Here is a 56521-nt window from a genome sequence, read left to right on the forward strand (position 1 = left end):
CGCGGTGGCCCGGCTGGGCCACCGGGCCGCCTGGGTCGGCCGGGTGGGCGCCGACGAGTTCGGCGAGTACGTGCTGCGCCAGCTGCGCGCCGAGGGCGTCGCCGTCGACGGCGTGACCCGCGACCCGGACCGGCCGACCGGCCTGATGTTCCTGGAGCGGCGCACCGCCGACCTGACCCGGGTGCAGTACCACCGGGCCGGATCGGCCGGCTCCGCCCTCAACGTCGACGACCTGCGGGCCCCGCTGGCGGTCGGCGCGCGGATGCTGCACCTGAGCGGCATCACCCCGGCGCTGTCCGACAGCGCCCGCGCGGCCACCCGGTGGGCGGCCGAGGCCGCCGTCGCCGCCGGCATCCCGGTCTGCCTCGACGTCAACCACCGCGACCGCCTCTGGTCGCGCGACACCGCCCGCGAGGTGCTCACCCCGCTGGCCGGGTACGCCTCGACCGTCGTCGCCTCCGCCGACGAGCTGGACCTCGTCGGCGACCCCGGGGCCGACGAGTCCACCGTCGTGGCGGACCTGCTGCGCCGCGGCGTGGACACGGTCCTGGTCAAGCTGGGCTCCGACGGCGCCCGCGCGCACACCCGCGAGGGGGTCCGGCGGGCCGAGGCGCTGACCGTGACCGCCGTCGACGCCGTCGGCGCCGGCGACGCGTTCACCGCCGGCTACCTGTCCGGCTGGTTCGACGGGCTCGACCTGGCCGGTCGGCTGCGCCGCGCGGCCACCCTCGGCGCCTTCGCGGTCTCCAGCCCCGGCGACTGGGAAGGGCTGCCGCGCCGCGCCGAACTGTCCCTCCTCGACGGCCACGAGGCCGGCGACGTCCTCCGCTGACCACCGAGCACCCCGAAGAAGAAAGGCACCCCGTGAAGATCGTCGCCGCTGACGTCATCGTCTCCAGCCCCGACCGCAACTTCGTCACCCTGAAGATCACCACGGAGGACGGCGTCACCGGCCTGGGCGACGGCACCCTCAACGGACGGGAACTCTCGGTCGCCTCGTACCTGCGCGACCACGTCGTTCCGCTGCTGATCGGCCGGGACGCGCACCGCATCGAGGACGCCTGGCAGTTCCTCTACCGCTCGGCGTACTGGCGTCGCGGGCCGGTCACCATGGCCGCCATCGCGGCGGTCGACGTGGCCCTGTGGGACATCAAGGCCAAGGCCGCCGGCATGCCGCTGTACCAGCTGCTGGGCGGGGCGTCGCGCACCGGGATCATGGCCTACGGCCACGCCTCCGGCCGGGACCTGCCCGAGCTGTTCGACTCGATCCGCCGGCACCTCGACGAGGGCTACCGCTCGATCCGGGTGCAGACCTCGGTGCCGGGCATCAACGCCGTGTACGGGGTCGCCAGCCAGCCCAGCGCCGACGGCAAGCGCTACGACTACGAGCCGGCGCAGCGCATCCCGCTGCCGGCCGAGGAGGACTGGGACACCCGCTCCTACCTGCGCCACCTGCCCGGCGTGTTCGAGGCGGTCCGCAACGAGTTCGGCCCGGAGCTGCCGCTGCTGCACGACGGCCACCACCGGATGACCCCCATCCAGGCCGCCAAGCTGGGCAAGGCCCTGGAGCCGTACGACCTGTTCTGGCTGGAGGACTGCACCCCGGCGGAGAACCAGGAGGCGCTGCGGCTGGTCCGCCAGCACACCACCACGCCGCTGGCGATCGGCGAGGTCTTCAACACCGTCTGGGACTACCAGACGCTCATCCGCGAGCAGCTCATCGACTACGTCCGCTCCGCCGTCACCCACACCGGCGGCATCACCGCCATGCGCAAACTGCTCGACTTCGCCGCCCAGTACCAGATCAAGTCCGGCATCCACGGCCCGACCGACATCTCGCCCGTCGGCATGGCCGCCGCCCTGCACCTGGACCTGGCCATCCACAACTTCGGCATCCAGGAGTACATGCGGCACGGGGCGCTCACCAACGAGGTGTTCCGGCAGTCGTTCACCTTCGTCGACGGCTACCTGCACCCCGGCGAGCAGCCCGGGCTCGGCGTCGAGCTGGACGAGGAGGCCGCCGCGAAGTTCCCGTACGTGCCGGCGTACCTGCCGTTCAACCGGCTCCAGGACGGCACCGTCCATGACTGGTGAGGGCGCGCCCCCGACGCGGCACGTGGTCGTGATGGGGGTGTCCGGCGCGGGCAAGACGACCGTGGCGCGGGGCATCGCCGCCCGTACCGGACTGGTCTTCGCCGAGGCGGACGAGTTCCACACGCCGGCGCACGTGGCGCAGATGCGCGCCGGCGTGCCGCTGGACGACGCCGCCCGCCTGCCCTGGCTGCGCGAGCTGGCCGGCTGGATGGCCGCCCGCGCCGCCGAGGGCGTGTCGACGGTGCTGGCCTGCTCGGCGCTGCGGCGGTCCTACCGCGACACGCTGCGGCAGGGGCCGCCGAGCGTCGAGTTCGTCCACCTGGACGGCGCCGCCGGGGTGATCCGGGAGCGGATGGCCCGGCGGGCCGGGCACTTCATGCCGCCGAGCCTGCTGGAGTCGCAGCTGGCCACCCTGGAGCAGCACCACCCCGACGAGTCGGTGCTGGTGCTCGACCTGTCGCTGACGCCTGACGAACTCGTCTCGGCGGCGGTCGACCGGCTCGGCCTGGCGCACGGCGTCGCCGCCAGCGGCTGAGCGCGTCCCGGTCGCGGTGCCCAGGCGCCGCGACCGGGCGTCAGTCGGGCAGCGCGTCGAGGTAGACCCAGCGGCCGTCCTCGCGGACGAACCGGCTGCGCTCGCTCTGCGTGCCCGGCTGGCCGCCGGCGCGGTGGTGGGCCCGGAACTCGACCGTGCCGGTGGCGTCGAGCAGCCCGCCCCGGTCGGTGTCGACGATCTCCAGGCCCGTCCAGCGCTGGCCGGGGTCGAGGTCGAGGGTGCCCGGCCGGGTCGAGGAGTGCCAGCTGCGCAGCAGGTACGCGGTGTCGCCGACGGCGAAGGCGCTGTACCGCGAGCGCATCAGCGCCTCGGCGGTCGCCGCGTCCGCCTCGCCCCGGTGCAGCCGCCCGCAACATCCGGCGTACGGCTGGCCGACGCCGCAGGGGCAGGGCCGGTCACGGTCGTCGGCCGCCCGCCGGCGGGATCGCTTCGCCACCGGCCCATTCTGGCCGACGCCGCGGCGCGACCGGCGTCCGGACCCCGCCGGGCGTCGTGGTGTCGGCTCAGCCGGCGCTCGTGCGGGGCGCCCGTCGGGTGCCGAACGACTCCATGGTCGTCGCCTTGCGGGCCGGGGCCTTCGTGGCCGCGCCGGCGCGGGTCGCGGCGGCCTTCGTCGCCTTCTTCGCGGGCGCCTTCTTCGCGGGCGCGGCGGTGGCGGGCGCCTTGCGGGCGCGGGCCGGGGTCGCCGTGGCCGAGGTGTCCTTCTTCCGGGCCGCGCGGGCGGTCGTCGGCGTGGGCTTCCCGCCCGGGGACCTGGCCGCGGTCGCCCCGGTGGCCCGCTTCGTGGCCGTCGCCACCTTCTTCGCCGCCGTCGCCCGCTTCATCGGGGCCTTGCGCGCCCCGGTGGCCTTCCTGGCCCGTCCTGCGTCCGCCATCGTCGCTCCCTCGGGAATCGGCCCTGGGCGCTGGGTCTTCCCCCGGCCCCGGCGGTCAAACGCCGCCGAGTCGGCGTGGCGGGGCAGCGGCCCCGCCCCGCCGGCTGGGCGGATCACACCCCGGCCACCGGTTTGTACGCGCAGACCACCTCCCAGCCGCCGGGCAGCACGGCCACCCGGTCGAAGCCGACCTCCTTGAGCAGGCCGGTGTAGAACTCGACCTCCCGCAGCCGGCTGACGCAGCTGTCGACCCCGATGAGGAAGTAGCTCCAGAAGAACTGCATCGCCAGCCGGTCCGGGGTGCGGAACTCCTCGCAGATCACCAGCAGCCCGCCCGGTTCGAGGGCCGCGTACGCCTTCTCGACCAGCTGGCGGGCGACGTCGTTGGGCCAGTCGTGCAGCACCCGGACGAACGCCATGGCGTCGTAGCCCGTGGGCAGCGGCTCGGCGAAGAAGTCGCCGCCGACGAAACCCAGCCGGTCGGCATGCCCCGTACGCGCCCGGGTGGCCGCCACCAGTGGCGCCACGGCCGGCAGGTTGTACACGTCGGCCCGCAGCCCCGGGGCGTCGTCGAGGACGTGCGCGGCGAGCGTGCCGTCGCCCCCGCCGACGTCCAGCAGTCGGCGCCGGTCCGGCCACAGCCGGTCGGCGTTGCGGTGCACCGTCTCGATCACCGGGCCGAGACCGACGGCCATGCTGCGCTCGAAGTCGGCGGTCTGCTCGTCGGTCTTCGGGGGCCAGGCGAAGTCGTCGTCGCTCATGCTCACCTCGCCCCGCAGGCTCTCGGCCAGCCGACCGTGTAGCCGCCGCCAGGGGTAGCGGTCCCGGTCGCGTTCGACGGCGCCGGGGCCGACGACCGCCGTGACGGCGTCCCGGAGGCCGGGCACCGCGCGGTACGTGGCCGTCGTGATGTCGTCGCCCGGCTCGCTGCGCTCGACGACGCCGAGGCTCTCCAGGCAGTCGAGGAACTTGTAGAGCCGTAGGGGCCGTACGCCGAACCGGGCGGCCAGCTCGCCGAGGCTCGCCGGCCCGGGCTCCAGCGCGTCGAGCAGTCCCATGCCGAGCGCGGTCTCCAGCACGTCCATGGCCTTGGGCCCGTTGGCGAGCAGACTCATCAGCGCCCGGGGGGACAGCGTGACCTTCACCGTTTCAGCTCCTCTTCCAGGGCGTCCATGAACGTGTCGATCTCGTCGAGGGTGTTGTAGACGTGCGGGCCGACCCGCAGGTGGCCCCGCCAGCTGCAGACCATGTCGCGCGCGACCAGCCGCCGCTTGACGGCCTCGCCGTCGGCGACGTCCAGGCAGACGACGCCGCCGCGCCGGTGCGGGTCCGTCGGGCTGACCACGTCGATGCCGGCCGCCGCGGCCCGGTCCAGGACCCGTTGGGTGCAGGCGAGCGAGTGCCGGCGGATCGCGTCGACGCCCACCCCGGCCAGCAGGTCCAGGCCGACCTGGGAGACCAGCGAGGTGAGGGGGAACGGGGTGCCGCCGGCGAACCGCCGGGCCCCGTCGGCCCAGCCGGTCGACGGCTGGAACGTGAACGCCCGGTCGCCGGCCTGCCAGCCGGTGGCCGCCGGTTCCAGCTCCGGGACCAGGCCCGGGCGGACGTAGAGGAAGGCGGTGCCGACCCCGCACAGCCACTTGTGCGCGCCGCCGAGGACCACGTCGACGCCGAGCGCCGTCACGTCCAGCGGCATCACCCCGACGCTCTGGAAGGCGTCGACCACCACCAGGGCGCCGACGTCGTGGGCGCGCCGCACCAGCCGGTGCAGGTCGATGGTGGCGCCGGAGGAGAAGCTGGCGTGCGGGACGCACACCAGCAGCGTGCGTTCGTCGACGCGCGCCTCGAGGGCGTCCTCGTCGAACCACGGGCCGCCCGAGCCGACCACGTCGAGTCGGGCGCCGTAGCGGCGGAACGCGTTCCAGATGAACGGCACGGTCGGGTACTCGAGGTCGGTGGTGACGATCCGGTCGCGCGGCGGGCGGTAGTCGAAACAGGACGCCACCCGGGCGAGCAGTGTGCTGAGGTTCGCGTCCGTGACGACGCTGCCCGCCGGCGCGCCGATGAGGGCGGCGACCGAGTCGGCGTACCGGTCGAGGCCGACGTGCCAGCCTTGCCAGACCTCGTCGCGCCAACTCCGCAGCGTCTCCCAGTAGCCGGTGAGGACGTGTTCCGCCCCTCTGGGCACCGCGCCGGTGGAGTTGTTGTTGAGATAGACGGCGCTCTGGAGCAGGGGGAACTCGGCGCGCAGGGCGGCGTGCGCGGTGGCGTCGAGGCACTCGGGCACGTGCGCGTCGGGGTGCGGTTCGGGCGGGCTCACTCGGGGCTGCCTCCGGTCGGTTCGGTCGGGGACGGGGATCGGGAGTCGTCGGCGACGGAGGTGAAGACCGGGATGGACCGGACGGCGGCCAGGTAGGGCGTGCCCTCCGTGTAGCCGGTGCCGGGGCGGGGGCCGAGCATCCGGGTCGCCAGCCGGTGGTGCGTACGCCGCCACTGGACGACCGCAGCGGCGAACGACCGCATCTCCTCCTCGACCCGCTCGCCGCCGGGCGCGGCGAGCAGGCCGTCGCGTACGGCGGCCCGGAACGCGTCGTCGACCGACGGCCGCCCGGCGTGCACCCGGTCGCGGACCTCCGGTACCTGGTGGTAGGCGGCCGAGTCCAACCGCGACCCCTCCGGGGTACGGCACAGCGACTCCATCAGCTTGTAGGAGCGCGACTGGATGGCGCTCGCCCCCTCGGTGAACTCCCGGAACGTCCGGAACGCCTCCGCCTGCATGGTGGCCAGCAGCGAGAACAGCGGTCCGGCGGCGGTGAGCTGCTCGCGGGCGTACGCCAGCCGCTCGGCCGCCGGCCCCGCCTGGCCGGCGGACAGGGCGGCGACGGTGGCGCGCAGCTCGTCGGCGATCCCCGCGAAGAGGCACTCGTACGCCTGGAGCACCCGGATGAACAGGTACTCGTCGTGTGTCACGTGGACCGGCAGCATGCTCAGCCGCAGCACCAGCTCCCCGGTGGGATCCGGGTCGGCGGCGAGGGCCCGCAGCTCGTCCGGGGTCGCCACCGCCTCCCGGTGGGGGACCGTGCCGGCCAGGCCCATCCGGACGAGAGCGGGGGACGCGGCCCGTACGCCGAGCCGGTAGCGCTTGGCCACCACGTCCCGGCTCGGGCGCCGCTCGGGCAGCAGGTCGGTGGTGCCGGAGGCGGCGGTCAGCTCGAAGGCCAGCGCGTCGGCGACCAGGCGGACGAGGAGCCGGTCCCGGTCCCGCCGGGCACCGAGCGGGTCGGCGGCCGGCCCGTCGTCGACGTCGTCCCCGCAGGGCAGCCGGAGCAGCCGCAGCGCCAGGTAACTGCGGTAGTCGTACCGGCCGTCCCACTTGTCGAGCGCGGCGTCGAGGAAGTCACCCAGCAACCGGGCGTGGGCATCCCGCGCGGCCGCCGGCACCGTCGACTGCGCGCGGGCCTGGTCGAGCAGGGCCAGCAGTTCCTTGTCGACGAAGTGTTTGCCGACCCGGTGAAACTCCGCCAGCACGGCGGAGTATGGGAAACTGTCGGGCTCACCGGCACCGGACAGCCAACTCGTCAGTTCACGCACGAACCGCACCTCGACATTTCGGTCGCCACGCAGACAGGTGGGGAGGGATTGACAATTTCTGGTGGACGAGGATTGTCAGGGACGACCGACAGGTGATTCGTCACCGGATTCGTCGGTGGGCTTCAGGCGGGCCCGCCACAGTTCGGGGAAGAACCGGTACCCGACGAGCTTGGCGAGCATCGTCGCCTCGGCGCCGTCCGGGGCGTGGCCCCCGACGCGCAGGGCGATCTGGTAGTGCCGCGTCCGCCACAGCGACACCCGTTCGTCCCACTCGACGAGCGCCTCGGCGAGCCGCTGGACGGGGTTCGCCGGATCCGGCCGGCCCAGTGTGGCCGGGTCGATCCCCTGGGCTTCCAGCTGCTCGGCGAACGCCCGGCCGAGCTGTCGGCTCGTGGCCTGGACCTGCCGCCAGCCGGGCGACTCCGCGCCGGATCCCTTGCCCAGCGCCGGTTGCATGGCCTGGAAGTCGGCCGGGGACAGGTGCCGGAACATCTCCAGCTGGTCGGTGACCAGCCGGATTCCGAGCGTCGCCCGGGCCAGCAGCGACTCGGTCACCGCCAGCTCGCCGGCGCGCAGCCGGGTGACCGCCTCGGCCAGCTCGGCGGCGGCGAGTTTCAGCCACAACTCGGTGGACTGGTGCACCACCTGGAAGAGCAGCTCGTCGCGGTGGAGCATCTCCTCCGGACGCCGTTGCAGGTCGAGCAGCGTGTCCAGCCGCATGTAGCGCGCATAGTCCGTGGCGCCGTCGCCAGGCAGCACAGGTGAGTGGTCCCGCTTCACGGAATTGTGTCCCCTTCGGTCGGCGTCGCCGCATCGGAAACCGACGGTGCGACAGCGCGTGCGGCGGCCATTATGCAACGACGAAAGGCAATGTGTCACGCCCCTGTCGCGCACCGTGTCCCTTTTCGGAAAGGGGAGGGTTTCCGCCATTTTCGGCGACATTCACGAGGCGGTTTGTTAGCACATTCGGTCGACATTCGTCAATCGTGGTGAACGGCTGACCCGTCACACCGGCGGGTGGGTGCGGGGTTGGGTCGACGGTTCCCGTCGGGCGGGGCACGAGAAAGCCGCCGCCGTGCCGGGGTGTCCCGGTACGGCGGCGGCTGGCGGTGGCGCGGCGGAGTCCACCGCCCACCGCGAGGGGCTCACCAGGCCGACGGTGGCGGTGGCGGCACGACCGGCGGCCGGTCGTCGCAGGTGATGGTGTTCGGCAGTTGCCACGGGGCCAGCCAACCGCCGTCGTTGCCGCCCAGGTCGGTGAGGGCGAACTCCGAGCCGGTCGCCGGGAAGTTGAACGACCCGCAGTTGTTGACGCCGACGGCGCCGACGTTGCGGGCGTCGACGTTGCGCAACGAGGCCGACCCCGCCGCCCGGGCGCTCAGCACGGAGGTGCCCGTGCCGTCGACCCGGATGTCCTGCAACCGGACGCCGGTGATGGAGTGGAGGTCCTTCACGGGCCAGTCGCTGACCAGCATGATGGCGTTGTACGTGTTGTCGAGGTAGCTGTCCCCGATGACCTCGATCCGCGCGTCGATGTCCCGGTCCAGCGCGTAGAACCAGATGGCCCCCAGCCCGATCTTCCAGTTCAGCTCGTACGTGCCGGCGCGGGCGGTGGTGTTGCCGGTGATCAGCAGCCGCCCGGTGAACGGCTCCGCGCCGAAGCGGGAGCCGACCTGGATCGCGCTGCCCTCGCGCACCGGGTCGGCGACCAGGTTGTGCGACACGGTGAGGTCGGTGCCGCCGTAGAGGGCGATGCCGTTGGCCAGCACCGGCGACTGCACGGTGTTGTGGTCGAAGCGGTTGCGGGCGTTGCCGATCTTCTCCGACCACATCGCGAGCCCGTCGTCGCCGCTGTTGCGGACGAAGGTGTGGGCGACCAGCGAGTCGGTGACGCCGGTGTGGAAGTTGAGCCCGTCCGCGATCTGGTCGACGATGATCGTGTTGGTGACCCGCACGTTGCTCATCGGCCCGTCGAACCAGATGCCCACCTTCGTGTGGCGCAGGTGCAGCCCGTCGATCGTGGAGTCGCTCATCGCGCCACCGATCGCGTTGACCTGGTCGGTGTCGATGCGCTCGCGCACGTCGCCCTCGATGGCGAAGCCGGAGAGGTGCACGTTGCGACTGCCGCCCTCGGCGGCGGTCCTGCCGTAGAAGCCGACGCCGGTGTGCACCGAGCCGTCCGGCGCGGGCGTGGGCAGCGCGACCTCGCGTCCCTTGACGATCGTGTACCAGCTGCCGGCGCCCTCGATCGTCACGTCGTCGACGATGATGTGCCGGTTGACCTGGTACGTGCCGGGCGGCAGGTAGACGGGCACGTCCGCCCGCCGGGCGAAGGCGATGGCCCGATCCAGGGCGGGGGCGGAGTCGCGGCGGCCGGTCGGGTCGGCGCCGAAGGCCAGCACGTTCGCCGCGCGCAGCCGCACACGTGGCGGGCCGACGAGCTCGGAGTCCAGCAGGTCGATCACCGTCCACGCCGCGTTGCTGCCGGCCGGCGCGGTGAGCCGGACCCGGTCGCCCGCCCGGTACGTCCGGCCGAGCAGCAGCCGCTGCTCGTCGTAGAAGTGGCTGGGGCGGAACGGGGTGGGGATGCTCGGGTACGGCGTGGTGGCCGCCGGCACGCACGAGCACTCGGTGATCCACCAGTCCGGGTGCAGCAGGCCGGCGGTCGGGTCGTTGGAGAACGGGTACTGGTTGTAGAGCCAGGCGTACTGCGAGGTGAGGGTCATCGTCCGGATCCGCCGGTCGTTGACCGCCACGTCCAGCGGGGCGGTGATGCCGCCGCCCTGCGGGGCGTCGGGGATGCTGTAGCGCACGGTGATCGCGTTGGCCGCGCGGGGCAGGACGAATTCGACGTACCGGCCGGGGGTCAGCCGGACCGCGCGGCGGCCGGAGGCCTCGGCGGGCAGCGTGTAGGCGGTGCGGTCGGGGCCGATGACCTCGCCGTCCGTGGTCGCGTTCTCCGCCTCCTGCTCGACGAAGGCGACGTCGGCACCGCGCCCGGCGACGAGTTGCGGGTCAAGGCCGGCCCTGGTCACCACCGGTGCGGTGCCGGCGGGCGGGGCGGCGGTGGCCGGGCCGGGCGCGCCGGCCAGGACGCCGAGGGCGGTCGCGAGCGCGACGGTGGCGGCGACCGCCGCCCGGGGCCGTCGCCGTGACGACGGTCCGGGCAGCGGAGATCTGCTCAGGGGCATGGCGTGACTCTTCTCGTGGTGGGACGGGTCCGGCGGTGCGGCCGGCAGTGACCGCCGCTACGCGGCGTACACCTCAAGCTGGGACAGCTGCGCCGCGGGCCAGCCGGTGTTGCCGGTGACGCGGATCCGCACGTACCGGCCGGGCGTCCCCGGGGCGGCGATCGTCACCCGGTTGCCGGCGGCCGGATCGAAGACGTGGGCGGCGGACGCGACGGCGGTGCTCCAGGCGGTGCCGTCCGGGCTCGTCTCGACCGCGATCGTCTGCGTGCGTCGCTGCCAGGCTGCGGCGGGCGGGAGCCGGAGCACGACCTGTCCGACGGGGACGGTCGCGCCGAGGTCGACGCGCACCCACTGCGGGAAGGCGTTGCCGGCGCTCTCCCAGTAGGTGTTCGCGTCGCCGTCGACGACGTTGGCGCAGCCGTAGGTCTGCACGTGGCTGCTCTCCGTGACCGGCCGGCCCCGGGCGAGGTCGGCTCCGGGCGCCGGCGCGGTGGTCGCCGACACGGTGGCCGAGGGTGCCGACTGCGTGCCGGAGCCGTCCACCGCGACGACCGTGAAGGTGTACGCGGTCTGGGGCGTCAGCCCGCCGACGGTGGCGGACGTGCCGGGAACGGACGCCACGGTCTGCCCGTCGCGGCGCACCTGGTAGCCGGTCACGCCGTCGGGATCGGTCGACGCCGTCCAGGCCAGCGACACGCTCGTCGAGGTCCGGCCGGTCACCGTGAGGCCGCCCGGCGGGTTGGGCGGGGTGGGCGTCCCGGTCGCCGCGTACACCTTGACCTGAGCGAGTTGGGCCGCCGGCCAGGCGGTGTTGCCGGTGACGGTGACCCGAACGTGCCGGGCGGCGGTGGACGGCACGGTGAGGGTAGCGGTGTTGCCGGTCGCCGGGTCGAAGCGGACCCCGACCGGCCCGGTGAGCGTCGTGAAATTCGTGCCGTCGGTGCTGCCCTGCACCGTCACCGTCTGGGTGCGCGCCTCCCAGCCGGCGGGCACGGCGAGGACGATCCGGGCCAGCGGGTGGCTCGCGCCCAGGTCGACCCGCCACCACTGGGGGAAGGCGCCGTTGGCGGACTCCCAGTAGCTGTTCGGATCGGCGTCGACGGCGTTGCCGGCGGCGAACGCGCCGTTCTGGCTGCTCGCCGACGCCGGCCGGCCGGCGGCGAGGTCGCCGCCGGGCTGCGGGCCGCCGCCGACGACGGGCGGCGTCGGCCGTACGGGGGTCAGGGCGAGCTGCCCCTTGAACATCCGGCCGCCGTCGGCGGTGATCCGCAGGTAGTAGTCGGCGGAGCAGGCGGTGCCGTCCTCGTCCAGCGCCCGGATGCCCGCCCCCGCCGGAGTCGTCGCCTGCGTCTCGCTGGTCTTGGCGATCTGGTTGCCCTCGTTGTACTCGTCGAACATGGAGACGTAGAGGCCCTGGGCGCCCAGCCGGGTCATGTTGTAGAGGTGACGCCAGTAGAAGTCGCCGTGGCGGCGGTGCCCGGCCGACAGGTCGCCCGGCATCACACAGGGCTGGTAGTCGATGCCGTGCGCGGCGCAGTCGGCCAGGTCGGGGACGTTGACGTTGGTGTGGAACCAGTCGAGCCCGTCGAGGGTGCCGGTGCGGCCGACCATCCACGGCGAGAGCATGTGGAACGCGTGGTAGACGTCCGAGAAGCCCGGCCGGGAGTCGTTGACGCCCTGCCGCCAGTAGGTCGGCACGCCGCCGATGACGTAGCAGCCCTGGGCCTTGAACCAGTTGACCACGTCGAGGCAGGCGGCCGGCGCGAACGGGCGGCCGTCGTCGTTGAAGCCGAATCCCCAGACGCAGACCACCGGCCGGCCGTTCTGCCGCGCGTACGCCGGTGAGGCGGTGTGCGCGGACATCCGATCGAGCCAGTCCTGCTTGATCTGGGACTGCATCGCCGTCCAGCCGGTGACGTCGTACATGACGTAGAACTTGCGGCCGAAGCGTTCCGCCGCGCCACGGACCTTGACCGCCATGGCGTCGCGGGTCGGCCCCTCGTCGCCGAACGGGTTGAACCGTTGCAGAGCGGCGGTGTCGCAGCCGTGCTCCTGCATCCAGCGGAAGTGGGTGTCGACGGTCTGCTGGTCGTAGGAGGAGAAGAGCTGCGCCGGCTGGCCGTTGCCGAGCGGCGGGTACGCGGTGGTGTAGCCGCGGGCGTACTCCCGCATGTCGGGCCAGGAGACGATCGTGGTGTTGGCCGGGGAGGGCGACTGGAACCGGTCGCGGCTCCAGTGCCACCAGCCGCCGATCGGCGCGCCGTCACCCGGGCAGCTGAACCAGCCCTGGTAGCCGACCGAGACCTTGCCGACGACGTCGCCCGGCGGGCTGGCCGCGTACGCCGTGCCGCGCAGGGCGGAGACCAGGTCGGTGGGGGAGACGGCGGCGAGCGCCGAACCGGCGGCGAGGGATCCGATGAGTTTCCGACGGGACACCGCCATGGCCGTCTTCCTTCCGGTCGCGGAAAGGTATCGATGGCCATGGTGCAGTAGGCGACTCCACAATGCAAGAGCGAGACCAGGCAATGAAAGAACACGACCGGGCACGGAAATTTGTCAGATGGGGGCGGGTCGGGAACCCCTTCCGGCCCGCCCCCACCGCGGCGTCACTCCCTGAGCAGCGGCAGCACCCGGCGGCCGAGCAGGTCGACGCCACCGGCCGGGGTCAGCCCGTGCGGGGTGCCGAACTCCACCCGGGTGGCCCCGGCGTCGAACACCGCCGCGGCCTGCGCCGCGACATGTTCGGGCGTGCCGGAGAAGGCGAACAGGTCGAGCAGGTCCCCGCCGATCAGCGCGCCGGCGAGGTCGTGCTCCTGGCGGGCGACGTGCTGCTGGATCCGCGCCAGCAGCTCCGGGTCGATGTCGACGTTCGGGTCGAGGGCGGCGACCACGGCGAGGTACATGGCGACCTCGGTGCGGGCCACCCGGCGGGCCAGGGCGCCGTCCTCGTCCACCACGGTGACCGCACCGATCACCACACCCACCTGGTCCCGGCCGGCGGGCGTGGCCTCGTCCAGCCAGGCGCGCATCGTCTTGGCCATCGCCGGGTTGGCCGACCCGCCGACCTTGATCTCCGAGGCGAAGGCGGCGGCCGTCCGGGCGGTCTGCTGACCCCACGTCCCGACCAGGACCGGCACGTCGGCGCGGACCGGGGCGTAGCGCAGCGCCGTGCCGGGCGCCACGGTGAACTCCCGGCCCGCGAAGCCGCCCTCGTCGCGGGAGAGCAGCAGTCGCACCACGTCGACCGTCTCGGTGATCCGGCGCAGCGGCCGGGCCTGCGGCACCCCGATCTGGTCGAGCCAGGTGCCCCGGGCCAGCCCGAGGTAGGCCCGCCCGTCCGACGCCAGGTCCAGGGCGGCGACCTGCCCGGCGATCTCCACCGGGTGCATGGTGAACGGGTTCAGGCAGGCCGACCCGAGCCGGATCCGCCGGGTGTGCCGCGCGGCCACCAGCAGCGGGAAGATCGGCGGCTGGTACATCAGGTCGCCGAAGACCGACAGCACGTCGAAGCCGTGCCGTTCGGCGAGTTCGGCCAGTGCGGCGTACTCGTCGGCGCTCTTGTCGGACTGCAGTCCGATGCCGACGAGTCGGCGTCCGTCGTCGGTGCTCACGTCAGGTCTCCAGTGGGAATCTGCCGCCGGGCGGTCCGTTCGATGCGCATGATGACCCGCTCGTCCGGGTCCGGGCAGGCCACGTGACTGTCCCGGGCCAGCCAGTCCTCCGGCGGCAGCGGCCGCTGCTTGGCCGGCAGCAGCGGCAGGCACGCGGCGAGGGCGTAGAGGCAGAAGTGCTTGCCCGTCGGGATGCTGAGCCGGTTCGACTCGGTCAGGTCGATGTAGTCACCCGGCCGCAGGCCGCAGACGGACCGGCCCTCGATCCGCTCCACCACGACCCGCAGGTCGTAGAGGTCGGTGACCGGTTCCTCGGCGCTCATCGGACCGCCTCCGCGTGGTGGTGCACGATCCGCCAGCCCCGCTCGTCGCGGCGCAGCACGTCCGTGACCCGGAAACAGTCGTCCGGCTGCCCGCCCGCGTACCGGGCCCGCAGGACGTAGCGGACCAGGCCGGTGTCGTCCCACGACTCGACCCGGAACTGCTCGGGTGCGACCGAGGTGGGGGGCGCGGCCGGGCCCCGGTCCGCCGCCCGGCGGTCCCGCAGGTCGTCCAGGGCGGCCAGCCCGTCCAGCAGCTCGGGCGCGTCGGACTCCCAGATCGTCAGGTCGGGGTGCAGGCGGGCGTCGAACGCCGACCGGTCGCCCAACGACCGGTACATGTCGGTGATGGCGGCGGTGAGATCGTCAACGGTCATCGGGGCTCGCTTCCGGTCGGGGCGGACGGGGGTGTCGGGGGCGACGGCGGATCAGGAGAGTTCGGCGAGGCGGGCGCGCAGCGGATCGAGCCCCATCGGGCCGAGCCGCAGGGCGCGGTGGTGGAACCGCGTGCGGTCGAATCCCGCGCCCTCGCGCCGTTCGACCTCCCGGCGGGCCTGCTGCCAGAGCCGCGCCCCGACCTTGAAGGCCAACGCCTGCGCCGGCCAGCCCAGGTACCGGTCGACCTCGAACCGCGCCGTCGCCGGGTCCAGTCCGGCGACCCGGACCAGGAAGTCCACGGCCAGCTCGGGGGTCCACCGGCGCGCGTCGGTGACGCCGTTCCCGGGCGGGATCGGCACGTCCAGGTGCAGGCCGAGGTCGATGACCACCCGGGCGGCGCGCCACATCTGCCCGTCGAGCATGCCGAGCCGCTCGGCGGGGCCGGCGTAGAGGCCCAGTTCGTCGGCGAGGCGTTCGGCGTAGTGCGCCCAGCCCTCGGCGTACCCGTGCACCTGGCACAGCGACCGCTGCCACGGGTGCAGCTCGGCGGTGGTGAGGGTGATCGCGTGCTGGAGGTGGTGCCCGGGCAGCCCTTCGTGGCAGAGCGTCCCGACGTGCCGCCACACCGGCACCGTCGACTCGCCGGGGGGCGTCGACCACCAGATCCCGCCCGGCCGCGTCAACCCGGCGTCGGGCGGGGTGTAGTACATGACGCCGGAGGCGGCGGGGCTGAGCCGGCACACCACCTGGCGGGTGGCGGCCGGGATGTCGAAGTGCGGGCCGTCGAGGGCGTCGGTGAGCTGTTCGGTGCGCTCGCGCAGCCACCGCTCCAGGTCGGGCCCGACCGGCACCCGGCCGGCGGGGTCGGCGTCCAGCGCGGCCCGCGCCGCCGCCACGTCCGGGTGGCCCAGCTCGGCGGCGACCGCCCGCTGCTCGGCGGCGGTGCGGGCCAGCTCCTCCCAGCCGTACGCGTACAGCTCGTCCAGGTCGACGGTCGCGCCGAGGAAGCTGCGCGCGGTGACGGCGTACAGGTCGCGGCCGACGCCGTCGACGTCGGTGGCCCGGGGCGCCAGCTCGGTGCGCAGGAACGCGGCGAAGTCCGCCGTCGCGGCGGCGGCCGACCGCGCCCCGGCGGCCAGCTCGCCGGCCAGCGGCCCGCCCGGGTGGCCGGCCACCAGCCGGCCGTAGAAGTCGTCGGCGGTGACCCAGGCGGTGCACTGGTCGGCGACCGCCAGCACCTGCCGGCGGGCGACCAGATGTCCCCGCTGCGCCGACCAGCGCAGCGTCTCGGCGTACTGGCCGAGAGCCGTGGGCACCCGGCGCAGGTGCGCGGCGACGACCGCCCAGTCCTCGTCGGTGGCGCGCGGCAGGTTGTCGAAGACCTGCCGGACCAGGTGCACCGGCGTCGCCAGCGGGGCGAGCAGCCGGGTGGTGAAGCCCGCGTCGTAGAGGTCGACCTCGCTGGCCAGCCGGTCGCGCAGCGCCCCCGCGAGGGCCCGCTGCGCCGTGCCGTCGGCGTCGGCGCCGGCCGCCGCCGTGGCGGTGCCGCGCGCCAGCTCCGCGCGGGCGGCGAAGCCGTCAGGGGAGAGGTCCGCGAAGTGCGATCCGGGGGTACGACCCGCCGCCTCGGCGGCCTCCGGGTCCAGCTCGGCGAGCGCGTCGAGGTACCCGTCGGCGACCTCGGTGATGGTCGTCATCGGGCGAGGCCCAGGCGGCCGTGGTCGTCCCGGTACCCGACGCCGCCCTTGAGCACCGTGTGCAGGGTGCGCAGCGCGGACACCGAGCGGGTCGGGTCGTCGCGCAGGACCAGCAGGTCCGCGTGCTTGCCCACCTCGACGCTGCCGAGCGTGTCGGCCTGGCCCAGCCAATGTGCGGGGCGGATGGTGGCGGACCTCAGCGCGTCGGCGACGGGCATCCCGGCGTCCACCATGAACTCCAGCTCACGCACGGTCGCGGTCGTCTCGTCGTAGCCGGCGTGCGGCGGCATGTCGCTGCCCAGCGCGATCGGCACCCCGTTGCGGATGGCGTGCTGCAGGCTCTCCCAGTGCCGGGGCCCGGCGCCCAGGGCGCGGTCCATCAGCCAGCCCGGCACGCCCGCGTCGCGGAAGAACTGCTCGCAGCGGCTGACCACGATCGTCGGGACGTACCAGACACGCCGGTCGGCCATCAGCCGGGTCACCTCGTCGGTCAGCTCGTAGCCGTGCTCGACGCAGTCCAGCCCGAGTTCCACGGCGCGGCGCACCGACTCGGCGGGACCGGCGTGCGCGGTGACCTTGCGGCCCCAGTCGTGCGCCACCCGGATCACCGCCGCCAGCTCGTCGTCGAGCAGCTGCGGGGTGTCGATCGACTCGAACTCGCCGGCGATGCCGCCGGAGATGCACACCTTGATCAGGTCGGCGCCGGCCCGGATCTGCTGCCGGGTGAGCCGGCGGAACCCGTCCGCGCCGTCGGCCTCCAGGGCGTCGGCCTCCCAGCCGTGCCCCCCGGTGCAGCAGAGGGCGTGCCCGGCGGTGAAGATCCGCGGGCCGTCCACCGCGCCGCGCTCGATGCCCTTGCGCAGGGCGAAGTCGGCGTACCGGCTCTCGCCGACGAGCCGGGCGGTGGTGACCCCGGAGTGCAGGGTCCGCCGCGCCGAGTCGGCCATCAGCAGCACCAGCTCGGCGAGGTTGGAGCGGTGCACCTCGTCGCCGAAGTGGCCGGGCAGGCCGAGCGAGAGGTGCACGTGCATGTTGGTCAGGCCGGGCATGACGTGGTCGCCGTGCAGGTCGACCACCCGGGCGCCGCCGGCCTCGGCGAGGACGTCGTCGACCGGGCCGACCGCGCGGATCGTGCCGTCGGCGCCGACCCAGACGCCCTGGTCGCGCTGGAGGTCGTCCCGCACGCCGTCGTAGAGCGCGAGGTTGACCAGGACCTGTTCGGTGGGGATGTGCATGCGGAGTCCTCTACGCGGCGGGCGCGGTGGTCGGCGCCACCGTCGGGTCGTTGAGCCAGCAGGCGGCGCTGCGGCCGCCGAGGTCGAGCGTGGGCGGCTGCTCGCCGCACGGCGCGAAGGCGTGCGGGCAGCGCGGCCGGAACCGGCACCCGGTCGGCGCGTGCGCCGGGTCGGGCACCTCCCCGGCGAGCGTCCTGGGCAGCTGCGGGTGCGCCGAGATCTGCGGCACCGCGTCGATCAACGCCTGGCTGTACGGGTGCCGGGGCGAGGACCACAGCTGGCGGGTGGGCGCGGTCTCCACGATCCGGCCCAGGTACATCACCGCCGTGACGTCGGCGATCTCGTGCACCAGGGACAGGTCGTGCGAGATGAACAGCATGCCCATGTCCAGGTCCCGGACCAGACCGACGAGCAGGTTGACCACCTGCGCCTGGGACGAGGCGTCCAGCGCGGTGACCGGCTCGTCCGCGATGATCATCCGGGGCTCCGGCGCGAGCGCCCGCGCGATGGCGAGCCGCTGCCGCTGGCCGCCGGAGAACTGGTGCGGGTACCGCTCCGCGGCCCCGGCCGGCATGCCGACCCGGTCCAGCAGGTCGGCGACCCGCGCCCGGCGGGCGGCGCCGGTCACCGTGTCCGGCACCCCGTCGAGGAGTTGGGCGCCGATGGTGCGCCGGGGGTTCAGCGACGCGTACGGGTTCTGGAAGACCATCTGGAGCCCCACCTGCGGCACCGGCCGGCGCCGCCAGCCGAGCGGGGTGACCGGGCGGCCGGCGAACCGGATCGCCCCGGCGCTCGGCGCGGCCAGCCCGACCGCCACCCGGGCCAGTGACGACTTGCCGCAGCCGGACTCGCCGACCAGGCCGACGATCTGGCCGGGCGCCACCTCGAGGCTCACCCCGGCCACGGCCCGCACCGGCCCCCGGCCGCGCGCCTTGTACTCGACCTCGACGTCGCTGATCTCGAGCAGGTTGCCCGAGCCGACGGGCTGGTTCATGCCGCCACCTCCAGGTGCGGACGGACCACGCAGGCCACCGACCGGTCGGCGCCGGCGGGGGCGAGCGGGGGCGGCGCGCTGCCGCAGGACGGCTCGGCGTACCCGCACCGGGGTTGGAACGGACATCCGGGCGGCGCCTGCCCCGGCGCCGGCGGCCCGCCCGGGATGGGGCGCAGCGTGCCGACGGCCTGGGTGCCGTGCGGGCGGGCGCCGAGCAGCGCCGCCGTGTACGGGTGCTGCGGCGCGGTGAGCAGCGCCCCGGTGGGACCGGTCTCCACCACCCGCCCGGCGTAGAAGACGTACCCGCGGGTGGTGAGGGCGCTGAGCACCCCGAGGTCGTGGGTGATGAAGGCGACGGCCAGCCCGGTCTCGGCGCGCAACTGGTCCAGCAGCGCCAGGATGCCGGCCTGCACCGTCACGTCGAGCGCGGTGGTGGGCTCGTCGGCGATCAGCAGCCGGGGGCGGGCGGCGAGGGCGATCGCGATGGCCGCCCGCTGCCGCATGCCGCCGGAGAACTGGTGCGGGTACGCCCGCACCGCCCGCTGCGGGTCGGGGATGCGGACCTGCTCGAGCAGCTCCACCGCCCGCCGGTCGGCCGCCCGCCGGTCCAGGCCCAGGTGGACCTGCATGTGTTCGGTGAGCTGCCGGCCGATCGTGAGCATCGGGTGCAGCGCGGCGGTGGGGTCCTGGAAGACCATCGCGATGCCGGCGCCGCGTACCTTCTGCCAGCGCTTCGTGTCCAGGCCGAGCAGTTCGGTGCCGGCGAACCGGGCCGATCCGGTGACCTTGGCGCCGGCGGGCAGCAGCCCGAGCAGGGTCTGCGCGGTGAGGCTCTTGCCGCACCCGCTCTCCCCGGCGATGCCGACCATCTCGCCCTCGTCGACGGTGAACGACACGTCGTGCAGGATCGGCAGCGGCCCGGTGGGGCCGGGCAGGGTGACGGCCAGGGAGTCGACCTCGAGCAGGGGTGCCATTTCTCAACGTCCCTTCGCGTAGCGGGGGTCGATCCGGTCGCGCAGCGCGTCGCCGAGCACGTTGAAGGCCATCACCACGGTGAGGATGGCCAGACCGGGGAAGACGCTGACCCACCACATGGAGAGGTCCTGCGAGCCGAGCGCCACCATCGAGCCCCACTCGGCGGCCGGCGGGCGGGGGCCGAGGCCGAGGAAGGACAGCGCGGAGAGCAGCAGCACGGCGTTGCCCAGTTCGAGGGTGGCCAGCACGATCGCCGGACCCACGCTGTTGGGCAGGACGTCGCGGCGCAGCGCGCGCATCGGTCCGATGCCGAGCAGCCGGGCGGCGCTGAGGTAGTCCTCGCCGCGCATGGTCAGCACGGCGCTGCGGATGACCCGGGCGTAGACCGGCCAGGAGACGATGACCAGCGCGAGGACGGCGTTGCGGGTGCTGGGACCGAACGCGGCCGTGACCGCCATCGCCAGGATGATCTGCGGGAACGCGAAGACCAGGTCCGTCAGGCGCATCAGCGCCTCGTCGACGAACCGGCCCACGTAGCCGGCGACCAGGCCGAGCAGGCCGCCGATCAGCAGGGCGAGCGAGACGATGGCGAGCGCGAGGGGGATCGACAGGCGGGAGCCGTGGATCACCCGGCTGAACACGTCCCGGCCGAGGGAGTCGGTGCCGAACCAGTGCGTGCCGGACGGCGGCGCGTAGGCGTCGGGGCTCTGCGCCAGCGGGTCGAACGGCGCGACGAGCGGGGCGAGGAGCGCCGCCAGCAGCCACCCGCCGAGGATGACCAGGGCCACCACGGCGATCGGCTGGCGCCAGATGGGCCGCGCCGTCGAACGTCCCCGCAGCCGGCCGCCCAGGAAGCGGCGCCGGGTCAGCGCGGCCGTCGCCTTGGGGTCGGGCGCCACGGGATCGGGTGCGAGTGCGGTCATGACAGGCGGATCCTCGGGTCGATGAGCCCGTACAGCAGGTCGACGGTGAGGTTGACCAGCGTGTAGACCAGCGCCACGAACAGGCTGACGCCGAGGATCGCGGGCAGGTCCAGCGCCGTCGCGCTGCGGTACGCGTACTGGCCGAGGCCCGGCCAGCCGAAGATGTTCTCCACCAGCACCGTGCCGGAGAGCAGCGAGGCGAAGGCCAGCCCGGAGACGGTGATCACCGGGACCAGGCCGGCGCGCAGCAGGTGCCGGCGGAACACCACCCGGGCGGGCAGGCCCTTGGCGTACGCGGCCCGGATGTAGTCCTGCTGGAGCACCTCCAGCATGGACGAGCGGACGAACCGGACGAGCATCGCCACGGTCAGGCTGGTCAGCACGAGCACCGGCAGGATCAGGTGCTGGGCGGCGTCCCAGGCGACGTCCCACTGGCCGGCGAGGGCGGCGTCGACGGTGTACATGCCGGTCACGGTCGGCGGCGGGCTGAAGTCGGTGGAGAGCCGTCCGCCGCTGGGCGCCAGGCCGAGCTGGTAGAAGAAGACGTAGAGCACGACGAGAGACAGCCAGAACGGCGGGGTGGAGAGGCCGAGCAGCGCGCCGACGCGGATCAGCTGGTCGGTGACCCGACCGTTGCGCACGGCGGCGAGCATGCCGATCCCGGTGCCGATGAGCAGCGCCAGCACCATGGTGGGGATGGCCAGTTCCATGGTCGCCGGCACGTACTGGAACAGGTCGTCGGCCACGGTGCGGCCGGTCTGCTGGGAGATGCCGAGGTCACCCGTCAGCAGGTTGCCCAGGTACTGGAAGTACTGCACGTACAGCGGCTGGTCCAGGCCCCACTTCTCGCGGAACGCCGCGACCGTCGCGGGGTCGTTGAGCGCCTGGTCGGAGAGGTTGGCCGTGACCGGGTCGCCGGGTACCACGGTGACCAGTCCGAACGTCACGATCGTGACGCCCAGCAGCAGGCCGGCGGTGATGGCCACCCGCTTGAGCAGGAAGACCAGCAGTGCCCGGTGCGGCCGGGGCCGGGACACGGTCGTGGTGACCGTGCCCGGCTCGGCGTCGTCGACTGTCGTCGTCATGGAGTGACTACCCCCGGCCCACCGCGGCGAGGTCGACCTGCCAACCGGCGGCGGTGTAGTCCGTGCCGGTCAGGTCGCCGCTCGCCACCACGGTGGAGGAGTTGCTGGCCAGGACGACGTACGGCGAGGCGGCGTTCATCGCCCGCTGCCACTCCTGCATGGCGGCGGCCCGGGCGGCCAGGTCGAGGGTCTCGGTGACCTTCTTGCCGGCGGTCACGACGGCCGGGTCGGCCCGCTCCACCGTCCAGCCCGAGCGCAGCGCGGTGGCCTGGCCGGGGGACATGTTGTTGATCAGCGAGTCGGCGACCGGGTAGTTCAGGCTCTGCGGGGTGAACCCGAGGGCCATCTTGCCCGTACGCATCTCGTCGAGGAAGGTGGTCAGCGGCTGCGGGGTGAGCTCCAGCTTGATCCCGGCCTCGGCGGCGTCGCCCTGCACCTTCGTCGCGACCGTGCCCAGGTCGACCCCCTTGTAGGTGATGGCCGGGTAGTTGAACTTGACCGTGGGGTTGGTCAGCCCCGCCTCGGTGAGCAACGCCTTGGCCTTCGCCACGTCACGCTTCGACTGCTCCTCGGCGGGCAGCGCGCCCGGGTAGGCCGGGGCGACCAGGCCGGCGCCGGGGGCGGCGCCCTTGCCGTACAGCGCGGCGATGCCCTCGTAGTCGATGGCGGCCCGCAGCGCCTGGTTGAACTTCGCGTTCGAGCTCACCGGGGAGACGGCCGGGTCGGCGTTGAGGAAGAGGAAGTAGACGGTGTCCTGCATGGCGGAGGTCTTCAGGCTGCCCGGCAGCCCCTCCAGCAGCTTGCCGGAGATGTCCAGCGCGATCTCGGAGCCGCCGGCCCGCTGCATGGTCAGCTTCTGGGTCTGCACGTCCATGTTGCGCAGCACGACGCGGCTGAACTCGGGCTTGTCGCCCCAGTAGTTGGGGTTGGCCTCCAGCACCACCTGCGCCGACGGGTCGTACGACTTGAGCACGTACGGGCCGCTGCCGACGGAGTTCGTGTCGAGGTACTGCTGCGCGGTGTCGCTCTTGGCGGCGTCGGCGGCGTCGGTCGCGCCGTGCTCCTTGGCGACCTTGGAGTTCACCACGCCGGTGGAGGGCATCGCGAGCACCACGGGGATGTTCGGGTCGGCGGTCGCCGAGGTGACCACCACGGTCCGCTCGTCGGTCTTGGCGAACGTGAGGCCGCTGACCATGACGGCCGGGCTGGCCTTGACGTTCTTCAGCCGGTTGAGGGAGAAGACCACGTCGTCGGCGGTCAGCGCGGTGCCGTCGGAGAACTTCACGCCCTCGCGCAGCTTGAAGGTGAAGGTCTTGGCGTCGGGCGACGCCTCGAACGACTCGGCCAGCGCCGGGACCGGCTTGCTCACGTCCGAGCCCTCGAAGGTCAGCAGGGTGTCGTAGAGCGAGTGCACGGCGGTGAGGCCGGTCGCCTCGTAGATCCGGCCTGGGTCGAGGGTCTTGAGGACGAACGAGGTGTTGACGGTCAGGGTCTTGGCCGAACCGCCGTCACCGTTTCCTCCGCTGCCGCCCGCGCTGCACGCGGTGCTGGAGGCTATGGCCAGCGCCGCCAGAGCGATCGCTCCGACGCGGAGCCGGCGAGGGGACACCGACATGCTGTTCCTACCTTCGTATGGGCCGGCCCGCGCGGGACGGGCTCTGGGGGCTGTCACACCCGGTGACGTCGGTGACGCCGCGGCCGGGCCGTTGGTGCAACCGTGGCGGCTTCGCGGGTCTGCGCCGTTGGGCCGTCATGGGGTTGGATGTACCCGGACGGGACTCGTGTCCGGTTCGTGCCTCAACGCCGCTTGTCTAGTAGCGCCAAACGCGTTCACCTTGTGTTTGACCACCCTAGACAGCGGCGTATAGTCACGTCAAACATTTCTAGCCACACTGTTTCGGAACGAGGAAAGACGCATGCTCGGTGACCAGCTCCGCGACCTGCGCCAGCAGCACTCCTTCACGCTGCGCCAGCTCGCGGCGGCGGCCGACGTGTCGCCCGCCCTGCTCAGCCAGATCGAGAACGGCGCCACGGACCCCAGCCTGGCCACCCTGCGTAAGCTCGCCAAGGTCTTCGACACCTCCATCGCGGCGCTGTTCTCCGAGCCGGACGCCCCGCTGGTGCACATCAGCCGGCCCGGCTCGCGGTCCCGGCTCGCCGCGCCTCCCGGGCAGATCGCCTACGACCGGCTCACGCCGGGACGGGGCGACCTGGAGGTGCTCGAAGCCGAGCTGGCGCCCGGCGACGCAAGCTCCACCGAGCCGTGGGCGCACCCCTCCACCGAGTGCGCGATCGCCGTCACCGGCGAGGTGGTGGCCGAGATCGGCGGCGAGAACTACGTGCTGAAGACCGGCGAGGCGATCACCTTCGACTCCCGGCTGCCCCACCTCTACCGCAACGCCAGCGACGAGCGGGCCCGGCTCATCATCGCGGTCACCCCGCCGACCCCCTGACCCACCCGGCACGTCACCCGGCCCGCGTACGCGCACGTGGGCGGTACGACGCCGCCCGTCGAAAGGACCCGCAGTGGACCGTGACAGCGTCGACTGGTTCGGCTACCTCCCGGCCGTCACCACCCCGTTCACCGCCACGGGCGAGCTGGACCTCGCCGCCTGGCGCGGGCAACTGGACTGGCTCGCCGCCGAGCGGCTGCACGGGGTGATCGTCGGCGGCACCACGGGCGAGTGGTTCAGTCTGAGCGAACAGGAGCGGGCCGAGCTGTTCCGGACGGCCGCCGAGCGGGTCGGCGACCGGCTCACCGTGCTCGGCGGCTGCAACGCGTACACGCCGGCGGAGGCCATCCGGCACGCCGAGGCCGCCCGGGCCGCCGGCCTGTACGGCATCCTGCTCACCCCGCCGCCGTACGTGGTGCCCACCCGCGCCGAGGTCGTGGCGTTCTACCGGGCCGTCTCCGAGGCCGTCGACATCCCGCTCTGCGTCTACAACTGGCCCCGCGGCACCGGCGTCGACCTGGACGCCGACCTGCTGCTGGAGCTGAGCGCGCTGGACACCGTGGTGGCGGTCAAGAACTCCACAGCGGACTTCGGCGGATTCGTCCGGAGCCTGGTGGCCCTGCGGCACCGGGTGCGCTACTTCGGCATCCCCACCAACGAGGTGGGCATCGAGCTGATGACCACGATCGGCGGCGACGGGCTGATGGGCGCCGGCGCCGTGCTCGGCGCCGACCACCCCGACTTCTTCCGCGCGCTGCGCGCCGGGGACCTCGACCGGGCCCGGGTCCTCGGCGCCCGCGACCGCGTGATCATGGAGGACTGGTTCGGGCCCGACTACGGCGCCCGGTTCGGCAACGCGCAGGCGATCATGAAGTACGCCCTCACCCTGCGCGGCGTGCCGGCCGGTCACGTCCGTGCGCCGCTGCTCCCGCTGACCCCCGCCGAACAGGACCGTGTCCGGGCCACCATGACCCAGCTCGACCTGCTCCCGTGACTGCGTACGACACGGCGGTCGTCGGCGGCGGCCTGCTCGGCTGCGCGACCGCCTGGCACCTGGCCCGGGCCGGCAACCGCGTCCTGCTCGTCGAGAAGGACCAGGTCAACCGGCACGCCTCCGGGCAGAACGCGGGCAGCCTGCACTTCCAGCTGGAGTTCCGGATGGTCGAGCACGGCGACGACGCGGCCCGCGCGGCGGCCCGGGCGCTGCCGCTGCACCTGGACGCCGTGCGGGCCTGGGCGAGCATCGAGGACGAGCTCGGCGAGCGGTGCGGGGTGTCGCGCACCGGCGGGCTGATGCTCGCCGAGACCCCGGCGGAGATCGCCGTGCTGGACCGCAAGGCGGCCCTCGAACGCGAGTACGGCCTCGACGTCGCCGTGCTCTCCGGCCCGGAGCTGCGCCGGTTCGCGCCGTACCTGGCGGACACCGTGCTCGCCGCCGGCCACGTGCCCGGCGAGGGCAAGGCCAACCCGCGGCTGGTCACCCCGGCGCTGGCCCGGGCCGCCGCCCGCCACGGTGCCGTGCTGCGCACCGGCTGCCGGGTCACCGGGCTGCACCGGCGCGGCCGGCGCTGGGAACTGCGCACCGGGACCGGTCCGGGGGACACCGCCGGGGAGACCCACCTGGCCGACACGGTCGTGCTCGCCGGCGGCGTGTGGACCGCCGAGCTGGCCGCGATGGCCGACGTCCGGCTGCCGGTCTTCCCGGTCGGGCTGACGATGAGCGCCACCGCCCGCAGCCGGCCGTTCCTGCCGCACCTGATCCAGCACGTCGGCCGCCGGCTGTCGATGAAGCAGACCGAGGACGGCAACGTGCTGATCGGTGGCGGCTGGCCGGCCAAGCTGGTCAGCCGCGCCGGACAGGTCGACCTGGAGACCAACCCGGAGCTGCGCTACGAGTCGCTGGTCGGCAACGCCGACGCCGCCCGGGTGGTCCCGGCGGTGTGGGACCTGCCGGTGATCCGGACGTGGACGGGCATGACCACGCTCACCCCGGACCACCTGCCGCTGCTCGGCGCGGTGCCGCGCCGGCCGGGGCTGTACGTCGCCACCGGCGGCTCGGCCTTCACCCTCGGCCTCACCTACGCCCGGCTCCTCGCCGCCATGGTCGTCACCGGCGAGCCCGACCGTGCGGTCGAGGACTACTCACCCGCCCGCTTCGGAGCGCTGAACTTTGTCTGAACACCGCCCGCCGCAGCCCGCCGAGGTGCCGAGGCGCACCGCGATGGGCCGGCCCGCGCCGGTCACCATCGAGGTGGACGGGCGGCCGGTGCCCGCCCACCCGGGCGAGTCCCTGGCCACCGCGCTGCTGGCCGCCGGGGAACGGGCCGTCGGCGCCACGCGCGGCGGCGCCCGCCGGGGGCCCTACTGCAACATGGGGATCTGCTTCGAGTGCGTCGTCACGGTGGACGACGTGCCCTGCCAGCGTTCCTGCCTGGTCCGCGTACGGGCCGGCATGCGGATCCGCACGGCGGTGCCCCGGTGAGCGCGCCCGACGTGGTGGTGGTCGGCGCCGGTCCGGCCGGGCTGGCCGCCGCCGCCACCCTCGGCCGGCACGGCGCCGCCGTCACCGTCGTCGACGAGCAGGAGCAGCCGGGCGGCCAGATCTACCGCCGGCCGCCGGCCGGGTTCACCCCGCCGGCCGCGCCGTCCGCCGCCGGTCGGGCCCTGCTCGCCGAGGCCACCGCCGCGCCCGGCGTCCGGTGGCTCGCCGACACCACGGTGTGGGGCGTCCTCGGCACCCGCGCCGGCCTCGACGGGTACGCGGGCGAGCAGCCCCCGCCGGGGCGCTACCGGGTCGCCACGCACGGCCCGGCCGGGGTCCGCCTGCTCGAACCCCGGGCGGTGCTGCTCACCGCCGGCGCGTACGACCTGCCGGTGCCGTTTCCCGGCTGGACCCTGCCGGGCGTGCTCACGGCGGGCGGTGTGCAGACGTTCGTCAAGGCGCAGGGCCTGCTGCCGGGCGGCCGGTTCGTGCTGGCCGGGGGCCACCCGTTGCTGCTGGTGGTGGCCGCCCAGCTGGTGCGCGCCGGCGCCCGGGTGGTCGAGGTCGCGCTGGTCCAACGCCGCCGCGACCTGTTGCCCGGTCCGGCCGGGCTGGCCGCCGTGGCGGGCGCGGGCGGCAAGATCGCCGAGGGCGTGGGGGCGCTGCGCGTGCTGCGGCGGGCGGGGGTGCCGGTCCGGTTCGCCACGGTCGTCCGCCGCGCCGACGGCGACCCGGACCTGAGCGCGGTGACCCTCGCCGAGGTCGGCCCCACGGGGCAGCCGGTGCCCGGGACCGACCGGGAGGTGCCCTGCGACGTGCTGGCGCTGGGCTACGGCTTCGTCCCCTCCGTCGAGCTGGCCCGGCAGGCCGGCTGCGCGGTGACCTGGGACTCGCCCGCGGGCGGCTGGGTGGTCGGGCACGACGAGTGGTTGCGCACCTCGGTGCCCCGGATCGCGGTCGCCGGCGAGCTGACCGGCGTCGCGGGTGCCGAGCAGGCGGAGGTCGAGGGCCGGCTGGCCGCCCTGGGCGTGCTGCGCGACCTGGGGCTGCTCGACGAGCGTCGGGCCGCCGCGCTGGCCGACCCGGTGCGCCGGGAACTGCGCCGCCGGCGACTTTTCGTCACCCGGGTGCTCGACCGCTTCGCGCCGGACCGGGCGGCCCTGGGCAGCCTGGTCACCGACGACACCATGCTCTGCCGCTGCGAGGAGGTGCGGGCCGGTGACGTGCGCCGGGCGCTGGCGGCCAACCCGCACCTGGGCACCGCGAACGCCGTCAAGCTGGTGACCCGCGCCGGGATGGGCCTGTGCCAGGGCCGGTCCTGCCAGCCGGGCCTCTGCCAGTTCATCGGCACCCTGACCGGCCGGGGGCCGGAGGAGGTAGGGGCGTTCACCGCTCAGGCGCCGGTCAAGCCCGTCCCCCTGCGCGCCCTCGCGATCGGCGACGCGCCGCCCGACACGCCCTGACCGCCGCGCGCCCTGATCGGCGAGCCCTTGAGCGTGGCGCGCCCTAACCGGCGAGCCCCTGACCGCCGCGACGAGCCGGCAGCCGGTGACGGCGTCGCCGCCGGGCCGCGCCGGGCCGCGCCGGGCCCCTCGCCTCGATCGACAACAGTCGATCGCCATCCGTCAATCGCTTGATCGGCGGGACCGGCGCGGGCCGGCCGGTCGGAGGTGCGCGCGGATCATCCGATTTCGCCGCTCAGGGCGCCTGACGGGGTCCCGCCGGCGCCCTCGGTTTCGTAGGTTGCCCAGCACATCCGCCTCGCCGGAGAGGGGTCGCCATGGGAAACGTGCCGGGCCTGGGGGGCGTACCGCGCCGACGGCTGCTCCGCGACGGCGCCGTCATCGCCGCCTCCGTGCCGCCGCTGCTGCTGGCGGGCTCGTCCGGCGCGTCGGCCGCCGTGCCCCAGTACGACCCGCAGCAACGGTTCATCCGCCTGGTCGGCGGCGGGTACGGCGTCATCTTCGCGATCCAGGCCGACGGCGCGCTGTACTGGTACCGGCACACGGGCTGGCAGACCGGCGCGTTCACGTGGGCGAGCGGTTCGGGCCGCCGGATCGGCTCCGGCTGGCACCAGTTCCGGGCGGTCTTCGGCGGGCTCGACGGCTCGCTCTACGCTGTACGCGGCGACGGCACCGTCCACTACTACCGTTACCGGCTGACGAACTCGACTACCGGCGCCGGCACCTGGATCAGCGGCGGGCAGATCGGCGCCGGATTCGAGCGCTATCCCCGGCTGTGTGGGTTCCACGGCGCGTTCTACGGGCAGAACGCCGCGGGCGACCTCTTCCTGCACCAGTACGACCTGGTCGGCAGGACGTGGACGGTCCAGGGGGCGCGCATCGGTGGCGGCTTCACCGGCGCGGTGTTGCAGGCGGACACCTCCGGGGTCCTCTACGCCTACCACTACGGCGACATCCGCTGGCACCGGCACCTCGGCGGCGGCACCTGGGCGTCGGGCTCGGGCCTGCGGATCGGCTCCGGCTTCCGCAACTTCTTCCTCAACGACGGGGTGTGGTGCACCGGCCAGGGGGTGCTGTACGCGATCCCGCCGGACGCGGCCACCGCCCGGCAGAGCGGCGCGCTCACGCAGTACCGGTTGACGAACCACACCACCGCCGGCCCCGACGGGCGGGCCGCCTGGATGAACAGCGGCACCGGCAAGCGGGTCGGTTCCGGCTGGACGGTGCAGACGCAGGCCGCCCTCCAGGGCTACGCCAACACGCCGAGCGTGGCGCAGGGCGAGGTGGCGCGTTTCGCGGTGTCCACCGGGTTCCCGTCGCTCACCGCGTCGATGGTCCGGCTGGCACCCAACCCCGGCGCCCCCGTGGTCGTCTCGCAGCCGCTGCCCGTCACCGGCGGGGTGCAGTCGCTGCCGGTGGGGTTCCTCGGTGTCGGCTGCGGCTGGTCGGACCGGTTGCAGTTCCGGGTCCCCGCCGACTGGCAGCCCGGCCTCTACGCCGCCCGGCTGGAGGGCCCGAACGGGCTGCACCGGTACGTGCCGTTCCTCGTGCGGCCGACCCGCCCCACCAACAGGATCGCGGTGCTGCTGCCCACCTTCACCTACAACGCCTACAACAGCTGGGGCGGGCACAGTCAGTACTGCCCGGACACGACGGGCCGCCGGCCCCTCTCCGTACGCCGGCCGTCGACGGAGCTGAACGTCGACGACCCCGGGATCCGCGACCACACCCTCTTCTCGGATCTCCTGCTGACCCGCTGGATGTCCCGGCAGGGGCTCGCCTTCGACGTCTACGAGGACGCCGACCTGCACGGCTCCAACGGCTGGCTCACCAACTACCGGGTGCTCGTGCTGGGCAGCCACCCCGAGTACTGGTCCGACACGATGCGGCAGCGCCTGGTCAACTTCCAGGCCGGCGGCGGCCGGCTGATCTACCCGGGCGGCAACGGCCTGTACGAGCGGGTGCAGGTCAACTCCGCTCGTACGGTGGTCACCTACCGCCGCGCGGACGGCAGGCGGGACATCTACACGGAGCTGGGCCTGCCCGCCTCGCAACTGCTCGGCACCAACTACGTCGACGCCGGCACGTACGCGCCGTACCAGGTGCTGCGTGACCACCCGCTGCTGGCCGGCACCGGCCTGGTGGTCGGCAGCAGGTTCGGCCGCACGGGTTACAACGGCGCCGCCAGCGGCTGGGAGACCGACGGGCTGCGCGGGCTGGCCGGCGAGGCGTCCTCGGCGCAGGTCATCGCCCGGGGGGAGAACCCCGGCGGCCAGGGCGCCGCGATGGTCTTCCTGGAGCGGCCCAACGGCGCCCTGGTCTTCAGCGCGTCCTCGATCTCGTTCGTCGGCGCCCTGGCGGACGATCCGGCGATGTCGACGCTGTTGCGCAACGTCTTCGACCGGATGCTGGCGTCGGCGCCGGCGGTCCGGGCCACCGAGGTCCCGATGCCGCGTACCAGCCCCGCGCCCGCGATCCCGGAGCCGTCCACGATGGAGTAGCGGCGCTCAGAGCCAGCCCGAGCGGCGGAAGAGGCGGTGCAGGGCGAACGCGGTCAGCGCCATCAGGCCGAGCACGGTGGGGTAGCCGTAACGCCAGTGCAGCTCCGGCATGTTTGTGAAGTTCATGCCGTAGATCCCGGCGATGCCGGTCTGGGTGGCGGCGATGGCGGCCCACGCGGCGATCTTGCGCATGTCGTTGTTCTGCTCCACCGCGAGCTGCGCCAACCGGGACTGCACGATCGAGGTCAGCAGGTCGTCGTAGGCGGCGACCCGGTCCACCGCCCGGGTCAGCCGGGCGTCCACGTCGACGAACCATCGGTGCAGGCCGCGCGGCGGGTTGTCGGGCCGCTGGTCGAGCAGGGAGCGCAGCGGCGCCTGCAGGGGCCGGTGGCCGTCGGCGAGGGCCTGCTCGACGGTGAGGTCGTCGAGCCCGAAGGTGCGGCCGACGGCCGCCATCACCACCGGATCGGGCTCGTGCAGACCCAGCCAGACGAAGGCGTCGCGGCCGCGACGGCTGCGGGCGTACGCGTCGGCGTAGTGCGGGCGGCCGGGCTCGCGCCGCCCGCCGACGTAGACGGCACAGTCGACCACGGCGCCGGGATTGGAGCGACGGGGCTGCGGCGCGCGCTGCCCGGGCAGCGGTCGGCCGAGCAGCCGGTCGAACACGGCCGACAGCCTGACCCGTTCCCTCGCCAGCCGAACCACCCGTCCCCCTCCGCCGCACCGGCATCCGCGCGGACACCGTACTCGGGTCGGGCGGGTCCGGGGGTCACGGCACCCGGGTGGCGAACACGATGACGTTGTCGACGTAGTTGCCGCTGTCCCGGTCGAACCGGCCGCCGCAGGTGATCAGCCGCAGGCCGGTCGCGTCGCTGGGCCCGTAGACCAGGTCGGTGGGGAAGCGGTCCTTCGGGTACGACCCGACGCCGTCGACGGCGAAGGTGGCGACGCTGGCGTCGGCGCGGGTGATCCGTACGGTGTCGCCGGGCCGCAGCCGGCCGAGGTCGAAGAAGACGGCGGGGCCGGCGGCGGAGTCGACGTGCCCGACGATCACGGCGTTGCCGGTCTCGCCGGGGCTGACGCCGTGCCGGTACCAGCCGGCCAGGGTGGGCCGGTCCAGCGGCGGCACCTCCAGGCGCCCGTCGGCGTCGGCGCCCACCGGGACGATCCGTGCCCGCACGTCGATGGCCGGGATCCGCACGTCGACCGGCGCGGCCCGGTGCAGCGGCGGCACCGGCGGCGCGGAGCGGACCGGTGCGGGGGCGTCGGCGGCCTCCGGCCGGGGCGGGCGGGGCGGGGTCGTCGCCAGCCCGGCGGCGACCAGGCCGAGCCCGGTCGTGGCGAGCAGGACGACGACCGTGACCGCCCAGCCGGGCCTGCGCCAGGACACGATCCCACCTCCGTACGCGTGCGCCCGGGTGCCCGCTCCGGTGGGTTCACCGGTGCGGGCACCCGTTGCAGGGATGGACGACTTGCAGGAGTGGACGGCACGGGGCCGTCGGTCAGAGCGTGGCCGCCGCCATGTGGCGCCGGCGGCGGGCCAGAACCAGGGCGCCGCCCGCGGCGGAGCCGAGCAGGGCGCCGCCGGCCGCCAACGCGCCGGTCCCGTCGGTGTCGCCGCGCCCGCCGGCCTGGGCCCCGCCGATCGGGGTGACGGTGAACGTGGCGCTGCCGGCCGCGCTGCCGTCGCCGCAGGTCGCGGTCACGGTGTAGGTGCCCAGGGTGAAGCCGGCGGTGAAGAGTTCGGCGCTCAGCCCGCCGCCGGCCGCGGCGGTGGTGGACCGGACGTTCTGGTCGCGGTCGGGGCCGGTGACGCGGAAGATCGCGTCGCCGGACTTCGGGTTGCAGGTCGTCGCGGTGAGCACGACCGTCCCGCCGACCGGCGTGGTGGCCGGTGACACGACGGTGTCGGCCAGCGCCGCGCCGGGGAGCAGGAGCGTGCCGAGACCCACGCCGAGCGCCGCCGATACGAGAACTGTCTTTGCCTTCATACGCGTCTTCCCTCACTTTTCGTCCGCTGACTGCGTGGGACGTCGTTCGGGTGGCCAACTCCGTGACTAGCACCGGTGTGACCAACCCTAGGAGGGTTGGGGCCCCGATCCGGTGAAAATGAGAAATCCTCGTTGCCGTCACGTGTCCACCCGGGAGGCGGAGGGAGCAGCGGAAATGCCGGCACGGCCCACCCGCGAGGGTTGGCCGTGCCGATGTCACCGGGGGTCGTGCTGTCGCGGCTGGGCCGTCCCGGCCCCACTCGGGAACGGTGCCCCGCGGCGGGTGCGTACGCGCCCGGCCCGCCGCGTTGGCCCGGTCCTGGCCGGTTTGCTCCGGGGACGGGACCAGGCCACCGTTCCTGTACGCCCCGGCAGCGGGGTCCGCCGGTGCCGGGCGCGCGCCGGGACAGGGTCAGCCCTGCGCGGTGGCGCTCTCGGGGCGCGGCTCGGGCAGCGGCTCCCCGGTCTCCAGCAGCGACTTGAGGCTGGCCAGCAGCTCCGGCCAGCCGCCACTGCCGTCGAGTTGACCGCTGACGGCCCGGTACATCTCGCTGCCCGGGGAGAAGTCCTCGTGGGTGACTGTCAACTTGACGAACCCGCCGTACGGGGCGATGTCGAAGGTGACCCGGGACCTCCGCTCGCCGAGCCGGGCCGCCAACTCCTCGTCGGACCAGCCGAAGTGCGCGGCGTGCTCCGGCTGGAAGCCGTGCCAGCTGTAGGAGAGCCGGCGGAACGGCTCGGCGACCAGGACGCGCTGGCCGAGGTCGCGGAACTCGCCGCCCGGCTCGTCCTGCCACAGCACGGGGGAGCCGACCCGCCAGTCGGAGCGCAGCGCGACGCCGCCCCAGTAGCGGCGGGTGAACTCCGGCTCGGTCAGCGCGGCCCAGAGCCTCTCGGGGGTGGTGTTGACGTAGGTGGTGTAGACGAAGGTGGGACTGTCCATCGGCTCCCGCTCCAGCGCTGTCCGTAGGTCGGCGAGTGCGCGCACCCGCTCGCGGTCGTAACGGTCGATCCATCGTTCGGCGACGGCGTTGATCGGGACGGGGTTGAGGTAGTGCAGCTTCTCCCGGCCGCGTCGCACGGTGGTCACCAGGTTGGCCGCCGCCAGCACCGCCAGGTGCTTGCTGACCGACTGCCGGGTCATGTCGAGCCCGGCGCACAGCTCGCGCAGGCTCTGCCCGTCGCGCCGGTTGAGGTCGTCGAGGAGCCGGCGCCGACTCGCGTCGGCCAGCGCCCGGAACACGTCGTCCACCCTGCCCACCTCGCACACGCAGCCGTCCGGCTGCCTGTCACATTAGGCAACCGGACGACTGCCTGTCCAGTGTGTCGCCGCATCCACCCGTCAGGGGCGGCGGGAGCGGTCAGGCCGGGCGGCCGGCGTCGTCGTGCAGCAGCCCCACCAGCGCGGAGAGGCCCTCCTCGCCGTGGCCCCGGGCGACCGCCTCGTCCAGCAGGTCACGTACCGGGCGCATCAGCCCGGCGTCGACCCCCAGGTCCCGGCAGGCTGCCAGCAGGTTGCCGAAGCTGGCGGCCTGCATCCGCAGGGAGGACCCGTCGGCGTCGTGCTCGCCCGAGTCGACGGCCGCCGCCATGGCGGGCAGTTCCCCGAGCATGGCGGTCAGCCACCCGGTCACCATCGGCGCGAACTGGCCCGCCGGCGTGCCGGCCGCGCGGATCATCGCCGTGGCGTGCAGGAATCCACCGAACATGCCGTACATGGCGGCGAGCAGGGCCAGGTCGTGCACGGCGGCCCGACCGGGGTCGGCGCCGAGCCAGTGGACGTCGCCGAACGCCGCGAGGGTGTCCCGCCAGTCGAGGAAGGCGTCCTCCGCGCCGCTGTAGAGCACGAACGCGCCGGGCTGGCCGATCATGGACGGCACGGCCATGATGCCGCCGTCGACGTACCTGGCGCCCCGCGCGGTCACCCACTCCGCGAGCCGGTGGGCCTGCGCGGGGGTGCCGTTGGTCAGGTTCACCACCGTCCGGCCGGCCAGGGCCGGCGCCGCCCGCTCGAGCACCCGACGGGTGACGTCGTCGTCGAGCAGGCACACCACGACCAGTTCGCCCGCCGCGACCGCCTCGGCAGCGGAGCCGGCCACGTCCGCTCCCGCCCCGGCCAGCGCGGCGGAGCGCTCCGGCGACCGGTTCCACACGGTCGTGGGATGCCCGGCGGCCAGCAGCGCGCCGGCCAGGGCCCTGCCCATCGCGCCGAGCCCGAGCACGGCGACGGGCCGGCGGCGTGGGGCGCTCACGCGGCCGTCTCCGCGTACACCCGGACCAGCCGGGAGAAGTCGTCGGCACCGTGCCCGGCGTCCACCGCGCGGGCGGCGACGGCGTTGGCCGCCCGGAGCGTGCCGGTGTCGATGCCGTGCCCCTCGGCCGCCTCGACGATGTGCGCCATGGTGGCGGCGGCGGAGGCGATGGTGGAGACGTCGGCGGTGTGGTTCCCGACGTCGATCCGCCCGGCCAGGTCGTCGACGAGGTCGGGCAGCAGGCCCGAGATCCCCTTGGCGTACGGCGCAAGCTCGGTCGCCGTGATCCCCTCCGCCCGGGCCAGGGCGAAGGCGTGCGCGATGCCGCTCATCGCGGTCCAGAACACGTCGAGCAGCGCCACGTCGTGGGCGGCCGCACGAGCCGGGTCCGGGCCCAGCCAGTCGGCCGAGCCGCCCAGGCTCCGCAGGGTGTCCCGCTGGGCGTGCCAGACCCGTTCGGGCCCGCTGTAGAGCACCAGCGCCTCGGACCCGCCGATGGTGGGGGCCGGGGTCATGATCGCGCCGTCGAGGTAGTCGACGCCCTGCCCGGCGGCCCAGGCCGCCATCGCGCGGGCCCGTTGCGGGGTGTCGGCGGTCAGGTTCACCAGGGTGCGCCCGGCGAGGGCTTCGACCGCGGGCTCGACGACGGCGCGGACGGCCGCGTAGTCGATGACGCAGGCGAGCACCAGCGGGCTCGCGCGGACGGCCTCCGCCACGGTCGGCGCCCGCCGGGCGCCACGTGCGACGAGGGGATCGGCCCGGTCGGCCGTGCGGTTCCAGACGGTGGTCGGGTGGCCGGCGGCCAGCAGCGCGCCGGCGAGGGCCCGGCCCATCGGCCCGAGGCCCAGCACGGTCACGGGGGACAGATCGCGGTCGGTCACGGAAGTGCTCCTTCGTGGACGGGGTGGCTCGGCCCTTGCGCGTGCCGCCGGGCCGGTCCCATCCTGTTTCCGTACGCGCGAAGCATCAAGTACCGACTATTTCCTCAGGTACTTACCTTTTGGTAAGTGAGAGCGGGGCGACGTGAAGAAGCGGACCTACACGTGCGGGCTCGACGCCGCGATCGACGTCGTGGGCGGCAAGTGGAAGGCGCTGATCCTGTGGGAGCTGGACGGGGGCCCCCGCCGCTTCGCCGAGGTGCGCCGGGGGATCACCGGGATCAGCGAGAAGATGCTGATCCAGCAACTGCGCGAGATGGAGGCGTACGGCCTCGTGCACCGCGAGGTCTACCGGCAGGTCCCGCCCAAGGTGGAATACTCGCTTACCGACTTCGGCCGGTCCCTCAACGAGGCGCTGATGCCGCTCGGCGACTGGGGCGAGCGGAACATGGCGACCATCGAGGCCATCCCCCGGGACTGACCGGCCGGCGCGAATCCGCGTGCCCCGGCGGCTGCCCGGCGCGTAGGGTCGCGCGGTGACGGAGATCAGGACCGAACGGCTGCTGCTGCGCGACTGGCGGGAGTCCGACCTCTCGCCGTGGGCCGCGATGAACGCCGATCCGGAGGTGCGCGAGCACCTCGGCCCGCTGCTCACCGCCGAACAGGCCGCCGCCTCGGCGCGCGCGTTCCAAGCCGACCTCGACCGGCTCGGCTACGGCTTCTGGGCCGTCGAGGTCCGCGACGGCGGCGCGTTCGTCGGCTTCGCCGGGCTGGACCGGGTCGACGAGGGTGTGCCGGTCACCGGCGTGGAGGCGGGCTGGCGGCTCGCCCGCCCCGCCTGGGGCCACGGCTACGCCACCGAGGCGGCCCGGGCCGTCCTGCGGTACGGCTTCGACACCGTCGGGCTGCCGGAGATCCTGGCCATCACCACCGCGACCAACCTGCGCTCGCAGGCGGTGATGCGTCGCCTGGGCATGACCACCGATCCGGCCGACGACTTCGACGACCCGGAGGTCGACTCCGGTCCGCTGCGCCGGCAGGTCGTCTACCGCAAGCGGGCCGGGGACCGCTGAGCGTCGGGCGGCAATCCCCGGCCGGCCGGCCGCTGATCACCAGCGTGCCGCTGGCCGGCGGCGCCGCTCAGGGCCGGGCCGCTGCTCGCTCCGGCGCCGCCCGGAACTGCCTGTCGACGACGGCCAGCAGGGCGGCGTGCGTCTCCGCGTCCGCCGCCGCGATCAGCCCACCCACGCCGGTGTGCGGGGGCTGCCCCCGCAGCCCGGTCACCACGCACCCGGCGGCCTGGCACAGGGCGATGCCGCCGGCGAAGTGCACGCTGTCGCGGAGGTCCCCGTCGGTGACGTAAGCGGCCCGTCGACCGGCGGCGACCCACGCGACGACCAGTGTGGTGGAGAGCACCCGTGGCCCGAACCGCGCGGTGAACTCCACGTCCGCGAGCATCCCGGTCGCCCGGAACGCGGGGGCGTTCGGGAACGGCGGGTCGAGGTTGACGTCCACCAGCCGGGAGCGGGCCGACGGCGCGAGGGGCTCGTCGACGCCGTCGCGACGGATCTGGGCCGCCCCGCCGGCCCCGAACCAGAACACCTCCCCGGCGAACGGGTCGGCGATCGCGGCGGCGGTGACCTCCGGACCGGTACGCAGCGCCACGTTCACCGCGACCAGCGGGGTCCGTGCCGCGTAGTTCAGCGTGCCGCAGAGCGGGTCGACGAGCCAGGTCCGGTCCGCCGACCGGGAACCGGTGTGGCCGCTCTCCTCGCCCAGCACGGCGTCGTGCGGCCGGGCGCGACGCAGCACGTCGAGGACGGCCCGCTCCGACTCGAGGTCGGCGGCGGTGGCGAAGTCACCGGGCGACTTGTCGAACCGTTCCAGCGGCCCGCCGAACCGGGCCCGGACGACCGCCGCGCCCGCCTGTGCCGCGACGATGGCCAGTTCCGGGTCGGTGAGTGTCATGGCCGCACGGTACCCGGGCCGGCGGGACGGCGGTGCGCCCGACGCTCAGCCGCGACGGTCGGGGTCGGTCACCCAGCCGGCGAGCAGCACCAGCCCGCTGGGCCGGTGCACGGCGAGGAAGCCGAACGGGCGGTCGACGTCGAGGCGTACCCGCCGCTTGCGCGCGGTGAACCGCGGCGGCGCGGAACCCGCCCGCGTGGCGACGGCGGTGACCACGGCGGCGCGGAAACCCGTCGCGCTGAAGGTCGCCGTCGCGCTCTGCCGTGCCTGTGAGACCGCCAGGAGCCGGGAGATGCCGGGAAAGTGGTCGCCGTCCCCGATCGCGGTGGACAGGCCGAACAGCGCGGCCCGCTCCAGCAGGTCGTGGTCGGCGGAGGCGGTGAAGGCCACGGTGGAGACGAGCAGTTCCGGCCGGTCGTCGACGGCGTCGACGACCTGCTCGTCGACGCCGGGGCCGGCGGCGATCGGCAGCGCGGCCGGTGCGTCGAGCGCGCCGATGGCGGCCGGGAGCACCTCCGCCGCCCCGTGCCGCGGCGCACCCAGGGCGAGCACCACGTCGACGTCCTCGGCGCCCCGCACGGTCAGCAGGCTCAGCGGGCCGGCGGGGGTGTCGACGGCCCGCAGCGCGTCGAGGTCGTAGCTCGTCCGGCTCAGCCCGGCGAGCCGGCGACCGTGCCACGGCCCGGCGGACGGCTGGCACCAGGCGTCGCGGAACGCCGTGGCCCACTCGGTGCGCAGCGACAGCGCGCTGGCCAGCACCATCGCGGTCGCCGGGGTGACCCGCACCGGCATCCGGGGGACCAGGCCGTCGGTGTGGGTCGCGGCCCACCCGTCGAGGGCCCGCTGGTCGTGCGCCGGATCGCCGGTCAGCTCCCCGCGCATGGCCGCCGGCACCTCCCGCAACCACCGGTCGGCCAACGGCAGGTCCCGCCGCGCCCAGGCGGCGAGCGCGAGCCGGGTGGTGGGGGAGCGGTCCAGGTCGAACCGGGCCGGTTCCGGCGCGACCGCGAGCAGCTCGTCGCGGACCGGACCGGTCGCGTAGCGGGCGAGCAGCGCCAGCAGCGGATAGACGCCGGCGCCGGAGACGACCGTCTGCCCGCCGCCCACCGTGGACGCCCAACGGGCGGTGAGCGCGTTGGCGGCGGTGATGCTCATCGGCGGGCGTCCTCCCGGTTGCGCGGTGGCCGTCGCCCGGGGGCGACCGCTGGCACCCTACCGCCGTCCGGCGACCGGCCGACGTCCCCGACCCGGGCCGGTCGGTGCCCGAGCGCCCCCGGTGGTGTGGCAGCGTGGTCGGCGTGAACACCTCCGCGCCGCTGGACGTCGACCTGGCGCTGCTCGGCGGCGGCGGCGCCGCGTCGCTGGTCCTCGCCGCCCTGGACCGGCACGGCGTGCGCGACCTGCGGATCGCCGTCGTCGACCCGGTCCACCGGCGCGGCCAGGACCGGACCTGGGCGTTCTGGGACCGTCCCGGCAGCGACATGGACCCGATGCTGGCCGCGAGCTGGGACCAGGTCGAGGTGGCGACGCCCGACGGCCGCCGCGTCCTCGATCTGGCCCCCCTGCGGTACGCCATGCTGCGCTCCGGCCCGGTCTACGCCCGGGCTGCCGAGGCCGAGCGGCGGCTCGGCGTGCGACGGATCGTCGCGCCCGTCGACGCCCTGCACGACGACGGCGGGCACGTCACGGTACGCGCCGGCGGCGCCGGGCCGGCCGTCCGCGCGTCCTGGGTGCTGGACTCCCGGCCCCGGCCGCCCCGGCGACCCGGGCGCACCAACTGGCTCCAGCACTTCCGGGGCTGGTGGCTGGAGTCCGCCGTGCCGGTCTTCGACCCGGCCCGGGCCGTCCTGATGGACTTCCGCACCCCGCAGCCCGCCCGGGGCGTGTCGTTCGGGTACGTCCTGCCGGTCAGCGACCGGTACGCCCTGGTGGAGTACACGGAGTTCGGCCCCGACCTGCTCACCGACGCCGGCTACGACGCGGCGCTGGCCGGCTACCGGGACCTGCTCGGCCTCGACCCGACCCGGTTGACCGTCCGCGAGGTGGAGAACGGGGTGATCCCGATGACCGACGGCCCGTTCGAGGCCCGGCCCTCGCCCCGGGTGGTCCGACTCGGCACGGCCGGCGGGGCCACCCGACCCTCCACCGGCTTCACGTTCTCCGCCATGCACCGCCAGGCCGAGCAGGTCGCCCGGGCCCTCGCGGCCGGCCGCCCGCCGGTGCCCGCTCCCGCGTACCCCCGTCGGCACCGCTGGATGGACGCGGTCGCGCTCCGGGCGCTGGACGCCGGCGGCGTCGGCGGTCCCGACTTCTTCGGTCGGCTCTTCGACCGCAATCCCGCCGAGCGGGTGCTGCGGTTCCTCGACGGCGCGACCACCCCGGCGGAGGAGGTGGCGCTGATGGGCACCACCCGGCTGCGGCCGATGGTTGCCGCCACCGCCGGCGACGCCGTGGCCCGGCTCCGCGACCGCGTCGACCCGACCCGGCGGGCGGCGACCTGGACGGTCCCGCGACCGGTGGTCGGCGACCGGGCCGACGCCGACGGCTGAGCCGTCTCAGCCGACGCCGACGGCTGAGCCGCCTCAGCCGGCGCGGACGGCGTCGCGGATCAGGACACGCAGCTCCTCCATCGGGTCGCCGTCGCCGGCGCCGAGCAGCGTCTTCGTCGCCGCCACGGCCAGGCCGAGGTCCGGATAGGCGTAGGCGAGGCTGCCGCCGCTGCCCGCGGAGCCGAACGCGCCGTCCGGCTCGACCGCGTAGCCCAGGCCGAAGCTCCCCTCCTGGCCGAAGACCCACTCCGTGCCGCGCACCGCGACGGCGCTGACCTCGCGCAGCCGCTCGGGCGAGATCAGGCGTACGCCGTCGACCTCGCCGATCAGCGCGGCGAACATCCGGGCGACGGCCCGGGCCGACATCGTCCCGGTGGCCGGAACGTCGGCGCGGAGGAACTCGTCCCGGGTGCCGACGCTGGCGTCCGGCCGGAGACCGGGCGGGGCGACCCGGTCGAAGTTTGGCAGGTTGGCGGCGGCCCAGTCCAGCAGGGCGGAGAGGTTGCGGTCGGCGACGGGGGCCAGCCGGTCCAGTTCGGCCTCGGGCACCCCGAAGAACAGCTCGCCGGGCACGCCGAGCGGCCCCGCGACGTCCTCGGCGAGCACCCGCGAGATCCGCCGGCCGGTGACCCGGCGGACCACCTCGCCGACCAGCCAGCCGAAGGTCCAGGCGTGGTACGCGAGCACGTCGCCCGGCGCCGAGAGCGGCACGCTGTCGGCGACGATCCCGCACATCCGGTCCCAGTCGGTGACGTCGGCGACGGTGACGTCGGGCGGCAGCGCGGGCACGCCCGCCGTGTGGGTCAGCACGTGTCGCAGGGTGACCCCGTCCTTGCCGTGGCGGGCGAACTCTGGCCACACCTCGGCGATCCGCAGGTCGTAGTCGAGCAGGCCCCGCTCGGCGAGCACGTGCACCACGGTCGCGGTGAGGCCCTTGCCGGTCGACACGCTCCAGATCGGCGTGCCGGAGGTGAGCAGCCGGCCCGTGGCGCGGTCGGCCACGCCCGCCACCTCGTCCACCACCCGCGTCCCGTGCAGGTAGGCGGCCACCTGCACGCCGGCCTCGCGGCCGGAGGCCACCAGCTCGTCGATCCTGCCGCGTACCTCGGCCCGCAGGCCGTCCCAGCTCCCCGTCACGGGAGGCCATCCTGCCAGCGGCCGGGAACCGGGTCACGGCCTTTTCCGCCGTCGGCCCGGCGGGTGGGGGTCAGCGGGAAGGCAACACGTCGGTTCGTCACCCCGCCAACCGGACGCCGGGCCGGCGCCGGCAGGGCCGGCAGACCGAACGGAGACTTCGTCGCGGCGACGTGCCGACCGTCGGGCGGGTTCGCGCGGTGGGTCGTCCCCGCCGCGCCGCGGCCCGACGGCGGGGGAGGCGGTGCGGATTCGGTAGGTTGCCGGCATGGTGGACGAGACGGCCGGCAGGGTCGTGCAGATCTGGACCGACGGGGCGTGCAGCGGCAACCCCGGCCCCGGCGGGTGGGGCGTGGTGCTGCGCTACGGCGCGCACGAGCGGGAACTGTGCGGCGGCGAGGCGACCCCGACCACCAACAACCGGATGGAGCTGATGGCGGCCATCCAGGCCCTGGAGAGCCTGACCCGGTCGGTCACCGTCGAGCTGCACACCGACAGCACGTACGTGCGCAACGGCATCACCAGCTGGCTGGCCTCGTGGAAGCGCAACGGCTGGCGGACCGCCGCGAAGCAGCCGGTCAAGAACGCCGACCTGTGGCAGCGGTTGGAGGCCGCGTGCGCCCGGCACGAGGTCACCTGGCTGTGGGTGAAGGGGCACAACGGCCACCCGGAGAACGAGCGCGCCGACGCGCTGGCCAACCGGGGCATGACCGAGGCCCGCGCGTCGGCGGTGCCCGCCGGCCGCTGATCGGACCGGCGGGCGGGCGCTCAGGTCACTCGGTGCGGCTCGGGTCGGTGGTGCGGGAGACGGCGTCCACGTCGTAGCCGGCGCGGCTGACCTCCCGGGCCGACCGCCGGTCCTCGGCGGGCAGGTCGGCGAAGTCGTCGCCGGTGTCGTCGGTGCTGTGCAGGGACTCGCCCGGCGGACGCAGCGACGCCTGCATGGCGGTGGCGCCGTCCGGCTCGTCGGTGGCGGCCCGGTCGGTACGGTTCTGATCGGTCATGCCGCTCTCCTGCCCCCGTGGCCTGCCCGCAAACGTGCCCCGCGCTCAGCGGGCCGCCTCCGGGTGGCCTGCCCGCAAACGTGACCGGCGGCGGTGCTCAGCGGGCCGCGTCCGGGTGGCCCGGCATGCCGGAGCCGCCGCTGGAACTGCCCGACGCGCCGCCCGCCATGCCCGACCCGTCGTCCTCGGTGACGATGTCGGGCTTCGTCGTCGTGTCGTCCGGCGCCGGGACGTCGGTGTCCGCCTCGACCTGTACCAGCCGGGCCTGGCCGGCCTCGTCCTCGGCGTGCGCCGGATCGACCGGCAGCTCCCCGTCGCGCGCCCGATACCCCACCGCTGCCTCCCCGTGCCGTCGCACCGCCGCGTTCCGCCGATGCCGTTGTCCGCTCCCGGCTACCCGCAGCCCTCCACCCAAAACCCGCCCGTCCCGTCCCGCCCCGGCGGGGCGATCATGCAGTTGTGGTGCCCGTTGTGGCCGGTTTGCCACCGGTATGCGCAGCACCACAACTGCATGATCGCGAAGAGCGAGGGGGTGGGAGCGCGGGCGGGAGGTGCCGGGGCCAGGGAGCCGGAGGGGCGGAGTGGGGTGGGAGCGCGGGGAAGAGCGAGGGTGGGGAGAAGGGCACGGGGGTGGGGTAGGGAGGGGAGTGCCGGGGTGGGGTCAGCGGGGGCGTGGTGGGCGGGTGGCGCGGGCGGGGGAGCGGGGTGCGCGGGGCAGCGGGGTGAGCGACAGCGGTGACCAGTGCCCGGGGCGCGTCCGGGCGGGCGGCAAGGCCGTGTGCCGGTCGCCCCGGGCCGCGTCGAGCTGGGACTGGTGCAGGAACAGGGCGGCGGAGAGGTCCGCGCCGCGCAGGTCGGCCCCGCGCAGGTCGGCGCCGGTGAGGTCGGCCAGGCCGAGGTCGACGCCGCGCAGGTCGGCGCCGATCAGCAGCGCCCCGCGCAGGTTCGCCCGGCGCAGGTCGGTACGGCGCAGGTCGACGCCGAACAGGTGGGCGCCCCGCCGGTCCACGCCGGGCCGGCCGCCCCGGGCCCGGGCCGCGTCGCCGGCGCGGGACAGCAGCGGGTTGACCCGCCCCCGGTACGCGTCCACGTCGAGGGCCAGCAGCGTGTCGGCGGGCTCCCGGGTCAGCCGCCCGGTCTCGTCGAGCGCGACGGACAACTCGTCGCGCAGCGGCTGCGGCGGGCGCGTCGCGAGCGCCTCGGTCAGGTACCAGAGCAGCTCGTGCAGGGGCCGCATCACCGCGAACGTGTCGAACATGCGCGCTGCGGTCTCCGGGGCGTCGCGCCAGTCCCGCCCGCCGAAGGTGACCTGGGCCACCCGCTGCCCGGCGCCGAAGCAGTCGAAGACGGTGCAGCCGGGGAAGCCCCGGTCGCGCAGGTCGGCGTGGATGCCGCAGCGCGAGTCGGCCCGCAGGTTGGGGCAGGGCCGCCCGGCGGGCTTGTCGATGGCGAAGTCGGCCGACGCGGAGAAGGCCGGCGCGACGCAGCAGAGCCCGAAGCACCGGGCGCAGTCGGCGCGCAGCCCGTCCGCCGGCGACGTCGCCCCGGGAGTTTCCGACACGCTGACCGTTCTCCTGCCGATCGGGGGGGGTCCCGCCGGCGGCCTCGCGGGCGGAGGCTCCCATTGTTCCGCCGCCGCGACGGTCACCGGGCCCCGGGGTGCCCGGCTGTGGACCCGGCGGGCGGGGTCGCGCCGGGGTGCCGAGCTGTGCGCGCCCGGCGGGCGGGGCCGCGCCGGAGCGCCCCGGCGCGGCGGCGCCTCACCCCCGTACCGAGCGCCAGTCGTGCGACTCCAGCGCGTTGGCCTGCGGGCCCATCATCAGCATGCCGCCGTCCACCGGCCAGGACGCGCCGGTGACGTACGCGGCGGCGGGCGAGGCGAGCAGCGCGACCACGGCGGCCACCTCCCGCGCGTCGCCGGGCCGCCCGACCGGCACCCCGGGACGTTCCTCGGTGAACGGGTCGACGTCCTCCTGGCCGGTCATCGGGGTGGCGATCTCGCCCGGGGCGACCGCGTTGACGGTGATCCCGTCCGCCGCCAGCTCCTGCGCCATCACCTTCGTCAGCAGACCGAGCCCGCCCTTGGCGGCGCAGTACGCGGCCGAGCCGACCCGGGGCGCGTGCTCGTGCACACTGGTGATGTTGACGATCCGTCCGCCCAGCCCCGCGGCCCGCATCCGCCGCGCGGCCCGCTGCCCGCACAGGAACGGCCCGTCGAGGTCGACGGAGAGCACCTCGCGCCACTGCTCCCAGCCGGTGTCGACGAAGGGCGTGGACGCCCCGGTGCCGGCGTTGTTGACGAGCACGCCGAGACCGCCGAGCCGGTCGGCCAGCTCGTCGACGACCGCCTCGGCGCCCGGCAGCCGGGTCAGGTCCAGCTCGGCGACCTCGCAGCGCCGGCCGGCGGCGCGTACCTCGGCGGCGGTCCGCTCGGCGCCCCCGGCGTCGCGGTGCCAGGTGACGCCGACGTCGAAGCCGGCCTCCGCGAGGGCGACGGCGCAGGCCCGGCCGATGCCGGAGTCCGCGCCGGTGACGATGGCGATCCGCGGATAGTTCTCGTAACGCGATGGCATGCCGGCGCACTACCCGTTCCATGCGAATGCAACCATGCGTCGATCCCCGTCCATGCAGAGGATTGTCTGCGTCGATGCGCTCTGTCATTCTCCACCGTGGACGCTGCCAGCGGCGGTCGGCATTCCGGAGGGTCGCGCTGAGTGGCGCCGTCATCTGCCGGAGGGACCTCGTGAAGCGCAGACGTCGTCATCTGCTCGCAGGACTGGCGGTCGGTGCCCTGGTGGCGTCGACCGGTCTCATCGGAATCCACTTCGCCGGCGCCGAGGTGCCGGCCCCCGTCGCCGCGGCCGGCGACGGGGAGATGCCGGGGGCGCTCGGCGCCCACATGGAACGGCTGCGCCAGGCCGTGCCGGGCAGCGACGGCATGTCGCCGGACGGGCCCGGCAACGCCGCGCAGCAGGAGTTCCTGGAGCGCGCGTACCCCACCGACACGATCAGCATCGCCCAGGTCGACCGCTCCAAGTCGGCGTACGCCGCCGCCGAGCGGCGCGCCGGCGGCACCCGGGGCTGGACGAACATCGGCCCCAGCGAGGCGCTCTACCCGTTCACCGAGTTCCGCAACGCCGGCAACTACGTGCCGAACGCGTACGTCGCGGGCGGCCGGGTCACCTCCATCGACATCGCCCCGGACTGCAACGCCCTGCTCTGCCGGGCGTACGTCACGCCGGCCGGCGGTGGCGTCTGGGGCACCCTCAACGTCCTCGCCGCCGAGCCCAGGTGGTTCTACCTGGGTGGGCCGCTGGGCATCAACGCGGCCGGTTCGGTCAAGATCGACCGCAACGACAAGACGGGGCTGACCATCTACGTCGGCACCGGCGAGGCCAACACCTGCGCCTCCGGCTGCGTCGCCGGCGTCGGGCTCTACAAGTCCACGAACGGCGGCGTCACCTGGAAGGGCCCGCTGGGCAAGGACGCCCTCGCCGGCAAGGGCATCGGCGAGATCACCGTCAAGCCCGGCGACCCGAAGACGCTCTACGTCGCCACCACCACCGCTCTGCGCGGCATGTCCGGCTCCTGCTGCACCGGCGTCACCCGGCCCGTGCCCGACGCCGAGAAGTGGGGCCTCTACAAGTCCACCGACGGCGGCGCGAACTGGAAGTTCATCCACAACGGCTCGGCCGACGCCAGCCAGTGCACGGGCAGCGCCGCCGAGTACGGCAACACCGCCACCTGCTCGCCGCGCGGCGTGCGCTACGTCAAGCTCGACCCGCGCGACGCGGACACCGTCTACGCCTCCTCGTACGCCCGGGGGGTCTGGCGCTCGACGGACGCCGGCGCCACCTGGACGCAGGTCAAGCCCTCGCTCAACCCGGCGGTCTTCCAGACCCGGGCCGCGATCGACGTGACCGCCCTGCCGAACGGCAAGACCCGCATGTACGTCTACGAGGGCAACCTCGGCAACCCGTACTCGCGGCTGTTCCGCAGTGACGACGTGGCCGGCGGCGCCCCCGCGTTCGCCGACCTGAGCAGCGCCAACCCGGCCGACCCGGGCTACGCCACCTACAACCAGTGCACCGGCCAGTGCTGGTACGACGTGTTCGTGCACACCCCGGCCGGGCACCCGGACATCGTCTACACCGGCGGCTCGTACGTCTACGGCGAGACCGTCGCCCACAAGCGGGCCGTGGTGCTCTCCACCGACGCCGGCGTCAGCGGCACCGACATGACCTTCGACGGCACCGACGAGCTGCACCCCAACGGCCTGCACCCCGACCAGCACGCCCTGGTCACCAACCCGCGCAACCCGTACCAGTTCTTCGAGGCCAACGACGGCGGCGTGATGCGCTCCAGCGGCCAGTTCGTGGACCGGTCGGCCTGGTGCGACAACCCGGACCGCAACCTGACCACGCAGGCGCAGAAGGACCGCTGCCGGCAGATGCTGTCGAAGATCCCGTCGAAGCTGGACGGCATCAACAAGGGCATGAACACGTTGCAGTTCATCAGCCTCTCGGCCAGCCCGCACGACCACCGGCTGCTGCAGGGCGGCACCCAGGACAACGGCACCTGGGAGAACAAGGGCGAGCGCCGGCGCTGGGTCAACACGATGATCGGTGACGGCGGCGCGTCCGGCTTCGACGTCGGCAGGCCGGAGTTCCGCTTCCACACCTTCTACGACGCCTCGCCCGAGGTGAACTTCGCCAACGGCGACGTGGGCAGCTGGATCTCGATCTCCGACCCGGTCTTCGGGCACCCGGGCACCCTGTTCTACGCACCCGTGGTCAGCGACCCGAAGGTCAGCGGGACGATCTTCGCCGGCACCTCGCGCACCGTCTACCGGACGAAGACGTTCGGGCTGGGCGACCGGAGCCTGGCCGAGGCCGACCGGATCTGCAACACCTGGACCGGCACCTTCGAGGCGCAGTGCGGCGACTTCGCGCCGCTGGGCACGGTCAACCTGACCGACGCCGCGTGGGGCGACCGGGCCGGCGGGGCCGTCTCGGTCGTCGAGCGGGTCGCCTCCGACTCGTCCACGGCGTACGCGGCCACCAGCACCGGCCGGGTCTTCGTGTCCCGCAACGTGGACGCCGAGCCGGCGTCGGCGGTCACCTGGACGCGCATCGACACCGCCGCCACGCCGCACCGCTTCGTCACCAGCGTCCACGTCGACCCGGCCGACCCGGCGCGGGCGTGGGTCTCCTACAGCGGCTTCAACTCGAACACCCCGGCCACCCTCGGGCACGCGTTCGAGGTGCGGCTGGCGGGCGCCGGCGCGACCTGGACCGACCGGTCGTACGACTTCGGCGACCAGCCGATCACCGACCTGGTCCGCGACGACGTCACGGGCACCCTCTACGCGGCCACCGACTTCGGCGTGCTGCGGCTGGCCAAGGGCGCCACGACCTGGGTGAAGGCGGCCCGGGGCATGCCGAACGTGGAGGTGGCCGGGCTGACCATCGTGCCGGGCAAGCGGGTGCTCTACGCCGCCTCGCACGGCCTCGGCGCCTGGCAGCTCACGCTCTGAGGCAGGCGACCATCGGCGACGACAGGGTGCGGGGCCGCGCGCGCGGCCCCGCACCGCTGCCCGGGGCGGCCGGCCGCGCCTGGCGGACCCTCGGCGCGGCCTTCGTCCTGCTCGTCTTCGTCCCACCGTTGCTGCTGCTGGTCTCCGGCTCGCTGACCGAGCCGGGCCTGCCGCCGCCGCCCACCCCGCAGCTCGTGCCGGAGCCGGTCTCCACCACCGGCTACCGGCAGGCCGTCGAGCTGGGCGGGTTGCTGCGCGCCTCGCTCAACTCGGTACTGGTAGCGGTCGTCGCCGTGCCGCTGAGCGTGCTCGTCGCCTCCCTGGCGGGCTTCGCGCTGGCCCGGATCGCCCCGCGCGTGACCGGCGTCGTCGTGGCGGCCTCCCTGGTGGCGCTGATGGTGCCGGCCACGGCGCTGCTCGTGCCCCGCTTCGCGATCTTCCGGATGCTCGGCCTGACCGACACCCTGGTGCCGCTGGTCGCCCCGGCGTTGCTGGGCACCTCGCCGCTCTACGTCCTGGTCTATTTCCTGGCGTTCCGGGCGCTGCCGACCGATCTCTACGACGCCTGCCTGGTGGCGGACCTGTCGCCGCTGCGCACCTGGTGGCGGGTCGCCCTGCCGCTGGTGCGCCCGGTCACCGCCGGCCTCACCGCGCTGACCTTCGTGCTCACCTGGTCGAACTTCCTCGACCCGCTGGTCTACGTCTACGACCGCGACCTGTTCACCCTGCCGCTGGCGCTGCGCTCCCTGTCGGTGCTGGACCCGACGAACTTCCCGGTGTTCCTGGCGGGCGCGGTGCTGGCCACGGTGCCGGCGCTGGCCGTCTTCGTGCTCGCCCAGCGGCGCTTCCTCCACCACGACGACCCGACGGGACGAGACTGACGATGCGACCGACGACGCGACCGAAGGCCCTGCTCGCGCTGCTGCTCACCGCCGTGCTGGCCGCCACCGGGTGCGGCTCCGGCGCCGGGTCGTCCGCCGACGGGCCGGTGCGGCTGCTGGTCTTCGGCGCCCCCGAGGAACTCGCCGCATACCGCACCCTCGTCGAGGCGTACGAGAAGGCCCGCCCCGGCGCCGACGTGCAGCTCGTCGAGGCCAGCGACCGCAAGGACCTGCTGGCCCGGCTCGCCACCTCGGTGGCCGGCGGTGCCCCGCCGGATGCGTTCCTGATGAACTACCGCTTCTACGGCCAGTTCGCCGCCAAGGACGTCATCGAGCCGCTGGACGACCGGTTGGCCGCCTCCGAGGCCGTCGACCCGGCCGACTACTACCCGGTGGCCTGGGACGCCTTCCGGTGGCAGGGCCGGCAGCTCTGCCTGCCGCAGAACGTCTCCAGCCTGGCGGTCTACTACAACCGCACCCTGTTCGCCAGGCACGGCGTGCCCGAGCCGAGGGCCGGCTGGACCTGGAACGACCTGGTCGCCACCGCGACCGCGATGACCCGCGACTCCCGGGGCGTGGTGGTCAAGGCCACCGAGAGCGAGGGGGCGGCGCTGCGCCCGGCCGTGCACGGCCTCGGCGTCGAGCCGTCGATCATCCGTCTCGCCCCGTTCGTCTGGTCGGGCGGCGGCGAGATCGTCGACGACCCGGCGAAGCCGACCCGGCTGACCCTGGACACGCCGGCCGCCCGGGAGGCGCTGAAGAACCTCGTGGACCTGCGGCTGGCGTACGGGGTGGTGCCCACCGACGAGGAGGTGGAGGCCGAGGACGACGAGTCGCGTTTCGCCAACGGCCGGCTCGCCATGCTGATGAGTTCCCGCCGCTCCACCACCACGTTCCGCTCGATCACCGGCTTCGAGTGGGACGTCGCGCCGCTGCCCGTCTACAAGGAGCAGGTCGGGGTGCTGCACTCCGACGCGTACTGCATGACCCGGGGCGCGAAGCACAAGGACGCCGCGTGGCGGTTCCTGGAGTTCGCCATCGCCGAGGAGGGGCAGCGGATCATCGCGGCCACCGGGCGTACCGTCCCGTCGCACATCGGGGTGTCGCGGTCCCCGGCGTTCCTCGGCCCGGCCCAGCCGCCGCGCAGCGCCAAGGTCTTCCTCGACGCCATTCCCACCGTCCGGGCGCTGCCGACCGTCTCCACCTGGCCGGAGATCGAGGACGTCACCTACGGCATCCTGGAGAACGCCATGCACCGGGGCGACCGGCTCGACGACGTGATCCGCGACCTCGACCGGCAGACCCGGCCGATCTTCGCCCGCGGGGAGCACGGGTGAGCGATCCGGGCCTCGCCCTGGCCGGCGTCTCGGCCGCGTACCGGGGCGCGACGGTGCTGCACGAGGTGGACCTGGCCGCCGCCCGGGGCGAGCTGCTGGTGGTGCTCGGCCCGTCGGGGGCGGGCAAGTCGACGGTGCTGCGGGTCGTCGCCGGCCTGGAGCCGGTCACCGCCGGGCGGGTCCGCATCGCCGGCCGGGACGTCACCGCCGAGCGTCCGGGCCGGCGCAACGTGTCGATGGTCTTCCAGTCGTACGCGCTCTTCCCGCACCTGAGTGTCGCGGAGAACATCGCCTTCGGCCTGGAGGTACGCGACACGCCCCGCGCGGCGGCCCGGGAGCGGGCCCGCGCGGCGGCCGAGACGGTCGGCTGCGCCGGGCTGCTGGACCGGCGGCCCGGGCAGCTCTCCGGCGGCGAACGGCAGCGGGTGGCGCTGGCCCGGGCGCTGGTGCGCGATCCGGACGTGTTCCTGCTCGACGAGCCGCTGTCCAACCTCGACCAGGCGCTGCGGGTGCAGATGCGCGCCGAGCTGCGGGCCCTGCACGACCGGCTGGGCGCGACGATGGTGCACGTCACCCACGACCAGACCGAGGCGCTGGTGCTCGCCGACCGGATCGCCGTGCTGCGCGAGGGGCGCATCGAGCAGGTCGGCACGCCCGACGAGATCTGGCGCACCCCGGCCACCACCTTCGTCGCCCGCTTCGTCGGTTCCCCGGCGATGAACCTGCTCCCGGCCGACGGTCCGCTGCGCCCCGACGGCGCCCCCGCCCCGGGGGCGGACCACGACGGGATGGAGATCGGCTTCCGGCCCGAGGCGGTCGTCCTGGGCGCGACCGACGGCGCGCCGGCCACCGTCGACCGGGTCGAGGTGGTCGGCGAGGACGCGTACGCGTACCTGAGGCTCGCCGGCGGGCACCCCGTCGTCGCCCGGGTGCCCGCCGCCCGCCGGCCCGGCAGGGGCGCGCCGGTACGCGTCGGCGTGCGCTGGGCCGACGTGCACGTCTTCCACGCCGCCTCGGGCCGCCGGTACGCCCCGTGACGACGACCGACCGCCGCTCGCGCCGGCAGTTGGCGCTGATGCTCACGCCGTACCTGGTGGGGCTGGTCGGGCTCGTGCTGCTGCCCGCCGCCGTCACCCTGGCGCTGGCCTTCACCGAGTACGACCTGCTGCGCCCGCCCCGCTGGGTGGGGCTGGACAACTTCGCGGCGCTGCTGGACGACCCGGTGTTCCGGGTGTCGCTGACCAACTCGCTGGTCTTCGCGCTGGTGGCCGTACCGCTGCGGGTGCTCCTCGCTCTCGGCCTGGCGCTGCTGCTGCACCGCCGCGCGGTCGGCGTCGGCGGCGCCCGCACGGCGGCGGTGCTGCCGACCGCGGTGCCGGAGATCGCCTACGGGCTGCTCTGGCTCTGGCTGCTCAACCCCCTCTACGGCCCGATCAACCAACTGCTGCGCACGGGCGGGGAGAACGGCTTGACCGCGCTGGGACGCACCCCGCCGCAGTGGCTCACCGACCCGACCGACGCCCGCGCCGCGATCGTGCTGATGAGCCTGTTCACCATCGGCGAGACCTTCGTGGTGCTGCTGGCCGCCCGCCGCGCGCTGCCCCGCGACGTCTACGAGATGGCGGCGATCGAGGACGCCACCGGCTGGGACGTGTTCCGCCGGGTCACGCTGCCGCTGATGGCGCCCGTGCTGGGGCTGCTGGCGGTGCGCGACGCCATCCAGAGCCTGCACTTCTCCTTCGTGCCGGCCTTCGTGGTGACCGACGGCGGCCCACCCCCGTACGCCACCACCTACCTGTCGCTGTTCGTCTACCGCACCGGCTTCGAGTACCTGCGCTACGGCTACGCCGCCGCCGCGACCCTGGTGATGATCCTGCTGACCGTGGCGGCGGTGCTGGTGCAGTGGCGGCTGATCCGCCGCTACCGCGCGTTCTACCGGCTCTGAGCACCCGATAATCCCGGGCGCCGGCCCCGGGCGCCGTGGCATGATCGCGCACTGCGCCGGCCTGGCGACGGCGCGCGAGGAGGACGGCATGGAGTTCGACGTACGCCGCATCGGCCCGGAGTCGACAGCCGAGGCGGCCGACGTGCTCGCCGACGCCTTCGACGGGTACCCCTGGATGGCCTGGACGGTGGCCGCCGACCGGCACCGGGAGCGACTTGCGGCGATGTTCGCCGGCACCGTCGCCGCCGTCGGGCTGCCCTACGGCGACGTCTGGGCGGCGGTGGACGCCGACGGCCGGCTGGCGGCGGTGGCGGTCTGGCTGCCCCCGGACCGGACGGTGCCGGACGAGGTCTGGGCCGGTGTCGCGGCGCGTAACGCCGAGCTGGCCGGCGACCGGCAGCCGGCGCTGCACGCCGCCGACGCGGCCTGCGCCTCCCTGCGGTCGGCCGAGCCGGCGTTCCTGCTCGCCACCGTCGGCGTGCGCCGGACCGGCCAGGGCCGGGGGCTGGGCGCCCGGGTGCTGCGGCCGGGCCTGGCCGAGGCCGACCGGGCCGGCCTGCCCGCCGTGTTGGAGACCTCGTCCGAGCCGAACGTGCGCTTCTACCGGCGGCTCGGCTTCGCGGTCACCGGCCAGGCCCGGGTGCCCGACGGCGGGCCCGACGTCTGGGCGATGCGGCGGCCGGCCGCCGGCGAGCGGGTGTAAGGGCGGTCCGCCCGGGTAGCCGCCGGGAATGGAGCTGGTCGAGGAGTCGCCGTACCGCTTCCGGATCGACCGGCACGACCCGATGCGGGTGCCGGGGGTGGTGTTCGCGTCCAGGTCCCTGCTGCCCGACGCCGGCGAGGACAGGTCGCTGGAGCAGGTCGCGAACGTCGCCACGCTGCCCGGCATCGTCGACGCCTCGTACGCCATGCCCGACGTGCACTGGGGCTACGGGTTCCCGATCGGCGGGGTGGCCGCCACCGACGTCGCGAACGGCGGCGTGGTCTCGCCCGGCGGGGTGGGCTTCGACATCTCCTGCGGCGTCCGGCTGCTCGCCGCCGACCTCGACCGCGACGGGCTGCGGCCCCGCCTCGACGCGCTGATGGACGGGCTGGGCGAGGCCACCCCGCGCGGGATGGGCAGGGGCGCGGTGTGGCACCTGTCGGATCGCGCGGAACTCGACGCGGTGCTGCGCGGCGGCTCCCGCTACGCGGTGGAGCGCGGCTTCGGCGTCGAGCGGGACCTGCACCGCTGCGAGGACGCCGGGGCCGTCGGCGACGCCGATCCGGCGCGGGTCAGCGAGCGGGCGATCGAGCGCGGCGCGCGCCAGGTCGGCAGCCTCGGCTCCGGCAACCACTTCCTGGAGGTCCAGGCCGTCGAGGAGGTGTACGACGACACCACCGCCACCGCCTTCGGGCTGCGTCCCGGCCAGGTCTGCGTGATGATCCACTGCGGCTCCCGGGGGCTGGGTCACCAGATCTGCACCGACTACGTGCGGAAGATGGAGCAGGTGATGGCCCGCCACGGCATCGAGGTGCCGGACCGCCAGCTCGCCTGCGCCCCGGTCTCCTCCGCCGAGGGCCGCGCCTACCTGGGCGCGATGGCCGCCGCCGCCAACTACGCCCGGGCGAACCGGCAACTGCTGGCCGACGCCGCCCGGAAGGTCTTCGCCCGGGTCACCGGCAGCCGGCTCGACCTGGTCTACGACATCTCGCACAACCTCGCGAAGATCGAGACGCACGGCGTCGACGGCGAGCGCCGCGCGCTGTGCGTGCACCGCAAGGGGGCCACCCGCGCGCTGCCGCCCGGCCACGACGACCTGCCCGACGACCTGCGGGACGTGGGCCAGCCGGTGCTGATCCCCGGCTCCATGGGCACCGGCTCGTACGTGCTCACCGGCGTGCCGGGGGCGCCGGCCTTCGCGTCCACCTGCCACGGGGCCGGCCGGGTGCAGAGCCGCAAGCAGGCCGTGCGGTCGGAGCGCGGGCTGGACCCGCGTGCCCAGTTGGAGGCGCGGGACATCGCGGTGCGCGGGGCGTCCCGGCGCGGCCTGGCCGAGGAGATGCCGGCGGCGTACAAGGACGTCTCGGCGGTGGTGGCCGCCGCCGAGGGCGCCGGACTGTGCCGCAAGGTGGCCCGGCTGGTCCCGGTCGGCGTGGTCAAGGGCTGAGCGGGCGGCGCGGGGTGGGGGCCGGGCGCGAGGGCTCACACGTCCAGCGTCACCGCGCAGCACCAGCCCTCGCCGTCGGGGCCGAAGCGCAGCCCGTGCAGGGAGACGGCCTTCGGTACCGCGCCGACCAGCTCGACGGCGTCGGTGTCCGCCGTGCGCCAGCGCACCACCAGGCCGCCGGCGCCGTCGTCGGCCACGTCGGTGCGCAGCGGCAGCTCACCCGCCGTCTCCATCCGGAAGATCACCTCGTCGAGTACGCCCACCAGCAGGTCCGCGTCGTCGTCGCCGGCTGGCGCGCGGAACTCCCGCTGCGGGCCCGGGGGCGCCCCGGCGGGGTCGACGAACGTCCCGACCAGCGCGGCGACCGCCTCGGCGACGCACTCCTCCCGGCTCGGCGCCCACGCCTCGATGCGGACGTCGGCGGTGTGCGGCAGGCGGCGGTGCCCCCGCCCGGATGGTCGCGGCATGCCCCGATCCTCGGGCACGCCGCGCGACGGCGGGCTCGGTTCCGGTCCGCCGGCACGCCGCGCGACGGCGGAGTTCAGTTCCGGTCCTCCGCCACGTCGCGCGACGGCGGGGGGTTCAGTTCAGGCCGAGCCGGGCGATGGGCTCGACGAGTTCGCGTTCCTCGTAGGCGAGGTGGGACAGCAGGGTGTCGCTGAGCAGGTCGACCGCCGCGCGCAGCTCGGCCATCCCGTCGGCGACGGAGACGAACGCGACAAGCGCCCGGTCGACGCGTTCCAGCACGTCGTGGATGGCGTGGTGCTCCTGCTCCAGCCGGTCCAGCACCGGGGCGAGGCGGGCGTCGCCCCGGCGCAGGTGCGGGAAGATCCCCCGGTCCTCCAGCGTGTGGTGGGTGGTGACGACCCGGCAGTACGACTCGCAGTACGTGCCCAGGGTCCACTTGTTCTGCCGGATGGTCATGGTGTTGATGTGGGAGCGGGCCGTGCCCGCGTCGACCAGCCCGGCCCCCACCTGCTCCACGAGGTCGTACAGCCGGGTCAGCTCGGCGCGCAGCCCGTCGTGCACGTCGATGAGGTGCTGCGCGCCGGCCTGGTCGTGCGGCGTGTAGGTGCGCGCCGGGTCGGGCGCGGGGCCGGTGGGGCGGGTGGCCTCGTCCCAGACCCGGATCGCGCTGCGGCGCACGCCGTCGTCGGGCGTCGGGACGACGGCGAAGGATCCCGCGCCGGCGGGCGGGCGGGGAGCGGGCGACGGCTGCGCCCCGGCGCCCCCGGGTGTCGCCCGCGCCCCGTCGGCTTCGGGCGCCGCCGGGGTCACGGCGGCAGCGGCGCCGGCCGCGCGCTCGCCGGCCACGAGTTCGCGTACGGCGGGGGCGACCTCGGCGGCGAAGCGTCGCAGGTCCTCCGGGTCGTCGCTGCCCAGGATGAAGGTGCTGATCCCGTCGCTGAGCGCGAGGTCGGCCAGTTCCTCGGCCCACTGCTCGGCAGGGCCGTCCAGCGGTCCCCGGCCGACGGTGGCGAAGCGGCCGGTGACGTTGAGCAGGCGGCGCACGTCGGCCGGATCGCGGCCGGTCTCCCGTGCGGCGTCGTCGATGATCGTGTTGCCCCTGCCCAGGTCGCCGGGTTGCAGGTAGCCCAGCGACGGCAGCCACCCGTCGGCCCGGCTCCCGGTCAGCGCCAGCATCCGCGGCTTGTACGCGCCGAGCCAGATGCCCACGTCGTGGGCGGGCGCGGGGCCCCGCTTCGCGCCCATTACCCGGTGGAACTCGCCGTCGACCCGGACGCCGCCGCGCGCCTCGACGTCCCAGACCTGGCGGATGACGTCGATGGCCTCGGTCAGGGCCCGGACGCCCTGCCCGGGGGAGAGCCGCTGCCCGCCCATCGCCTCGATGGCATCCCAGAACGCGCCGGCGCCCAGGCCGAGCTCCACCCGGCCACCGCTGAGCAGGTCGAGACTCGCCACGCTGCGGGCCAGGACAGCCGGCGGGCGCAGCGGCAGGTTTGTCACGTTGGCGGCCAGCCGCACCGTGCCGGTCCGGGCCGCCACGAAGCTCATCAGCGTCCACGTGTCGAGGAACGCGGGCTGGTACGGGTGGTCCTGGAAGGTGACCAGGTCGAACCCGACCTGCTCGGCCAGCACGGCGAGGTCCACCACCCGCCCGGGCTCGGCGTTGCCGGGCGTCAGGAACGCCCCGAAGGCCAGCGGGTGGCCGTAGTCGCCCATCTCGGTACTCCCTTCCGCCCCGCAGCCTCTCACGCGGCCCGGGACGGTCTCCGGGCCGTCCGGCGAAACCGGCCGGGAAGGCGGGCCGGCGCCACCCTCCGGCACGGCCCGTGCCGCCCGTCGCCGGGCACACGGGGCGCTACCACCGGCGTACGGTCGCCGGATGCGGATCACGAAGTTCACCCACTCCTGTGTCCGGCTGGAGCACGACGGCGGCGTGCTGGTCATCGACCCCGGCACCTGGAGCGAGCCGCGGGCCCTGGCCGGCGCGGACGCCGTGCTGGTCAC

54 protein-coding genes (2 of these 54 only partly in view) are annotated in these 56521 nt (G+C 74.6%); 21 read left to right on the forward strand and 33 right to left on the reverse strand.

Features of this window, described 5'->3' with window-relative positions; all coding sequences use genetic code 11:
• The 3 genes in view from ACGFNF_RS23555 to ACGFNF_RS23565 are tightly spaced (each overlapping or abutting the next) and all read left to right on the forward strand, a layout consistent with a single transcriptional unit that may run on beyond the window.
• Nucleotides 1-832 carry the 3' portion of a sugar kinase gene (locus tag ACGFNF_RS23555; protein ID WP_393170641.1) on the forward strand. 122 nt of this gene lie to the left of the window's left edge, so 832 of the gene's 954 nt are visible here — the last part of the coding sequence; its start codon lies beyond the left edge, outside the window; its stop codon occupies nt 830-832.
• Nucleotides 829-2094 (forward strand): D-mannonate dehydratase ManD, encoded by a 1266-nt coding sequence (manD, locus tag ACGFNF_RS23560; protein WP_357580752.1) that lies wholly within the window; start codon nt 829-831, stop codon nt 2092-2094. The genes ACGFNF_RS23555 and manD overlap by 4 nt, the downstream gene beginning before the upstream one ends.
• Nucleotides 2084-2629, forward strand: coding sequence for a gluconokinase (locus ACGFNF_RS23565; protein ID WP_393170643.1), 546 nt, complete (start codon nt 2084-2086; stop codon nt 2627-2629). Before manD ends, ACGFNF_RS23565 begins: the two co-directional genes overlap by 11 nt.
• Nucleotides 2630-2669: 40 nt before the next feature.
• Here the strand turns inward: ACGFNF_RS23565 and ACGFNF_RS23570 are convergent, their stop codons facing one another.
• The 18 genes from ACGFNF_RS23570 to ACGFNF_RS23655 form a co-directional block, all read right to left on the reverse strand.
• Entirely contained in the window at nt 2670-3086 is a 417-nt protein-coding gene (locus ACGFNF_RS23570; protein WP_393170646.1) for a YchJ family protein, read from the reverse strand.
• A gap of 67 nt (nt 3087-3153) precedes the next feature.
• Nucleotides 3154-3525 (reverse strand): hypothetical protein, encoded by a 372-nt coding sequence (locus ACGFNF_RS23575; RefSeq protein WP_393170648.1) that lies wholly within the window; start codon nt 3523-3525, stop codon nt 3154-3156.
• Between the two features lie 113 nt (nt 3526-3638).
• Nucleotides 3639-4670, reverse strand: a complete 1032-nt coding sequence (locus ACGFNF_RS23580) for a methyltransferase (RefSeq protein WP_393170650.1) — start codon at nt 4668-4670, stop codon at nt 3639-3641.
• Nucleotides 4667-5845, reverse strand: a complete 1179-nt coding sequence (locus ACGFNF_RS23585) for an aminotransferase class V-fold PLP-dependent enzyme (protein ID WP_393170652.1) — start codon at nt 5843-5845, stop codon at nt 4667-4669. Before ACGFNF_RS23585 ends, ACGFNF_RS23580 begins: the two co-directional genes overlap by 4 nt.
• Nucleotides 5842-7116 (reverse strand): tryptophan 2,3-dioxygenase family protein, encoded by a 1275-nt coding sequence (locus ACGFNF_RS23590; protein ID WP_393170654.1) that lies wholly within the window; start codon nt 7114-7116, stop codon nt 5842-5844. The genes ACGFNF_RS23585 and ACGFNF_RS23590 overlap by 4 nt, the downstream gene beginning before the upstream one ends.
• Before the next feature lie 75 nt (nt 7117-7191).
• Nucleotides 7192-7896, reverse strand: coding sequence for a tryptophan 2,3-dioxygenase family protein (locus ACGFNF_RS23595; protein ID WP_393170656.1), 705 nt, complete (start codon nt 7894-7896; stop codon nt 7192-7194).
• A gap of 365 nt (nt 7897-8261) precedes the next feature.
• The gene (locus tag ACGFNF_RS23600; RefSeq protein WP_393170658.1) at nt 8262-10307 is read right to left on the reverse strand and encodes a glycosyl hydrolase family 28-related protein; all 2046 of its coding nucleotides are present in this window, start codon (nt 10305-10307) and stop codon (nt 8262-8264) included.
• A 57-nt stretch (nt 10308-10364) separates the two neighbouring features.
• Nucleotides 10365-12749 (reverse strand): discoidin domain-containing protein, encoded by a 2385-nt coding sequence (locus tag ACGFNF_RS23605; protein ID WP_393170660.1) that lies wholly within the window; start codon nt 12747-12749, stop codon nt 10365-10367.
• 164 nt (nt 12750-12913) lie between these two features.
• Entirely contained in the window at nt 12914-13918 is a 1005-nt protein-coding gene (locus ACGFNF_RS23610; protein ID WP_393170662.1) for an LLM class flavin-dependent oxidoreductase, read from the reverse strand.
• The gene (locus tag ACGFNF_RS23615) at nt 13915-14241 is read right to left on the reverse strand and encodes a TIGR04076 family protein (protein WP_151453650.1); all 327 of its coding nucleotides are present in this window, start codon (nt 14239-14241) and stop codon (nt 13915-13917) included. The genes ACGFNF_RS23610 and ACGFNF_RS23615 overlap by 4 nt, the downstream gene beginning before the upstream one ends.
• Nucleotides 14238-14615, reverse strand: coding sequence for a nuclear transport factor 2 family protein (locus ACGFNF_RS23620; protein WP_132239597.1), 378 nt, complete (start codon nt 14613-14615; stop codon nt 14238-14240). Before ACGFNF_RS23620 ends, ACGFNF_RS23615 begins: the two co-directional genes overlap by 4 nt.
• Nucleotides 14616-14666: 51 nt before the next feature.
• Nucleotides 14667-16313: a DUF885 domain-containing protein gene (locus ACGFNF_RS23625; RefSeq protein WP_393170664.1), complete on the reverse strand. Its 1647-nt coding sequence runs from the start codon at nt 16311-16313 to the stop codon at nt 14667-14669.
• Complete coding sequence (locus ACGFNF_RS23630) at nt 16310-17548, reverse strand: amidohydrolase family protein (RefSeq protein WP_393170666.1); 1239 nt, start codon at nt 17546-17548, stop codon at nt 16310-16312. The genes ACGFNF_RS23625 and ACGFNF_RS23630 overlap by 4 nt, the downstream gene beginning before the upstream one ends.
• 10 nt (nt 17549-17558) lie before the next feature.
• On the reverse strand, nt 17559-18542 hold the full coding sequence (locus ACGFNF_RS23635) for an ABC transporter ATP-binding protein (protein ID WP_393170668.1): 984 nt from the start codon (nt 18540-18542) through the stop codon (nt 17559-17561).
• Entirely contained in the window at nt 18539-19516 is a 978-nt protein-coding gene (locus ACGFNF_RS23640; RefSeq protein WP_357580080.1) for an ABC transporter ATP-binding protein, read from the reverse strand. Before ACGFNF_RS23640 ends, ACGFNF_RS23635 begins: the two co-directional genes overlap by 4 nt.
• 3 nt (nt 19517-19519) lie before the next feature.
• Complete coding sequence (locus ACGFNF_RS23645; protein ID WP_151456999.1) at nt 19520-20440, reverse strand: ABC transporter permease; 921 nt, start codon at nt 20438-20440, stop codon at nt 19520-19522.
• Nucleotides 20437-21525: an ABC transporter permease gene (locus ACGFNF_RS23650; RefSeq protein WP_311413496.1), complete on the reverse strand. Its 1089-nt coding sequence runs from the start codon at nt 21523-21525 to the stop codon at nt 20437-20439. Before ACGFNF_RS23650 ends, ACGFNF_RS23645 begins: the two co-directional genes overlap by 4 nt.
• Nucleotides 21526-21532: 7 nt before the next feature.
• Nucleotides 21533-23140, reverse strand: coding sequence for an ABC transporter substrate-binding protein (locus tag ACGFNF_RS23655; RefSeq protein WP_357580077.1), 1608 nt, complete (start codon nt 23138-23140; stop codon nt 21533-21535).
• A 301-nt stretch (nt 23141-23441) separates the two neighbouring features.
• Here ACGFNF_RS23655 and ACGFNF_RS23660 point away from each other — a divergent pair, with 301 nt between their 5' ends.
• The 6 genes from ACGFNF_RS23660 (at nt 23442) to ACGFNF_RS23685 (ending at nt 30424) form a co-directional block, all read left to right on the forward strand.
• On the forward strand, nt 23442-23978 hold the full coding sequence (locus tag ACGFNF_RS23660) for a helix-turn-helix domain-containing protein (RefSeq protein ID WP_393170671.1): 537 nt from the start codon (nt 23442-23444) through the stop codon (nt 23976-23978).
• A gap of 73 nt (nt 23979-24051) precedes the next feature.
• Nucleotides 24052-24972, forward strand: a complete 921-nt coding sequence (locus ACGFNF_RS23665; RefSeq protein WP_393170673.1) for a dihydrodipicolinate synthase family protein — start codon at nt 24052-24054, stop codon at nt 24970-24972.
• Nucleotides 24969-26156 carry an NAD(P)/FAD-dependent oxidoreductase gene (locus tag ACGFNF_RS23670; RefSeq protein ID WP_393170675.1) on the forward strand — a complete coding sequence of 396 codons (1188 nt, stop codon included), beginning with the start codon at nt 24969-24971 and terminating at the stop codon, nt 26154-26156. The genes ACGFNF_RS23665 and ACGFNF_RS23670 overlap by 4 nt, the downstream gene beginning before the upstream one ends.
• Entirely contained in the window at nt 26149-26460 is a 312-nt protein-coding gene (locus tag ACGFNF_RS23675; protein WP_393170677.1) for a (2Fe-2S)-binding protein, read from the forward strand. The genes ACGFNF_RS23670 and ACGFNF_RS23675 overlap by 8 nt, the downstream gene beginning before the upstream one ends.
• Nucleotides 26457-27923, forward strand: coding sequence for an NAD(P)/FAD-dependent oxidoreductase (locus ACGFNF_RS23680; protein ID WP_393170679.1), 1467 nt, complete (start codon nt 26457-26459; stop codon nt 27921-27923). Before ACGFNF_RS23675 ends, ACGFNF_RS23680 begins: the two co-directional genes overlap by 4 nt.
• 317 nt (nt 27924-28240) lie before the next feature.
• Nucleotides 28241-30424: a N,N-dimethylformamidase beta subunit family domain-containing protein gene (locus ACGFNF_RS23685; protein WP_393170681.1), complete on the forward strand. Its 2184-nt coding sequence runs from the start codon at nt 28241-28243 to the stop codon at nt 30422-30424.
• 6 nt (nt 30425-30430) lie between these two features.
• On the opposite strand, the gene ACGFNF_RS23690 is transcribed toward ACGFNF_RS23685, so the two are convergent.
• From ACGFNF_RS23690 to ACGFNF_RS23715, 6 genes are all read right to left on the reverse strand, one after another.
• Complete coding sequence (locus tag ACGFNF_RS23690; RefSeq protein ID WP_393170683.1) at nt 30431-31129, reverse strand: CorA family divalent cation transporter; 699 nt, start codon at nt 31127-31129, stop codon at nt 30431-30433.
• Nucleotides 31130-31193: 64 nt separating this feature from the next.
• A complete protein-coding gene (locus ACGFNF_RS23695; protein ID WP_393170685.1) occupies nt 31194-31814 on the reverse strand; it encodes a class F sortase in 621 nt (206 codons plus the stop codon).
• A 112-nt stretch (nt 31815-31926) separates the two neighbouring features.
• Nucleotides 31927-32415 (reverse strand): hypothetical protein, encoded by a 489-nt coding sequence (locus ACGFNF_RS23700; RefSeq protein ID WP_357580070.1) that lies wholly within the window; start codon nt 32413-32415, stop codon nt 31927-31929.
• Between the two features lie 412 nt (nt 32416-32827).
• A complete protein-coding gene (locus tag ACGFNF_RS23705; RefSeq protein ID WP_393170687.1) occupies nt 32828-33667 on the reverse strand; it encodes an ArsR/SmtB family transcription factor in 840 nt (279 codons plus the stop codon).
• 109 nt (nt 33668-33776) lie between these two features.
• Nucleotides 33777-34667 (reverse strand): NAD(P)-dependent oxidoreductase, encoded by an 891-nt coding sequence (locus ACGFNF_RS23710; protein WP_393170689.1) that lies wholly within the window; start codon nt 34665-34667, stop codon nt 33777-33779.
• Entirely contained in the window at nt 34664-35548 is an 885-nt protein-coding gene (locus ACGFNF_RS23715; RefSeq protein ID WP_393170691.1) for an NAD(P)-dependent oxidoreductase, read from the reverse strand. Before ACGFNF_RS23715 ends, ACGFNF_RS23710 begins: the two co-directional genes overlap by 4 nt.
• Before the next feature lie 142 nt (nt 35549-35690).
• Between ACGFNF_RS23715 and ACGFNF_RS23720 the strand changes: the two genes are divergently transcribed.
• Both ACGFNF_RS23720 and ACGFNF_RS23725 read left to right on the forward strand, forming a co-directional pair.
• Nucleotides 35691-36026, forward strand: a complete 336-nt coding sequence (locus tag ACGFNF_RS23720; protein WP_132239631.1) for a helix-turn-helix domain-containing protein — start codon at nt 35691-35693, stop codon at nt 36024-36026.
• 55 nt (nt 36027-36081) lie between these two features.
• A complete protein-coding gene (locus ACGFNF_RS23725; protein ID WP_393170694.1) occupies nt 36082-36618 on the forward strand; it encodes a GNAT family N-acetyltransferase in 537 nt (178 codons plus the stop codon).
• A 67-nt stretch (nt 36619-36685) separates the two neighbouring features.
• Here the strand turns inward: ACGFNF_RS23725 and ACGFNF_RS23730 are convergent, their stop codons facing one another.
• Together ACGFNF_RS23730 and ACGFNF_RS23735 are read right to left on the reverse strand one after the other, a co-directional pair.
• Nucleotides 36686-37513 carry an inositol monophosphatase family protein gene (locus ACGFNF_RS23730; protein WP_393170697.1) on the reverse strand — a complete coding sequence of 276 codons (828 nt, stop codon included), beginning with the start codon at nt 37511-37513 and terminating at the stop codon, nt 36686-36688.
• A gap of 45 nt (nt 37514-37558) precedes the next feature.
• Nucleotides 37559-38668, reverse strand: coding sequence for a hypothetical protein (locus ACGFNF_RS23735; protein WP_393170699.1), 1110 nt, complete (start codon nt 38666-38668; stop codon nt 37559-37561).
• A 143-nt stretch (nt 38669-38811) separates the two neighbouring features.
• Between ACGFNF_RS23735 and ACGFNF_RS23740 the strand changes: the two genes are divergently transcribed.
• On the forward strand, nt 38812-40062 hold the full coding sequence (locus ACGFNF_RS23740; protein ID WP_393170701.1) for a lycopene cyclase family protein: 1251 nt from the start codon (nt 38812-38814) through the stop codon (nt 40060-40062).
• 33 nt (nt 40063-40095) lie between these two features.
• On the opposite strand, the gene ACGFNF_RS23745 is transcribed toward ACGFNF_RS23740, so the two are convergent.
• Nucleotides 40096-41199 (reverse strand): serine hydrolase domain-containing protein, encoded by a 1104-nt coding sequence (locus ACGFNF_RS23745; protein WP_393170703.1) that lies wholly within the window; start codon nt 41197-41199, stop codon nt 40096-40098.
• A gap of 265 nt (nt 41200-41464) precedes the next feature.
• Here ACGFNF_RS23745 and rnhA point away from each other — a divergent pair, with 265 nt between their 5' ends.
• Entirely contained in the window at nt 41465-41944 is a 480-nt protein-coding gene (gene rnhA, locus ACGFNF_RS23750) for a ribonuclease HI (RefSeq protein ID WP_132239639.1), read from the forward strand.
• A gap of 25 nt (nt 41945-41969) precedes the next feature.
• Here the strand turns inward: rnhA and ACGFNF_RS23755 are convergent, their stop codons facing one another.
• From ACGFNF_RS23755 to ACGFNF_RS23770, 4 genes are all read right to left on the reverse strand, one after another.
• Nucleotides 41970-42200, reverse strand: a complete 231-nt coding sequence (locus tag ACGFNF_RS23755) for a hypothetical protein (protein WP_393170705.1) — start codon at nt 42198-42200, stop codon at nt 41970-41972.
• Nucleotides 42201-42297: 97 nt separating this feature from the next.
• A complete protein-coding gene (locus ACGFNF_RS23760) occupies nt 42298-42534 on the reverse strand; it encodes a preprotein translocase YidC (RefSeq protein WP_151457037.1) in 237 nt (78 codons plus the stop codon).
• Nucleotides 42535-42861: 327 nt separating this feature from the next.
• Nucleotides 42862-43761, reverse strand: a complete 900-nt coding sequence (locus ACGFNF_RS23765; protein WP_393170707.1) for a pentapeptide repeat-containing protein — start codon at nt 43759-43761, stop codon at nt 42862-42864.
• Nucleotides 43762-43960: 199 nt separating this feature from the next.
• Nucleotides 43961-44773: an SDR family oxidoreductase gene (locus ACGFNF_RS23770; RefSeq protein WP_393170709.1), complete on the reverse strand. Its 813-nt coding sequence runs from the start codon at nt 44771-44773 to the stop codon at nt 43961-43963.
• Nucleotides 44774-44943: 170 nt separating this feature from the next.
• Here ACGFNF_RS23770 and ACGFNF_RS23775 point away from each other — a divergent pair, with 170 nt between their 5' ends.
• The 7 genes from ACGFNF_RS23775 (at nt 44944) to ACGFNF_RS23805 (ending at nt 54049) form a co-directional block, all read left to right on the forward strand.
• Entirely contained in the window at nt 44944-47736 is a 2793-nt protein-coding gene (locus ACGFNF_RS23775) for an exo-alpha-sialidase (RefSeq protein ID WP_393170711.1), read from the forward strand.
• 26 nt (nt 47737-47762) lie between these two features.
• Complete coding sequence (locus ACGFNF_RS23780; protein WP_357580806.1) at nt 47763-48617, forward strand: carbohydrate ABC transporter permease; 855 nt, start codon at nt 47763-47765, stop codon at nt 48615-48617.
• 2 nt (nt 48618-48619) lie between these two features.
• Nucleotides 48620-49954: an ABC transporter substrate-binding protein gene (locus tag ACGFNF_RS23785; RefSeq protein WP_393170713.1), complete on the forward strand. Its 1335-nt coding sequence runs from the start codon at nt 48620-48622 to the stop codon at nt 49952-49954.
• Nucleotides 49951-50991, forward strand: coding sequence for an ABC transporter ATP-binding protein (locus tag ACGFNF_RS23790; RefSeq protein ID WP_393170715.1), 1041 nt, complete (start codon nt 49951-49953; stop codon nt 50989-50991). Before ACGFNF_RS23785 ends, ACGFNF_RS23790 begins: the two co-directional genes overlap by 4 nt.
• 38 nt (nt 50992-51029) lie before the next feature.
• A complete protein-coding gene (locus tag ACGFNF_RS23795) occupies nt 51030-51899 on the forward strand; it encodes a carbohydrate ABC transporter permease (RefSeq protein WP_393170786.1) in 870 nt (289 codons plus the stop codon).
• A gap of 88 nt (nt 51900-51987) precedes the next feature.
• The gene (locus tag ACGFNF_RS23800; protein WP_393170788.1) at nt 51988-52602 is read left to right on the forward strand and encodes a GNAT family N-acetyltransferase; all 615 of its coding nucleotides are present in this window, start codon (nt 51988-51990) and stop codon (nt 52600-52602) included.
• Between the two features lie 28 nt (nt 52603-52630).
• Nucleotides 52631-54049: an RtcB family protein gene (locus tag ACGFNF_RS23805; protein ID WP_393170717.1), complete on the forward strand. Its 1419-nt coding sequence runs from the start codon at nt 52631-52633 to the stop codon at nt 54047-54049.
• Between the two features lie 35 nt (nt 54050-54084).
• Here ACGFNF_RS23805 and ACGFNF_RS23810 read toward each other — a convergent pair whose 3' ends face one another.
• Together ACGFNF_RS23810 and ACGFNF_RS23815 are read right to left on the reverse strand one after the other, a co-directional pair.
• Nucleotides 54085-54516 (reverse strand): archease, encoded by a 432-nt coding sequence (locus ACGFNF_RS23810; RefSeq protein WP_393170719.1) that lies wholly within the window; start codon nt 54514-54516, stop codon nt 54085-54087.
• A gap of 115 nt (nt 54517-54631) precedes the next feature.
• Nucleotides 54632-56233: an LLM class flavin-dependent oxidoreductase gene (locus tag ACGFNF_RS23815; RefSeq protein ID WP_393170721.1), complete on the reverse strand. Its 1602-nt coding sequence runs from the start codon at nt 56231-56233 to the stop codon at nt 54632-54634.
• Nucleotides 56234-56396: 163 nt separating this feature from the next.
• On the opposite strand from ACGFNF_RS23815, the gene ACGFNF_RS23820 reads away from it, so the two are divergent.
• A protein-coding gene (locus tag ACGFNF_RS23820; protein ID WP_393170723.1) for an MBL fold metallo-hydrolase crosses the window boundary here: on the forward strand, nt 56397-56521 show its start. The gene runs 478 nt beyond the window's last position; the window shows 125 of its 603 coding nt (coding positions 1-125); it begins with the start codon at nt 56397-56399; its stop codon lies off the right edge, out of view.

The sequence above is a fragment of the Micromonospora sp. NPDC048868 genome, from assembly GCF_043198195.1.
GTDB lineage: Bacteria > Actinomycetota > Actinomycetes > Mycobacteriales > Micromonosporaceae > Micromonospora > Micromonospora reichwaldensis.

Excerpts from the sequence above, each read along its gene's own strand:
- ACGFNF_RS23565 (WP_393170643.1), top strand. The coding sequence starts at position 2,084 with ATGACTGGTGAGGGCGCGCCCCCGACGCGGCACGTGGTCGTGATGGGG.
- ACGFNF_RS23575 (WP_393170648.1), bottom strand. The coding sequence starts at position 3,525 with ATGGCGGACGCAGGACGGGCCAGGAAGGCCACCGGGGCGCGCAAGGCC.
- ACGFNF_RS23600 (WP_393170658.1), bottom strand. The coding sequence starts at position 10,307 with ATGCCCCTGAGCAGATCTCCGCTGCCCGGACCGTCGTCACGGCGACGG.
- ACGFNF_RS23605 (WP_393170660.1), bottom strand. The coding sequence starts at position 12,749 with ATGGCGGTGTCCCGTCGGAAACTCATCGGATCCCTCGCCGCCGGTTCG.
- ACGFNF_RS23615 (WP_151453650.1), bottom strand. The coding sequence starts at position 14,241 with ATGAGCGCCGAGGAACCGGTCACCGACCTCTACGACCTGCGGGTCGTG.
- ACGFNF_RS23620 (WP_132239597.1), bottom strand. The coding sequence starts at position 14,615 with ATGACCGTTGACGATCTCACCGCCGCCATCACCGACATGTACCGGTCG.
- ACGFNF_RS23625 (WP_393170664.1), bottom strand. The coding sequence starts at position 16,313 with ATGACGACCATCACCGAGGTCGCCGACGGGTACCTCGACGCGCTCGCC.
- ACGFNF_RS23630 (WP_393170666.1), bottom strand. The coding sequence starts at position 17,548 with ATGCACATCCCCACCGAACAGGTCCTGGTCAACCTCGCGCTCTACGAC.
- ACGFNF_RS23635 (WP_393170668.1), bottom strand. The coding sequence starts at position 18,542 with ATGAACCAGCCCGTCGGCTCGGGCAACCTGCTCGAGATCAGCGACGTC.
- ACGFNF_RS23640 (WP_357580080.1), bottom strand. The coding sequence starts at position 19,516 with ATGGCACCCCTGCTCGAGGTCGACTCCCTGGCCGTCACCCTGCCCGGC.
- ACGFNF_RS23645 (WP_151456999.1), bottom strand. The coding sequence starts at position 20,440 with ATGACCGCACTCGCACCCGATCCCGTGGCGCCCGACCCCAAGGCGACG.
- ACGFNF_RS23650 (WP_311413496.1), bottom strand. The coding sequence starts at position 21,525 with ATGACGACGACAGTCGACGACGCCGAGCCGGGCACGGTCACCACGACC.
- ACGFNF_RS23655 (WP_357580077.1), bottom strand. The coding sequence starts at position 23,140 with ATGTCGGTGTCCCCTCGCCGGCTCCGCGTCGGAGCGATCGCTCTGGCG.
- ACGFNF_RS23660 (WP_393170671.1), top strand. The coding sequence starts at position 23,442 with ATGCTCGGTGACCAGCTCCGCGACCTGCGCCAGCAGCACTCCTTCACG.
- ACGFNF_RS23685 (WP_393170681.1), top strand. The coding sequence starts at position 28,241 with ATGGGAAACGTGCCGGGCCTGGGGGGCGTACCGCGCCGACGGCTGCTC.
- ACGFNF_RS23700 (WP_357580070.1), bottom strand. The coding sequence starts at position 32,415 with ATGAAGGCAAAGACAGTTCTCGTATCGGCGGCGCTCGGCGTGGGTCTC.
- ACGFNF_RS23730 (WP_393170697.1), bottom strand. The coding sequence starts at position 37,513 with ATGACACTCACCGACCCGGAACTGGCCATCGTCGCGGCACAGGCGGGC.
- ACGFNF_RS23735 (WP_393170699.1), bottom strand. The coding sequence starts at position 38,668 with ATGAGCATCACCGCCGCCAACGCGCTCACCGCCCGTTGGGCGTCCACG.
- rnhA (WP_132239639.1), top strand. The coding sequence starts at position 41,465 with ATGGTGGACGAGACGGCCGGCAGGGTCGTGCAGATCTGGACCGACGGG.
- ACGFNF_RS23755 (WP_393170705.1), bottom strand. The coding sequence starts at position 42,200 with ATGACCGATCAGAACCGTACCGACCGGGCCGCCACCGACGAGCCGGAC.
- ACGFNF_RS23770 (WP_393170709.1), bottom strand. The coding sequence starts at position 44,773 with ATGCCATCGCGTTACGAGAACTATCCGCGGATCGCCATCGTCACCGGC.
- ACGFNF_RS23785 (WP_393170713.1), top strand. The coding sequence starts at position 48,620 with ATGCGACCGACGACGCGACCGAAGGCCCTGCTCGCGCTGCTGCTCACC.
- ACGFNF_RS23795 (WP_393170786.1), top strand. The coding sequence starts at position 51,030 with ATGCTCACGCCGTACCTGGTGGGGCTGGTCGGGCTCGTGCTGCTGCCC.
- ACGFNF_RS23800 (WP_393170788.1), top strand. The coding sequence starts at position 51,988 with ATGGAGTTCGACGTACGCCGCATCGGCCCGGAGTCGACAGCCGAGGCG.
- ACGFNF_RS23805 (WP_393170717.1), top strand. The coding sequence starts at position 52,631 with ATGGAGCTGGTCGAGGAGTCGCCGTACCGCTTCCGGATCGACCGGCAC.
- ACGFNF_RS23810 (WP_393170719.1), bottom strand. The coding sequence starts at position 54,516 with ATGCCGCGACCATCCGGGCGGGGGCACCGCCGCCTGCCGCACACCGCC.
- ACGFNF_RS23815 (WP_393170721.1), bottom strand. The coding sequence starts at position 56,233 with ATGGGCGACTACGGCCACCCGCTGGCCTTCGGGGCGTTCCTGACGCCC.